The organism is Undibacterium sp. Ren11W, assembly GCF_049340485.1.
Lineage (GTDB): Bacteria > Pseudomonadota > Gammaproteobacteria > Burkholderiales > Burkholderiaceae_D > Undibacterium.
This window is the reverse complement of sequence record NZ_JBMPPB010000013.1, coordinates 57672-101376: the sequence shown is the minus strand read 5'-3', so window position 1 is coordinate 101376 and position 43705 is coordinate 57672. Positions and strand designations below refer to the sequence as shown.

Genomic DNA, 43705 nt, shown 5'->3' with positions numbered 1-43705 from the left:
AGGCTGAAGTACATATTCGTCCTGATAAACTGGCCGCCTATAAGGCAGTCGCCTCAGTGATGGCATCGGCGCAGCGTTTGGGTGTGACCAAAATCGGTATGGTCGGCAATGAGCAGTTCTTGAAATAAAATTCTCGGCTGTGTGCATTGTAAGAAAATAAAGTATGATGAAAATTGGCAGGGGCATCCCTGCCTTTTTTCATGTTTGCTGGTCTTGCGAAGCTAGTGATAAAAGAAGTGCGCATCGGCGTGCCACACATTTCAACTAACGAAGTAAGCCAAAGGCTAGTTCCATTTATTCAATTTATTGATTAAGAGATAAAAATATGAAGCAATTTCGCTTGTCACGTCTGGCTGTACTCGTTGCAGCTATCGGCTTTGCCGCCGCACCTGAATTGTCAAACATTGCTGCTAATACAGCCTATGCAGAAGAGGCAATGCGTCCTGAAATCGGTAAATTGGTTCAGTCTGCTGGTGAATTGCTGAAATCAAAAAAATATAAAGACGCGATGTCCAAGCTGCACGATGCTGATGGCATTAGTGGTAAAACAGCGAATGAAAATTTTACGATTGAGCGTATGCGTTTATCTATCGCCTCTCAGTCTGGTGATAATGATGCGGTGATTCGTTCTGCTGAAGCGATTCTCGCTGCAAATAAATTATCAGGAAAAGAGCAGCTTCTGATGATACAAACATTGGCCAATGCGTATTATAAAGCTGGGAATTATCCGAAAGCATCCGCCGCATACGGCCGTTACTTCTCAGAAGGCGGTACCGATGGCAGTTTGCGACAATACATGATTTACGCCATGTCACAAGGTGGTGACAGCGCACGCGCGATGAAAGAAGTGCAAGCAGATTTGGCTGCAGATGAAAAAGCGGGGCGAGCACCTAGCTTGGCAAATCTAGAGTTTTACTCAAATGCGGCACTCAAACAAAAAGATATGGTCGGATATTCCAGTGCCCTGGAAAAAATGATCGCCTATCATGGAAAAAAAGAGTATTGGGTCAACTTACTGAATAATCTGGAGCGCAAGCCTGGTTATTCCGAGCGTTTGACTTTGGATTTGTACCGCTTAAAATTGGCTGTTGGGCAAGTCACGAAGACTTCAGATTTTATGGAGATTTCAAAGTTGGCGGTGTTGGCTGGCTATCCTGCTGAAGCTTTAAAAATTATTGAAACCGGATACAAATCTGGCGCCTTAGGCACAGGGGCCGAGGCTGAACGCCATAATCGTTTACGTGAAATGGCTAAGCGTACCTTAGATGAAAACACTAAAGCCCAAGCCGCGAATGAAGCTGACGCGAATACGAGTAAAGACGGTACTGCTTTGGCAAATTTAGGTTATGCCTATGTAACGGCTGCTCAGTACGATAAGGGCATTGCCATGATAGAGCAAGGTATCAGCAAAGATGGTATGAAATTTGAAGACGATGCGAAACTTCATCTTGGAATGGCGTATTTGCAGGCGGGTAAAAAATCTGCTGGTATCAAGGCTTTGAAGGCGGTACAAGGCAAAGATGGTACCGCCGATCTCGCTCGTTATTGGATCGTATATGCAAATCAATCGATGAAGTAAGTCGATATTAGCGTCGAGCTGTAAATAAAAAGGCGTAGATTTAAATCTACGCCTTTTTTATTTGGCAACTGCAAAGCAAATTTCGACTAATTACCCATGCCGCTTCTTATTGCTCTTGGCATGCGCTAGCATATTTTTGCTTGAGCGCGCCGTTGTCGTGGTTCGAGCATTTTTGGTATGTGCGTAAGCGAAGTTTTGTTGCTTGCCTTTTGCATGCAAAATAGGCACTTGCACTTGCAGACTTTGTCCCGCACTGAGAGTTTCGTGTTTGAGTTTATTCCACTCCATTAATTGTGCAACCGTCACTTTGTATCGGGATGCAATTATATTGATCTTGTCTTTTTTACCCACCTTGACGACAATTTTTCTTGTGTCTGGTGCAGACTTTTCAAACACTAATTGGGCTTTTTCTGCGATCTCAGTCGAAATATCTAAATCTAAATTTTTAGTCGATTTTGGTATCAATAAGGTAGATCCCGCTTTTACCATCATCTTGGCAGGAATTAAATTGGTTTCTCGTATCAATTCAGGTTTTAAACCTAACTTTCCTGCCAATGATTCGACGCGCTCGGTCTTGGTCACGGTATGAGTCGACCATGACGATAATGGCCCCTGCCATTTACTCAGGTTTTCTTTGAAAAGAATTGCATTGTCGGTGGGGAGCAATATTTTGGTCTTGCTGTCGCCAGTAATTACCGGACGATTGAACTGGGGATTTAGGGCATTGAATTCACCTAGCGATAATTCTGCCAGTTGGGCGGCAACCCGTACATCAATGTCTCGTGTTTTTTCAACGCTGACAAAATAAGCTTGGTTATCCAATTGCGGTAGTGCGATATTGAATTGCTCAGGATGAGCAATGATATTTTTTACGGCCTGCAACTTTGGGACGTAATTCTTGGTTTCGGCAGGCATCAATGCGGACAAGCTATTGAAATCTATAGGTAGCCCCATTGCTTGTTGTTTCTTGATGGCGCGTTGCACTGATCCTTCGCCCCAATTGTAGGCGGCTAACACTAACTGCCAGTCACCAAAGATACCGTACAGTCGCTCTAAATAATTTAGAGCCGCGTCGGTAGAGTCTAGAACGCCACGTCTATCGTCCTTAAACATGGTTTGTTTAAGATTGAAGTCGCGTCCCGTAGCTGCCATAAATTGCCACATGCCAGATGCTTTGGCGCTAGATATGGCTTGCGGATTGAATGCCGACTCGATAAACGGTAACAATGCCAGCTCAGTTGGCATACCACGTTTTTCTAGTTCTTCTACCACATGAAAAAGATAGCGGGAGCCACGTTGTACCGTACGCTGTATATATTCGGTACGTGTGCTATACCAAGTGAGTTGATTCGTGACTAACTGATTTTCCAGATCGGGGATCGCATAGCCTTTGCGTATCCTGCACCAAAGGTCGGTTTCAGCCAGTGCCAGGTCTAAGGACGGCAACTCAACGTCACTTGCGGTTGCGATTTGCGCTTCAGTGCTTGCTGTATTTAACCCATTACTTGCCAAGCTGCCTAATGATGTCGATAAAGATAGGATGCTAGGTTCTGCCGCTTGTGCGGAGCTCCAGCAAAAGAGGGCTGCAGTAATAAACGGGGCGATGCGGTGACGATTTCGGGTCATAGGCGACAGATTTGGATCGTTATGATCGAGTGTGTAAGGAAGCTTGAGAGTGTACGCAAGCCTAGTTTCTAGCGTCAAGAAATATGTCAGTGCTGTTACAAAACTTATTACATGACTGGGTTACCGTTAATTTTGATCGACTAAATTTAACGTGGTGCTGTTCCATGATGGAATTGGTTCAATTGATAAGTTTTTCTAGTGCAGCATGATGTAAAATATCAACGCTAGGATTTGCAGCGAGGCAATCGATGATGATGCGCTCAGGCATAGAGCGCAACCAGGTCAATTGGCGTTTAACCAGCTGACGGGTAGCGATAATGCCGAGTTCGCGCATTTGTTGCCTGTCGTACAAACCATCTAAATGGTCCCAGGCCTGACGATAACCAACACAGCGCATGGATGGCAAATCGGGATGGAGGTCTCCGCGCAGACGTAATTGACGAACTTCGTCCAGCAAGCCCTGTTCTAGCATGAGATCGAAGCGGTCGCTGATGCGTTGATGTAGCACGCTACGATCAGAAGGTTCCAGTGATAACGCCAGCATCTGAAATGGAGTTGCCGCCTTGGTTTGTAGCGCCAGCAATGCTGACATGCTCTGGCCAGTGATGGCGTAAATCTCTAATGCGCGCTGTATGCGCTGACTATCATTTGGTTTGAGTCTGGCTGCGGTAATCGGGTCTATTTTCTCCAGACGTGCATGCAGGGCTGGTACGCCTGTTCTTAGCGCCTCGGCATCAAGCTCTGCACGTATTGCAGGGTTGGCGACCGGTAAATCATCCAAACCCTTAATTAACGCGTTAAAGTACATCATGGTGCCACCTACCAAGATCGGTAAGTTTCCCCTTTGCTGAATTTCTGTCACCAAACGTTTGGTATCGTGGAGAAAATGGGCGACTGAATACGATTCTGCCGGTGAGATGATGTCGATCAGGTGATGCGGAACCGACGCCAGTTCGGTAGCACTGGGCTTAGCCGTTCCTATATTCATTTCGCGATATACCAGGGCCGAATCGACAGAAATTATTTCCGACGGCGTATGTTTTGCGATCGCCAACGCAGCGGCGGTTTTCCCGGATGCGGTTGGCCCCATGATGGCGAGGATTTTAGTGTTATTGATTTGCGGGGCCAGCATGCTATAAATTATTCTTTCAAAATGTGTTGCTACATTATTGCGTTTAAATTCCTGCGTTTTAATTCTATAGACGGATAACTATTGTCCACGTAAAAATAAACGATCAAGATCATTTAAACCTAGTTGCACCCAGGTCGGGCGACCATGATTACATTGATCGGCCCGTTCGGTTTGTTCCATCTGGCGTAGTAGCGCGTTCATTTCCGGTGTCGTGAGACTGCGATTGGCACGCACCGCGGTGTGGCAGGCTAGGGTGCCGAGTAATTCATTGCGCCGGTCTATCAATACTCTTGATCCACCGAATTCACGCACATCACGCAATACATCGCGCGCCAGAGTTTGTGCATCGGCATTCTTTAATAGCGCCGGGATAGAGCGTACCGCCAGCGTGGTGGGTGAAATCGCCGCGATATCAAAGCCCAAAGAGTGCAAAACCTCCGCATTGTCCGAGGCGGTCGCGACTTCAATTGCATCAGCATAAAATGTAATCGGTATCAGCAAGGGTTGCACCGACATGGCATTGTCATTCAAAGCGTTTTTAAGTTGTTCATACAGGATGCGTTCGTGCGCCGCATGCATATCGACCAGGACTAGTCCCTTGGTGTTTTGCGCTAGCACATAGACGCCATGTAGCTGCGCTAGAGCAAAGCCTAGCGGGTATTCATCATTGCTCAGCTGCGGCGTTGTTGCGACGCTGCCAGATGGTAAATTGTTATGCTCATGTGAAGCGGTGCCAGACTCGCTGAATAAAGCGCCATAGTTCACTGCGCTTTGCGCCACTCCAGCTTGTTCCTGGCGATTAAAACTATGGCTGTAATCCTGATAATTGCTGCTGCCGGAAGGTGCTGCAAACTGCGCCGAAAAACTAATCTGCTCGCCACCCACCCAGGGTAATTTGCCATTGCCAGATTGATTCGAGTCGATTAAGTTTGCGGTCACAGGAGCAGGAACTGTACCGAAGGCCGTTGCGGACGTCTGTGCCAGTGCCCTATGTACTGCATGAAATACAAACTGATGTACCGCGCGGCTATCACGGAAGCGCACTTCGATTTTTGACGGATGAACATTAACGTCGACCAAGGCAGGATCGAGATCAAGTGCGATCACATACGATGGATAGCGGTCACCGTGCAATACATCTTGATAGGCCGCCCGTACCGCGTGTGTTAGTAATTTGTCGCGTACAAAACGTCCATTGACGTAAAAAAACTGCGCATCAGCACGCCCTTTGGAGGCGGTAGGCAAGCCTATGTAACCATGTAGACGCAAAGGTCCGGCGCTCTCGTCTAGTGCTAAACGAGCATTGGCGAATGCTTCTCCCAAAATGCTTGCGCTACGCTTGGCGATAGCTGTCACCATCCAATGGTCGACCGTTTTGCCATTGTGCGATAAAGAAAACGCCACATCTGGACGGGCTAATGCAATCCTGCGCACCACCTCGGCGCAATGGCCAAATTCAGTTTGATCAGATTTAAGAAATTTGCGTCTGGCGGGAGTGTTGTAGTACAAATCTTGCACATCCACGGTGGTGCCTTGCGCGCCGGAGGCTGGCGTAATTTTGCCACCCTCTATTTGCCATGCATGCGCCGCGTCAGCAGTGCGCGTGGTTAGCGTCAATACAGCCACAGAAGCAATCGAGGCTAGCGCTTCGCCGCGAAAACCTAGGGTCGCGACGTTTTCCAACTCTTCTAATGAGGCGATTTTAGAGGTGGCATGCCGTTCTACGGCGAGCGGGAGTTGATCGGCTGGTATGCCGCGCCCATTGTCGGAAATCGCGATGCGTTTTACGCCGCCTTCTTCTAGTCGTATGGTGATGCTCGATGCTCCTGCATCGAGCGCGTTCTCAAGCAGTTCTTTGACCACGGCAGAGGGGCGCTCGACCACTTCGCCGGCGGCAATTTGTGAAATTAGATGATCCGGGAGAGCCAGGATGGGGCGGTGTGGAGTAAGTATCGCGTTCATGCCGTGATTATACCGTTGTCCGTGTTTGGAAATGCCCACGCTAGTGTATGATGACGCCGCAACCGAGGAGAATTATGGATTTTATGGAATTCTTTAGCATGATTTTGCATGCTGATAAATCATTGAAGTACGTCATTGATCATTATGGGACGCTAGTCTATGCGGTCTTATTTGCGATCGTTTTTTGCGAAACAGCATTCGTAGTATTTCCATTTTTACCCGGCGATTCCCTGTTATTCATTGCCGGCACCTTTAGTGCTACCGGTGCCATGAATCCATGGTTAGTGATTATTCTGCTGATTATTGCGTCTATTTCTGGTAACTCCGTCAATTACTGGATAGGTAGTTTGATAGGGCATAAGATCATGGAAAAAGACCATAAGTGGATAGACAAAAATGCCTTGAAAAAAACGCATGAGTTTTATGAAAAGCACGGCGGCAAAACCGTGGTGCTGGCGCGCTTTGTACCCTTGGTGCGAACCTTCGCACCGTTTGTTGCTGGTTTTTCGGATATGACACATAGAACTTTTCAGTTCTATAACGTGGCTGGTGCACTGTTATGGGTTTTATCTATCGTGCTCAGTGGTTACTTCTTTGGAAATATTCCTTTCGTGCGTGATCATCTCAACGTCATTGTCTTAGTGGGCGTTGGTGCTGCAGTAGTGCCTGTCGTTTTAGGGGCGCTCTGGAAGCTCACTAAGAGCATGACTAAGAGTAGTCCTAAGTAATCCTAAGTAGTCCTAACTCCGAACTCCTGATAGCCGCCCAGTGACGAACAATAAACCTGAGCGGCGTTTGATTTGGCTGCAGCCCGCGGCCGCAGCCAAGCCATTGCTTGGCCAGCCCTGCAATGGCTGTGGAGTCTGTTGTGCGGCCGAGCCTTGTCCCGTTGCCAGAGTGTTTTTATGGCAGTTGCGCGGCACTTGCAAGGCGCTAGTCTGGTTGGCGGATAGACAGCAATACCGTTGCGGTTTGCTGTTAGAACCGGCCCGCTATCTACGCATTTTGCCAAAGTTTGGACAAAGACCATTTCGGTTTCTAGTGGCGCGTTGGATTGCAGCCGAAACAGCCTGTGACTCGGATGCGCACGCAGAATAGCTGAGTACTGCGAAGACCGTGACCTAGGGGCTATTGCGAGACTATTCGCCTCTAAGTCAGTTTGTTTTTCGCCAATGGAGGATTTTTAGAAAAATATTTTTTGATCCCCTTGACGATGGCATCTGCCATCTTGTCCTGATAACTTTCGTCGGTCAATCTGGCCTCCTCTTCAGGATTGGAGATGAAGGCCGTTTCTATCAAAATACTAGGGATATCCGGCGCTTTCAATACCGCAAATCCTGCCTGTTCCACCGATCCTTTATGCAGGCGATTAATGCCGCCAATTTCACTCAATACGACTTTACCGAGCTTGAGGCTGTCATTGATCTGCGCCGTGGTTGATAAATCCAGCAATACACCGGCTAATTGTTTGTCATGTCCTTTCAGGTTGACTCCACCTATCAGATCGGCCGCATTTTCTTTGTTGGCTAGCCATCGCGCCGCGGTTGAGCTTGCGCCCTTGTCGGACAAGACAAAAACAGAAGAGCCCCGCGCACTCGATTCAACAAAGGCATCGGCATGTATCGACATGAACAGATCGGCTTGCACATTTCTGGCTTTTTGCACCCGGACATTGAGCGGTACAAAGTAATCGGCATCGCGCGTTAGCATTACGCGCATATTTGGCTGTTGTTCGATTTTTTCTTTTAGACGTTTGGCGATTGCCAGGACCACATCTTTCTCGCGACTGCCGCCATGTCCTAAAGCACCAGGATCTTCGCCGCCATGCCCAGGATCAAGCGCGATGGTGATCATACGTATCAATGCCGGCGCTTTGGCAGGGCTCTTATCTGAATCTGGGCCCGTAGTCGGTATCTGTATTTCTGGTAAGGACGCAATTTTGGGATCTACTTTAAGCAAGGGCAATTCTTTTTCAGGAATTTTATGCCAGTCGCCTTTTTCTATTAACGCAGCAATCGGGTCGGGTGGATTTGCCGGGTACAGGTCAAACACCAGTCTGTGTTTATAGCTACCGACCGGTTGCAAAGTAAACACCTGTGGGTTGACTTCCTCTTTTAGGTCAAATACGAGTCTGACCACATTTGGACGATTTTGCCCGACTCGCACTTGTTTGATGTAGGGATCGTTGGCTTGAATTTTAGCCACTAGCTGTTTTAAGGTAGGATTAAGTTCCAGTCCTTCAATATCAACCACCAGCCTTTCCGGATCTTTCACCGTGAAATGACTAGTCTTGAGTTCGCTATCATTTTCCAGTGTAACGCGGGTGTAATCATTGGCCGGCCAGACACGCACCGCGAGTATTTGTGCGGCCCTGGCCAATGAGGGCACCAGTACAGAAATCAATAAAGTACTCGTTGCTTTTAGCAACGTACGGCGATTTTTTGCGGTTACAGATTGGGTGCGAAGCGAAGTAGTGCTAGACATTCATTACCTTTGTCGGACAAGGCTTGCAATTCTACCTTACGTCCATTGCCCGCGATGCTTAAAAAAATACTCAAATCAGGTGGCTGCAGTATGCCATCGGCCTTTTCCGGCCATTCGACGATGCAGATATTGCGCTCATTGAATTCTTCGCGAAATCCTGCTTCCAAAAACTCTTCCGGGTTGAGCATGCGGTATAGATCGAAATGAAGTAGTGTCACGGGCCCCTGTTTGATGTTGACCTGATAGGGCTCGACTAGAGTGTAAGTGGGACTCTTGACATGTCCTTGATGACCCGCTGCATGCAAGATGGCACGCGTCAAGGCTGTTTTTCCTGCCCCCAAATCGCCATGCAAGTGGATGCTTAGTCCTGGCAGCAAGCACGGGGCCAAACTTTTTCCTAATGCTTGTGTGGCGGCTTCATCTGCCAATATTGTTTTGTAAGACACTGCTTTCCTTTTTTACCTGTTACTGGCGATATTGTAAGGTGAATGTCCGAATTTATTTATGCTATTTTCGTTTGTCTATGAAATTTGCAGTCATCAAAAAAAGGCGCTTTGAGCTTCAGTTTTGATGCTGTTCAATTCGTTAATGTAATGGCAAATAGACAGTTTCTGTGCAAATTATTATTGAATATTCTGAGCTGGCTCGATTGAGCATTTAAAACCTAGCCCTGCTTGTTTTAAATAAATGCGCGTCGTTTGCCCGATATTTTTGTCGCATGTAATCCCCCGTTATTCATTTGTTGCTTGTCCGCTGTCGTTGGGCAGTGGCGTGAATATTTTCACTACATTTCCCTATGAAAAAATTTAAAGCGCTTTGGATTTTTGATGCAAATTTAATGCAAGCGCTTTGAATAAAACAATTGCATATCGATATTACTTTATAAATTATGTAGTTTGACTACATTGATTTTTAAGTTTAACTGTGGTTTTTCAGAGACGTTCATACTGGTTGTTCGCCAAATTTTTGATATTTATGTAGATTTTTTACGTACTTATGATTGACACGATATTTAGTTTTGGTACAAACTCCGTTTTAGATATTTAGTTCTAAGCTCAGTTAAATGAATTAAGTTCTGATGGCGTTGGGTAAGCTACAAAGGTCGCGCACTATCCCTGTTATAAGCATTTATATAAAAATAAATTGGAGAGACGAATGAAACAATTGGAAAATAAGCAGGCGCAGCAGAAGCGCTTATCTGGCTTAAATAGCCTGGTTTTACGGATGACACCGATCGCTGCCGGATGTGCGGTCTTGTTGTCAACCGCCACAGGTACTGCATTTGCGCAGCAAGCCGAAGCCGTCAAAAATGATGCAGGAGCGGTTGAAAATGTGGTGGTTGTGACCGGTATTCGTCGCGGTATTGAAGCAGCTATCTCGGTAAAGAAAAATTCTAACTCTATCGTTGAGGCCGTTTCTGCCGAAGATATCGGTAAGTTACCAGACACTAGTATCGCTGAATCTATTGCCCGTTTGCCGGGTTTGGCGGCGCAGCGTGTGGGAGGACGTGCTCAAGTGATTAGTGTGCGTGGTTTGTCTCCCGATTTTGCAACCACTTTATTGAATGGTCGCGAGCAGGTCAGCACCGGTGACAATCGCAGCGTAGAATTTGATCAGTATCCGTCCGAGTTGCTTAGTGGCGTTACCGTGTATAAAACACCGGATGCGGGTCTGGTTGGTCAAGGTCTGTCAGGAACCATCGACATGCAGACGGTGCGTCCTTTGGATTTTCCAGGGCGTACGATTTCAATTAATGTCCGTGGTGAGAAAAATTCTTTGGGATCAATTGCCGATACTAAAGACACAGGGCACCGCTTTAGCGTTAGCTATATCGATCAATTTGCTGATCGTACTATCGGTTTGGCACTCGGTATTGCAGATTTAGAGACGCCAATTCTGGATAATGAAACTGGTACCTATGAGCCATTCAGTCAGAGTTCGGTCTCCGGCGTGCCTGCTGGCACTTTCATCACTGCCGGTGTTAAATCGCTAGCGAAAAGCGGTACATTGAAGCGTACCGGTTTTGTCGGTGTGCTTGAATTCCGCCCTTCTAAAGTATGGCGCAGCACGCTGGATGTATTTGCTTCCAAATTTAAACAAGAAGATACCAATAATCAATTCGAAGCGAATTTGGGCGGTTATAACGGTAGCAATAATCCACAAGGTTTTAAATATGATGCGGTGACTATCGCTAATGGCACTCTGCTAGGCGGTACTGCTAGCGGCGCTTACCCGCTGGTGCGTGGTCAGTACAATAAACGTGAGGATGAGATCCGCACTGTTGGTTGGGGCAATAAATTCAAGTTTGACACCTGGTCCTTGTTTGCGGACATGAATTATTCGCATGCAAAACGCGACGAATACTATCTTGAAAATAATCTGCAACTGCGAAATCCTACAGGCGGCGCATTAAATGATCCTGCCTTGACGGTCGGTTGGGCGCCGGGCAATTTTGCCACCTTGTCGGGCAAGTTAAATTACAGCGATGCCTCGCAGTTGTATACCGGTAATACGATTTATGGTTACGGTAGTACTCGTGCGCCTAGTGTAGAGGATGAGTTGAAGAGCTTTAAGTTAGCCGCCACTTTGCCTGCACCTGGTATGTTGGAAAGCGTTTTTAGTGATATTGATGTTGGTGTGAATGTCAGTGACAGAACGAAGTCCAAGCGACAACCAGAAGGCGATTTGTTTGCTAAAGGAACGCCAACTATTTCGAACGACCTTTTGTACGCACCGGTCAATTTAGGTTTTGCAGGTAGCGGTGTGGTTCCTTCTTGGAATGTACCTGGTGTGATCGCGAAGTATTTTGACCCAGTCGTAAATAATAAAACGAATAATGAAGCAGCATCGCGTGCCTGGGATGTGACTGAAAAAATCACAACTGCCTACGCTAAAGCAAATATTGAATCACAGATCGGTTCTGTGACGGTGCGCGGTAACGTCGGCTTGCAATTTATCAACACCGATCAATCTTCGGCATCGCAAGTGTCCAATCCAGATGGTACTTTGTCGCCGGTCAATGACGGTAAGAAATACAATGACACTTTGCCGAGCATGAATCTGGCGTTCGGTTTTGCCGATCAGCAGACTTTGCGTTTCGGAGTGGCCAAGCAGATGGCGCGACCACGTCTGGATCAGTTGAATTCTGGTTTCGACTTCCACGTTGATAAGGGAACTTTCTTACCTAGCGGTAGCGGTGGTAATGCGAAGTTGGATCCGTGGCGTGCAACAGCGTTCGATATTTCATATGAAAAATATTTCGGTAACAAGGCCTATTTTGCTGCCGCCTTATTTTACAAAGACCTGAGTACTTATATTTACAATCTCTCTCAAACTCGTGATTTCTCTGCCTTTACTGCAGGTACTAACGCAATTACCAATATGGGACAATACACTGCGCCATATAACGGTAATGGTGGTGTGCTCAAAGGGATAGAATTGTCGGCCTCTGTACCATTTAGTATGTTCTCATCTGCTTTAGATGGCTTCGGTATTTCTGGTAGCACGACAATTAGCGAGAGTACGATCGATATTGCACAGGTCAACGACACGATTGGTAAAATTCAATTGCCTGGCTTGTCGAAAAACGTATCAAACGTTACTTTCTACTACGAGAAGCATGGTTTCTCTACGCGTATTAGTCAGCGTCGTCGTTCTGATTATGTTGGTGAAATCGGTAAATTTAATGGCGATCGTCAATTGCGTTATGTCGTCGGCGAGAACGTCACTGATTTTCAAATCGGTTATACCTTTGAAGAGGGTACTTTCAAAGGTCTGGGCTTGTTGTTGCAGGTGAATAATCTGACCAATGCAGCTTACGAAACCTATGCCAATAGCAAAGATCGTCAATTGGAATACGCCAAGTATGGTCGCGTTGTCCTGTTCGGTGCGAACTATAAGTTTTAATTAAGTAAAACTTTGAGCAAGCCCGGAAGACTGAGTTCTGATGGGCTTGTTCTGTTTTTATGTGAAGCGCGTGCTAGGTAGCAGATCCGGAAATACACCTAGCCGCTTGCGCAATACCCATGCGGCTTTCCAGCCTGCATGGCCTGAAAGCCGCATGGGTATTGCGCAAGCGGGCAGTATCGTTTTAAAAAATAGAGGGTGGGAGATTTACTGAGAAAGTTTGTTGTTTTCACCATCATTCAGCACCTATAAAAAATCGAATCCTGATTCGAGTAAAAAGTCGGAGACTCTGCAGCATGTCCATTTCCACACTAAAACCACGGCTGAGCTTTTGGCAGCTCTGGAACATGAGCTTCGGCTTTTTCGGTATCCAGTTTGGCTTTACCCTACAAAACACCAATACCAGCCGGATTTTTTCTACTCTTGGCGCTGACATCGGTAGCCTGTCGATACTTTGGCTGGCCGCACCTTTGACGGGGATGTTGGTGCAGCCTATCATCGGCTATCTGAGCGACAATACCTGGCACGAATTCTGGGGACGTCGACGTCCTTTTTTCTTTGCTGGCGCAATCTTGGCCGCCATTTCCATGTTTCTACTGCCGAATGCCTCAGTGCTATGGTTAGCCGTCATTTTCTTGTGGATGATGGACAGCGCGATCAATATTTCTATGGAGCCGTTCCGCGCCTTCGTCGGCGATAAACTTGCGAGCGAGCAGCACACTGCCGGCTTTGCCATGCAGACTTTTTTAATCGGTTGCGGCGGCGTGATCGCCGGTCTGTTGCCAACCATACTTACGGATTATCTGGGGGTGAGTAATGTACCTGTGAATGGCGCGATTCCCGACACCGTGCGCTATGCTTTTTACATCGGTGGTTCGGTGTTCGCCGCTGCGGTTACCTGGACAGTATTTAGTAGCACTGAAATCCCTCCTGCTGACCTGGAAAAATTCAAACAGGAACGGCAAAATAATCAGGGTTTTGTTAAAGCTCTGGTCGAGATTTTAAGCGGCTTTGCCAAGATGCCTAAGACGATGGTGCAACTGGCCTTGGTCCAATTTTTTACCTGGGTCGCTTTTTTTGCCATGTGGGTGTACACCACGCCCTCGGTGGCGGCCCTGGTATTTAATACTGCCGACGCGCAATCGGCGGGCTATCAGGAAGGCGGCAACTGGGTCGGCATTATGTTCTCCGTGTATGGTGGTGTCTCCGCTCTGGCCGCATTTTTGTTGCCGGTGTTGGCGCGTATCACGAGCCGTAAGTTTGTTCATATGCTGTGCCTGCTGATCGGTGGAGTGAGTCTGGCGAGCATGTTTTTGATTACGTCTAAGATGATGATGCTGCTGCCTATGGTTGGTGTAGGCATTGCATGGGCCAGTGTCCTGACGATGCCGTACGCGATTTTGGCGGGTGCCTTGCCGGCGAATAAAATGGGTTACTACATGGGCTTGTTTAATTTCTTTGTGGTGATTCCACAAATCATTGCAGGCGTTGTTTTGGGTCCATTAGTGAAGAATTTTTTCAGCAATCAATCGGTGTATGCGCTTGTAATCGGTGGTGTTTGCATGGTCGTTGCCGGCGTCTTGTGCCTCATCGTGAATGACGATGCTGATATCGGCAACACGGTTTGACGCAATAGCAAATAGCGCAGAATAAATCAGGCTCAGTGTAGAGATCAATACCATGGGAAATGTGCAGCGTACAGAGACAAGAACAATGATTAGTAAAATGCTCAGTAACAAGCTCAATAAGAAATTCAATAAGAAATTCAATACGAAATTTTTGGCATTTTCTATCGCATTAATGCAGTTGTCTGGCCCAGTCTCGGGCTCGGTAGTTGCGCCGCAGCCCGTGCTTGCGCATGCGGTTAAACTGCCTTTCTTGTGGGATAACGCCACGGTCTACTTTTTGCTGACAGATAGATTTTTTAACGGTGATAGAACTAACGATCTAGCCTACGGCCGCAAGGCCGATGCTGCACCCTTACGCGGCTTTGCCGGTGGGGATCTGGCCGGTATCACTGCCAAGATCGAGCAGGGATATTTTAAGGATCTTGGTGTCAATGTGATCTGGCTGACGCCGCCAGTCGAACAAATCCATGCTGGCACCGACGAAGGAACGGGCAAGTCTTATGGTTTTCACGGCTATTGGGCGCGTGACTTTACGCGTGTCGATGCTAACCTGGGCACTGAAGCCGACATGCGCAGATTGGTCGATACCGCGCATGCGCATGGCATACGGATTTTGCTCGATGTAGTGATGAATCATACTGGGCCGGAGACTGAGGTTGATACCGTCTGGCCAGCCGATTGGGTGCGCACCGACCCAGCTTGTACCTACCAAGCCATAGCGAGCACGGTCAGCTGCACGCTGGTAAACAACCTGCCTGATTTTCGTACTGATAGCGATGCCAGCGTTGCCTTGCCACCTGAGCTAGTCAAAAAATGGAAGGTAGAAGGTCGTTTTCAGCAAGAGCTTAAAGAGTTAGATGCATTTTTTGCGCGCACCGGTTGGCCGCGCGCGCCGCGTTATTATTTGATGAAGTGGCACGCCGATTGGGTCAGAAAATTCGGGGTTGATGGGTTTCGCATCGACACCGCAAAACACGTAGAACCGGCTGTCTGGAAAGAGTTAAAGCAAGTCGCGAGTAGCGCTTACGAAGACTGGAAGCAGCGCAATCCGCATAAGAAGCTGGGCGATGAAAAATTCTTCATGACCGGAGAGGTCTACAACTATGCCTTGGGACATGGCACCGAGTTCACCATGGACGGCGGCGGCCTCGTGAATTTTTACGCAAACGGTTTTGATAGTTTGATCAATTTCGGTTTTAAGTCCGATGCCAAACAGAGTTATGAAACGCTGTTCAGTGCTTACTCCGCGCAATTGCATGGCGCGTTAAAGGGCTATTCGGTGCTCAATTATGTGAGCTCGCATGATGACGGTAGCCCTTTTGATGCTGCCCGTAGCATGCCATTTGAAACCGCCACCAAGCTCTTGTTAAGCCCAGGAGCTGCACAAATTTATTATGGCGATGAAACCGCACGTAGCCTGATCGTTCCCGGCACTAGCGGCGACGCTGCATTGCGCTCGATGATGAACTGGGATGAGTTGGCAAATAATGCCAGCAGGGGTGACTACCGCATTGCTGAAGTGCGCGAGCACTGGAGCAGGCTAGGTTTGTTTCGCCAGGCGCATGTGGCGGTCGGTGCCGGTGTGCATCAACAATTGAGTGCGCAACCCTATTTGTTCAAACGTACTTATCAGCAAAATGGCATCAAAGACACGGTGCTGGTGGCCTTGGATTTGCCTGTCAGCGCTAGCCAGACGGTAGGGGTGCATGGCGTGTTTGCCGAAGGGCAGAAGCTCAAAGACTATTACTCCGGTAAAACTGGCGTGGTAATCGCTGGCAAAGTGACATTCGACAGCAATAAAAATATGCTACTGATAGCAGCGGACGAATAACGACGACCATGAAAATACCAGCGAAGAACAGTGCAATGACAAAATTTCAGGCAATCAAACTAGTGCTGTTGATCTTGCTGGCACCCGCGGCGCTGGCGCAAAATGCGCAGCGCAGCTTGCAGAGCTTTACAGATAAAGGCGACCATCTGGAAGTCGTCACCAACGATGGTCGCTATCTGATTAAGCCTTATTCAGAGAAGATCATCGAGACTTCGTTTATCCCCAATGGCGAACGATTTAATCCTGAGTCGCATGCCGTGGTGTTGGCTCCCTCTAAGCTGAAGACGCAGATCACAGTAAGCGCCGCTGGCATTGAGTATGCAACAGTTGGGATGCTGGTTAGTATCAACAAGTCGCCATTTCAAATCAGCTATGCTTACAAGGGCAAGTCGCTGATTTCTGAAAAAAATGGCTATGCGAAAAAAGACGGTGCAGAGGTTTTAGATTTTAATCTCGATGCCAGTGAGGCCTTGTATGGTGCTGGTGCACGTGCCTTGGGAATGAATCGACGCGGGCATCGCCTGCCTTTGTACAATAAGGCGCATTACGGGTATGAAGAACGCTCTAGTCAGATGAATTTTTCTATGCCTTTGGTGTTTTCGTCAAAAATGTATGGCATCCATTTTGATAATGCCCCTATAGGTTTTTTGGATTTTGACAGTAAAAAAGAGAATGTGCTGGCCTATGAAACCATTAGCGGACGCAAGACTTATCAAGTAATCGCCGGTGACAGTTGGGAAGACATTGCAAGCAATTACACCAGTCTGACTGGTCGCCAAGCTTTGCCGCCGCGCTGGGCTTTCGGTAATTTTGCCAGTCGTTTTGGTTATCACAGCGAAGCCGAGGCGCGCTCTATTCTGGATAAATTTACAGCAGAACAAATCCCTGTGGATGCGATCATTTTTGATCTGTATTGGTTTGGTAAAGAAGTTAAAGGCACCATGGGTAATCTGGCGTTTGATAGGGATAACTTTCCGCAGCCTGAGAAAATGATGGCGGACTTTGCTGCCAAGGGTGTCAAAACCATCCTGATCACCGAACCCTTTATTCTGACGACATCGGGTAAATGGAAAGAGGCGGTGCAAAAAAAGATTCTGGCCACTGATGCGGCGGGCAAGCCATTTACTTACGACTTTTACTTTGGCAATACCGGTCTGATTGACATCTTTAAACCTGAGGCCCAAGCCTGGTTTTGGAATATCTATAAAGACTTAAAGCAGAGCGGAGTGGCTGGCTGGTGGGGCGATCTGGGCGAGCCTGAGGTACATCCTTCTGGCCTGCAGCATCAGAGCGGCTCGGCAGATCAGCTACATAATATTTATGGTCACAACTGGGCCAAGCTGATCGCGGACGGTTACCGTAAGGATTTTCCTGAACAAAGACCGTTTATCTTGATGCGTTCTGGCTACTCGGGCTCGCAAAGATTCGGCATGATTCCCTGGTCGGGCGACGTCAATCGCAGTTGGGGCGGCTTGAGTCCACAACCAGAAATCGCGCTGCAAATGGGGATGCAGGGCATGGCGTATATGCACTCTGATTTAGGTGGTTTTGCCGGTGCCAATCTGGATGATGAGTTGTACACGCGCTGGTTACAGTATGGCGTGTTCCAGCCTATTTTCCGCCCGCATGCACAAGAAGAAGTGGCGGCCGAACCGGTTTTGCGTGAGCAAAAGACCAAGGCCTTGGCGAAAGCGGCGATTGAATTACGCTATCGCTTGCTGCCGTATAACTACACTTTGGCCTTTCAGAATAGTCAGCAAGGCCTGCCGCTGATGCGCCCACTGTTTTACGAAGAGCCGAATAATGAAAAATTGTTTGGCGTTTCAGATAGCTATTTGTGGGGTCATGAGTTTTTGGTTAGCCCGGTGTTAAAAGCCGGTGTAAAAGAAATGCAGGTGTATTTTCCTGTCAAAAATAATTGGTTTGATTTTTATACGGATCAAAAATATACCGGTGGTAGTACTCAAACTGTGGCGCTACAGGCCGACCATATCCCTGTGTTCGTCAGGGGCGGAGCGTTTATTCCTATGAGTCGAACTATACAAAATACCAGCCACTACTCTAGCCGGGAGTTGGATCTGCATTATTACCATGATGCGGCGATCAAGACTAGCCAGGGCAAATTGTATGACGATAATGGCGAAACACCACAGGCGTTTGAGAAGGGCGCATATGGCCTGTTGCAGTTTTCTAGCGCATTAAAACAGCGTCAGTTGCAGCTCAGTCTTTCCTCAAAAATCGGCCCACATTATCAGGATGTGGACAGAACGCTGAGCTTGGTACTACACAATATTCAAAGCAAACCACATCAGGTTTTACTGCAGGGTAAAGCGGTCGATTTTGCCTGGGAGGAAAATAAAAAACTGGTCTCTGTCAAACTGGTTTGGCGTAAAAATACCAAGCAGATCGTGGCGATAAACTTTGGAAAGTAAGCGGTGGAAATATATTGAGAAAGTATAGGACTTCCGCAAAATTGCCCAAGCGTCGTTGTATCCGCCTTGGCATATTGAAGTACTGTCTTCGGCGGCACGCCTAGCTGGAACAATTTTGCGTAAGTCCTAAAGTAATTGTTTGAATCAGAACAGCATCGCGTATTGCCCAGACTACACTGTAGCCCTTTAATTATTTCGCTTTTTTGCATCGATGAACCTTAAAACTCTCGCTAAAAATCTCGGCATCTCTGAAACCACGGTTAGTCGTGCGCTGAACGGCTATCCCGAAGTCAGCGAGCGCACCCGTGAGCGGGTCTTGGCGGCTGCCGAGTTGGCTGGTTATCGCCCCAATCCCATGGCGCGCAGTCTGGCCTCGGGACGCACCAAGGTGGTTGGCATTATTCATCCTTTGTTGCCCAACGATTTAGCCGATCCCATGTTCATGCAAATCGTTGGCGGTATGGTCGGCGCGCTGGAAGCGCGTCAGATGGATCTGGTGATGGCACCGGTATCGGTAGAGCATGAGTTGCGTGCCTATCAGCATATGGTGAAAGAGCGCCGCGTCGATGGCTTGATCGTCGGACGTACCCGTTTGTACGATGAACGGGTCGCCTATCTGGCCAAGCATGGCCTGCCGTTTGTGGCACATGGCCGCACCCGCGTGAATGAAGCGCATGCCTGGTTTGATTACGATAATGAGACCGGCATGCATATTGCGGTTGACCATTTGCTGGCGCATGGGCATACCCGTATCGCGCTCATCAGTGCGCCGCTAGACATGAACTTTGCGCGTCAACGTTTTGATAGTTTTAAGCTGCGCTTGCAAGCGGCAGGCATCAAGCCTGATGCGCGTCTGTTGATCGCCAACACCATCGATAGACGTAGCGGCTATCTGGCAATGCAAGCTTTACTGGCGTGTCAACCAGCGCCGACTGCCGTGATCGTTGACAACCACATGTCCGGCGTGGGAGCGATGCGCGCTTTGTTGGACGCGGGCGTGCGCATAGGACAGGATATGTCGGTGATTGTCTGGGGGCAGATGGAGGATTCCCTAGCTGGTTATAACGTGACGACCATCGATCAACCGAATCCGGATAAGGCGGGTGCCAAGATGATAGAGATGCTGCTGGCTTTGCAGGGCGGCACCCCGCCTTCTGAGTTACAAGAACTATGGCAGCCGGTGTTACTGCCAGGCGAGACTGTCAGCAAAATTTGAGTTACTTAATTTTAAAAGCCTTGCGCAATGTAGATGCGCCTGCTGGCGGCATTTTGGCTGGAGAGCCGCATGGATACTGCGGATAGGTTTTAGATGTTTGGTTTGTCGTGATTGAATTTTAGGTCGAAAACTACGCGAAATTCAAAGCGCTTTGAGTTGCTGCCTTAATCTGATTCGGTATTTAGCATGCAGTGTGTCGTGTCAATAGTATGAGTGGACGTCGATGTAATACGTCACGTTTCCCAGTAAATAGTCCTTCGTTTTTTGTTTAGTAAACGTTTTTGAGAGTGAACCATGTCAGATCCGCGTAGCCTAATGCATCCTCCAGCGTCTCGTTCCACGCCGCAAACTAGCGGCTCGGCCACATCCACAGATTGGTGGCGAGAGGCGGTGATTTATCAGGTGTATCCGCGCAGCTTTCTCGATACCAATGGCGACGGCGTTGGTGATCTGCCAGGTATTACCGCCAAACTAGACTATATCGCCGCTCTGGGCGTGGATATCGTCTGGATCTCGCCTTTTTTTACTTCGCCTATGCGTGATTTTGGCTATGACGTGGCAGATTATTGTGACGTCGATCCTCTGTTTGGCAATTTGGCCGATTTCGATGCGCTGCTAGCGCGTGCCCATGCGCTTGGTTTGAAGATTATGATAGATCAGGTTTTATCGCATAGTTCGGACCAACATCCCTGGTTTGTCGAGAGTCGCCAGAGTCGCGACAATCCTAAAGCGGATTGGTATGTTTGGGTTGATCCTCAGCCCGATGGCAGCGCACCGAATAACTGGCTGTCATTGTTCGGCGGCTCGGCCTGGCAGTGGGATAGCCGGCGACGCCAATATTATTTCCATAATTTTCTGACCAGTATGCCGGACATGAACTTCCATCAGCCTGAGGTGCAGCAAGCACATCTGGATAATATGCGTTTCTGGCTGGAGCGTGGCGTCGATGGTTTCCGGCTCGATGCCTGCATCTTTAATTTTCACGATCAAGACTTGCGCAATAATCCTCCCGCTGTCAAGCAAAATACGGTCAGTGTGGCGGAGTGCAATCCGTATGGCATGCAAGCCCACGTGTATGACAATACTCGCCCCGAAAATCTTGTCTTCTTTCAAAAAGTTAGAAGCTTACTCAATGAATATGCGGCAGTGGCGATAGGCGAAGTTGGCTCAGATGATGCGCTCAGCGTGATGGCGCAATATACGGCCGATGGCGATAAATTACAGATGGCGTATAGCTTCAATCTCCTCACCAATGAGAAGTCGGCGCGGCATATCCGCACGCAGGTCGAGCAGTTTGAAGCCTATGCGCGGCAGTCAAAATTCTCGGGCGGTTGGGCTTCGTGGTCGGTCGGTAATCATGATGTTAATCGGGTTATGACGCGTTGGGGGGGCAAGGATGCGACACCGGCATTTGCCAATGTGATACTGGCTATGCAATTGGCTCTGAAGGGCACCCCTTGCCTGTATCAGGGCGATGAATTGGCTTTGACCGAGGCCGACTTGCCATATGAGGCGTTACAAGATCCGGTCGGTTTGACGTTTTGGCCTGAGTCTAAGGGGCGCGACGGCTGTCGTACGCCCATGCCTTGGGATGCCAATTTAAGACATGCCGGTTTTACTGAGGGCACACCGTGGTTGCCAGTGCCACCGGAACATCTGCTGTTAGCCGCCAGCCTACAAGAGCAAGCGCCTCTTTCTTCTTTGCATTTCGCCAGAAAGATCATCGCCTGGCGTAAAACCGTGGCGCAATTAAGTCTGGGTGAGATTGTCTTTTTTGATGCACCAGAACCCTTGCTGGTTTTTCGGCGCGATCTAGTTGGCATGCCGAGCGTGTTAGTCGTGTTAAATCTTGGTACAGAGGCAAGCACGTTTGATTTTCCAGAAAGCCTCGCATATGATGATTTACAAGGGCATGGCTTGCCTGGTGGGGCAAAACAAGGCGTAGTGAATTTGCCGGCTTATGGCGCCTGGTTTGGCATCCAGAAAGAAGTTTGAGTTTAATCAAATTTCAGAGGATTATCTGGGCATGAATTTTTTCATAATTAGTGAACGATTAACAACATGACTAATTTAAATCTGCAAGTGCAGCATAGCTTGGGCACGACTGTGCGCAAGCTATGCTCACGGGCTGCTACGATTTAGCGCAAGCACGTGTCTTGATTTGCGTTTGCCTGCCTTCAGTCGAATGCCTGCAGGCAACTTGCCAAACTCAAATGCGGTAGGCACAATGAAAAAAGTGCTCAATAAAATTTTAATGTTGTAGTAATAAGTCAATCCAGCACTCGGTGTAGCCAATTGAGGTGAAATTGAGATGAATGACCCATCGGATAATATTGATCTTGCTGAGGCCTTTCAGCGGCTATTTGAGATCGCGCCCGCTTTGGACTCCGCCAGCCTGGCAGCCGTGTACGGCGTGCGGCATGAAGTATATTGTCGTGACTTGGGCTGGGAACCCTTGCGCGAGAATGGTCAGGAGAGCGACGAATATGATAGACACTCTCTGCATTGCCTGCTCACTCGACGCGACACGAGAGAGGCGATAGGTTGCATACGCGTGATACTGACGCGAGCAGAAGACCCAGACTACCCACTGCCTATGGAGGATAGCTGTCGCGACGTAATCGACCGTTCTATCGCTGATCCAGTCGCTATGTCGCGCGATACCATTTGCGAAGTGTCGCGACTTGCTGTCATTAATGCATACAGGCAACGTAAGGGCGAAACCGCGGCACCGGTCTCTATCAGCGATGATGACTTCACGCCACGCGATGGGGTTCAGCGCTTTCCGTATATTCCTGTCAGTCTTTATCTGTCTGCCATTGCGATCGGCAATTTGTTCGGCATAGACAATCTTTTAGTTCTTACTGAGCCGCGCCTGGCTAATCATTTTTCGCGCATAGGTTTTTATATCCATCAAATAGGCGGAACGATAGAGCATCGTGGTACCCGCGCGCCCTCTTTGCTCAGCGCAAGTAAGACGGTACCAGGCTTGCGTCCTGCGATGCAGGCTTTGTATGCCGTAATCGAAAGCAAACTGGAAACAGCGTTTCGAGAACATCCTAGTGCTTTGAGGCAACTGCCACCTAAAATTACCTGATTTAAGTTTGACTGAATCTAAATGCCAACAAATCAGCATGGTATTAAGGAAATTGTCGAATTAATTATTGCTTATTCATCTAAGAGATAGAATAGTGCGATAGAAATATCTTCTGTTTTAATCATGTTTAAGTAAGGTTTTATTACTCTTATGGATGCAAATTTTAACTACGATGAGGCGTTTGCCCGCAATCTTGGATGGGTGACATCTGCAGAACAGCAGCAACTACGTCAAAAACGCATTGCCATCGCTGGCATGGGGGCAGTCGGTAGTGCGCATCTGATTACCCTGGTGCGCTTGGGAATAGAAAAATTTCACATCGCCGACATGGATACCTATGGATTGGTCAACTTCAATCGGCAAATCGGTGCCAACATGGCGACCATTGATAAGCCCAAAGTTGAGGTCATGGCGGCCATGGCGCGCTCGATCAATCCCAATGTGGAATTGAAAATTTTTCCAGCAGGCGTCTCGAAAGAAAATCTGTCAGAATTTTTGGCAGGGGTCGATCTATACGTCGACGGATTAGATTTTTTCGCGTTTTCGGCTCGTCAGGACACCTTTGCAGCCTGCGCATCTAAGCGGATTCCTGCCATTACGGTAGCGCCCTTGGGGATGGGAGCAGCACTATTCAATTTCTTGCCTGGCGGGATGACGTTCGAAGAATATTTTCTTTGGGGCGACAATACCGACGAAGAAAAAGCCTTGCGCTTTCTGGTCGGGTTGGCACCTGCTGGGCTGCATGGGGCCTATCTGGTAGATCCCGGCAGTATTAATTTCGCCGAACGCCGGGGACCGTCAACCATGATGGCATGTCAGCTTTGTGCCGGTGTGGCGGGAAGCGAGGCCTTAAAAATTTTACTGGGACGAGGCACGGTGATAGCCGCGCCACGTGGGGTTCATTTTGATGCATACCGCAACAAGCTGGTACATACCTGGCGGCCAGGGGGGAATAATAATTTATTGCAACGGCTCGCATTATCGATCACCAGAAAACGCTTTATGAAACCACAAGCTTAGACGTGTGAGCGGTGGATAGGCGCACTTGATTTCATTCATTAAATTCACTTTGGTAGAACTATGGACCTTGCAACCCAAGATGCAATTGCGCAGAGCGGTATATTGGCTCCCTCGGCAGATAATGGACTGCGCTACTATTTTGAATATCAGGATCACGCGATAGTGATTTGGGCGGATCAAGAATTTGTCAGCAATCCCGAAAGGCATAGACGCGTATTGGATTTGCTTGCTTATGGCGCGGCTGTAGAAAATATGCTGCTACGAGCCAGCGAGCTAGGGTTTTCGGCTAAGTTGAGCTGGTTTCCATCCGACGATCCTTTATTGATTGCGCGTTTAGATTTTCAGGCTAATTCCGGCATTCTGCCCGATGTTCTGGCGCATGCCATTCCTGACAGACAGACTAATCGACAAGTGTTCTATAAGGGCGCGCCGAGTGATGCGCAGCGTACTCGTATCAGCGTTGAGCTGGAAAAAATCCCCGGAGTTCGGCTAATTTGGCTGGAGGGAGCTGAGCGTAAGCTGGCCTTAAAATTGATTTGGCTAGCAGAGAGCGCCCGCTTCCAGTCGCAGCGTTTGCACCAGGAACTTTTTTCTTCAATCCGTTTTGACTTGAACTGGCGTGAGAATGCAGACTTTGGCTTACCACCTGCGTCGCTGGAAGTTGAGTCCTTGATGCGACCTATGTTCAAGGCGCTAAGACACTGGCCCTTAATGCGCGCACTGAACCTAATTGGACTGCATCGTGTCATGGGTATGCGTGCCGCTTATTTGCCTTGTGTACAAGCTCCTGCGTTGGCGCTAGTGTGTAGCAGTCTCCAACTGGATCAAGCTGCACTTGCGGTTGGTCGAGGCTTCGAACGCGCCTGGTTGTGCGCGACACTTGAGCGTCTTGCCTTGCAGCCTATGGCTGCATCGGTGGTGCTACCTCTGCAAAACGATGCAGATCAGGGAATCTCTAGCAAAGCACGCAGCCAATTGGCCGCCGGTTGGGAAGAGATCTGCCGAGGCGATACGCCTTTAATGATATTTCGCCTCGGAAGCATGGATAGCACCGCTGCGCCCACTCTCAAAACTGGCCGTAAGCCGCTCAGTTCATATCGGTTGTCGCGATAGATCAGCGTTTTATTTGATAGGACTAGCGCGAGTTTGTTGCTGCGATTTTGCGGAACTCACATAAGTGAATAAAGTATGGCTAGAGTTCTAAGTAGAGCGTACTGGCTGACAATGGCTTTTCTGGTCTAATGGAAAAGGAGTTTGTGCTTGAAAAAACCTATTAAGGATATTCGTTTTTAAGTAAATGTTTTGGTCGGGAAATGCTTAAACATAAAAGCTGTCGATATTTTTTACATTGCCGTTATGAAATGTTACAAATTGTAATAATTATCCATATAAAACAAGGACTTATGCGTTTCTTCTTTGTTGGCACGGTATATGCTAAATACCTAACGTAGCAGCAGAAGAGTTGAAGTTCACTTTATAACGGGAGTCTCAAAATGTTTAAGAAACTATTTACAAAAGGATCGATCAAGGGGCTGACTGCAGTGTTGGCGACCGTGGTCTCTTGCAGCGCATTGGCAACACCAGTGACACAATGGGAATTTGAAGTTAATAGCGGCTTTACCTCTTTCGCTCCAGTTGGGGTGACTGGTAGTAATCAAAATGCTTTTTTGAACGGCATTGGTGATCCTATGGCTGCTTCCTTATTATCTTGGGGCACCACAACCGGATTTGGCCAGTCCTCATTAGGTATAGGCGCGGCAACTAATGGTAATTTCAACGGTTCCTTGTTCACAAATGCTCCTGCTGTTAATACTGTGGAAGTAATTCACAATAATCGTCCAATTACCGGTACAAGTTTGGGTACTGCGCACCTAAAAGACGTCATTCGTTTGAAACGTTTGCTGCCACTTCCAACTGGTTCAGATCTTTTCACTGCATTGACATTTGATTTTAAGTTTAAAGAAACTCCGAATGAAAATCCTTGCACCGTCGCGAGTCCTACTCCTTGCAATGATATTTTAGTGGTGGATGCACTTGGTGCAGGTTTTGATCCTATTACTGGTAGCTTGACACAAAATTTTGTATATGAAGGTGATAATTATGCAGCCGTCTTGCATATAGTCGGTATGGGCGTACTCAGTAATGCGGCATGTGCTGATGCTGGTGCTCCTGTTGGGTGTTACGGGTTTACTACGGTAGAAAATGCAGAAAACAGATTTCAAGTTTCTTTAGAAATTCAAAATCGGATTCCTGAGCCAGCTTCGGTCGGCTTGGTAGGTTTGGCCTTGGTTGCTATGGGCTTGTCTCGTCGTCGCAAAGGTGTAAATAGCTAAGCTCCTATCGCGACTTAGTCGTGTAGAAGATACCCTCATGCGAGGGTGTCTTTTTTTTCTTTTTGAAAACATTTATACACGGGCTTGCAAGCATGTAATGGTTATTAAAGAACGAAAAGAAAATAAGCTATTCGTCTTATTGCACTTAAATCAATACTTTTTTTATAAATTGCCTGTGCTAGGCGGTTGGGTGGATGTGTGACACATTCCATCAGCAATACAGATCTCGCAAAAAATTTTCATCAGTTATTTGAGATTGCTCCAGCTTTGGATGTTGCTAGTATAGAAGCGGTATATCGAATAAGGCACGAGGTGTATTGCCGTGATTTGGGTTGGGAGCCGATTCGAGAGGATGGTTTCGAACGTGATGCCTATGATGAGCAATCAGTTCACTGTCTGTTGCGTAAGCGTGATACTGGTGAGTCTGTCGGTTGTACCCGTGTAATCTTACCGGACGCTGATGATCCTTATAAGCCATTGCCGTTTGAGATCAGTTGCGCAAAGGTCTTGGATCGGACAATTGTAGATCCTGCTACGATGGATCGTAGTACCATCGCCGAAGTGTCGCGTCTTGCTGTACGTAATTTTCGTCAACGCAAAGGCGAGAATATCACTGCCTTGTCAGTCAGCGATGGTGATTTTTCCCGTCGTGATGGCGTGGCGCGATTCCCCTTTATTCCTGTTAGCCTTTATCTGTCTGCAATTGCGATCGGGCAATATTTGGACATAGATAATCTATTCGTGCTGACCGAGCCGCGTCTCGCTAAGCATTTTGAACGTATTGGATTTGATATTCGTCCGATTGGTGGTTCTATTGAACATCGAGGTACGCGTATTCCCTCGCTGCTCAGCTCAGGCAATATCGTAAAAGACCTGCGACCGACAATTAAACCCTTATATGCGGTTATAGAAGCGTCAGTGCGAGAAGCATTTCACAAGCATAATTTTGAGCTTGGTAATCTTTCAGCCCCGTCCGCTTAATCTCCCTCTTCTTAGTCTCGACAATACGAAGCTAATTCCTGGCTTCAGGGCAACTTTGGGCAATTCCATTTACTCGTTGTCGCTTGTCTATGCTCTGTTAATAGCTATTTTGCAGACTATTCGCCTAATGAAACTCTCAACGCGAACGTCGGACACAGTATGAGCTAGTAACTGAAAATAATTAACGAATAAAAGATACGTAACTTACAAATTTTGTAGAAAAACTACTTATTTCTATGGATTTCTATTTATTTTATATAGGTTAATCATCCTCGACTCACAATTTGGAAGGTTTTTCTATTTGTAGTTATGCTACACTTTTGAATTTTGTAAGGCGGAACGTTTGATTGCTTTACTTGGAAAGAGGTGTTTGCAAATGTGTTCATGGATGGTTATAAGAAATTTCGTCGCTATTCACAAGATGACGCTAGTGTTTGGATGGTCTGGCTATTATTTGCAGGCATTGTTGAACATTGCAGGTATTTTTCTGATGGTGAGTAACGTAAGCGCACAGTCTCTTGAAAACCGAGTGCCACTCGCTGCATGTGATGCTTCGGAATTTGCGTCAGTTTTGCATGCTGCTCCAGTGAATTATGAAGCTGGTGCCTATTGGTTGAATCGGCAGTTCGTAAAATGGCCAGGAGTAGCAGAAGTCGGACAATTTCGTCTTTATTATTCAAAGTCAGGGCAGATTCAGGCAGCGATAGGTACTAGGCTGAAGGGTGCAGATGGTGTTGTATCGCTTACAGTATCTGACGAAAAATTGTCAGAAGCGCAAACCAGTCGTTTTCAATTTGTTGCGAACGGTGTCTTGCTGAAAATTTCTGCTAACGATATTCCGCGAATGTCAGATCTGCATAAGCAGCAAATTCTTTTGGTGCAAGAGAATGCTGATGGCGTGGTGCTTAAACTGGCATCCTTGCAAATAGCAGGTGCTCTCGATGATCTATATATTGCAGCGAAGAAAATTAAGGATTTAGGTGTTAGCGTGCAGGCGCGGCAGACCGGTTTTAAATTGTGGGCGCCGACTGCTCAAGCTGCAGGCGTGTGCCTCTATGACAAAGCGAATGGGCGAGCGAAAAGCTTTTTGCCTATGCAATGGAATGCTGCAAGCGGCGTCTGGTCCTTATTGAGAGAATCGGATCTTTCCGGTAGATATTATCAATACCTGGTCGATGTATACGTACCGGGCCTGGGCTTAGTACGCAACCGTGTTACTGACCCATATTCAATTAGTCTTTCCAGCGACTCCCGGCGTAGTTATATTGCACAATTAGATTCACCAAAGTTATTGCCCAAGGGATGGGGTGTTGCGCCTGTTCCGCGCAAAGGCTTGTTGCAAACGGATATGGCCGTGTATGAGTTGCACGTCCGTGATTTTTCTATCAATGATCCTTCGGTTAGTGTTGCGCATAGAGGCAAATATCTGGCTTTTACCGAGCCCGCGAGTCGTGGTATGCAGCATTTGCAAGCATTGGCAAATGCAGGAGTAACGGATGTGCATTTACTGCCGGTGTTTGATTTTGCTAGTGTGCCTGAGGTGGGTTGTGTCAACCCTTTGATACCTGGGACGGGCGGCGTGAATAGTGAAACTCAGCAGGCATTAACTAGTGTGACTTCGACGCGGGATTGTTATAACTGGGGTTATGATCCTTTTCACTATAGTGCGCCAGAAGGTAGTTACTCGACCAATGCAAATGATGGCGCGAACCGGATTCTTGAGTTTAGACGGATGGTGCAGGCTTTGCATAGAGCAGGTTTACGAGTTGGTATGGATGTTGTCTACAACCATACTGACTCTATCGGACAAAAAGCGACGTCGGTACTCGATAGAGTGGTACCTGGCTATTACCACAGGCTGAATGCAATAGGGCAGGTGGAGCAGTCCACCTGTACGCCTTGTGGAAATACTGCCACCGAAAATATGATGATGGCAAAGCTGATGATAGATTCGGTGGTGCAATGGGCCAGGCATTACCAGATCGATTCATTTCGTTTTGATTTAATGGCACATCAGCCTCGTGCGGTCATGGAGGAACTGCAAGCCAAATTAAGGGCGCAAACGGGGCGTGAGCTACAGTTGCTCGGTGAGGGGTGGAATTTTGGTGAGGTTGCCAACGGCGCTCGCTTTGTACAAGCATCGCAACTGTCCTTAAATGGGAGTGGCATCGCTACCTTTAGTGACCGTGGGCGCGATGCAGTGCGTGGCGGCGGGTTTGGTGATTCCGGTCAAGATTTGATGTTACATAAAGGTTATATAAATGGTCTTGCAGATCAAGGATCGTCTGCCTCTGATTTAGCGAAATCTGCCGACCTGGTACGCGTTGGTCTGGCTGGCTCTTTGCGTGATTTTTCTATGATGACTTATGATGGCCATTATAAAACCTTAAAAGAAATCGATTATGCGGGGCAGCCAGCGGGTTATGTGAGTGAGCCTAATGAGGTGGTGAACTATGTTGAAAATCATGATAATCAAACCTTATTTGATATCAATGTTTACAAGTTGCCGCTAGATATGAGCCGAGAGGATAGGGCTAGAGTGCAAATGCTGGGCGCTGCGATCACAGCATTTAGCCAAGGCATCTCGTACTTTCATGCAGGCGTAGATATTCTGCGCTCTAAGTCCATGGACAAAAATAGTTATAACTCAGGTGACTGGTTTAATCGCTTAGATTGGTCGTATCAGGATAACTATTTTGCGACTGGTTTGCCTCCTAAGGCCGAAAATGGAGATGCATATCAGATGATTGCGCCTTTATTGGCTAATCCATTGGTTAAGCCGAGTCCGGTAGAGATAGCCTTGGCACGTGACATGTTTCGTGATCTATTGAGAATACGTTCCAGTTCCAGTTTGTTTCGTCTGCGTAGTGCCGCCGACGTACGTCAGCGCTTGCGCTTCGAAAATCTGGGAACTCAGCAAAATGCGGCTTTGATTGTCGCGCATTTGGATGGGGGCGGCTATCCCGGGGCGAACTTTCGATCGCTACGGTATTTTATTAATGTCGCCTCTACACCGCAGCAGATAGAAATTTCCGATGCGCGCGGACTAGACTATATTTTGCATCCAGTTCATACCGATGCAAAAGCAGGGGATTCTCGTGTTCCTGCTATGGCGAAATTCGACTCCGCGAATGGGCGTTTTTTTGTGCCAGCGCGGAGTGCAGTGGTGTTTGTTCAGAAGTAGAATTACATTCGAAATCCATATTGTCACAGCAAAGCGCAGCATCGTTTGCCGATGTGACGGAGAAGTTTAAATAGAAATAGTGCGCGAAGAAAAAATGGCAGGAAGATTTCCCCCCCTATCATTTTTTCGTTCGGTATTTGATTAAAATATTTCGATCGAAATATTTAACCGCGAATACAAACGAGGATTGGATCTTAAATCCCATGCATAAGTTGGTGCTTAAGCATCCAGTTGTTCGATTGCGAATGCCGCTCCCGTGAGGGCTGCCAACGTGTCGGTGATTAAAGCGGTCGGGATTTGCTTCAGGTAGTTATCTAGCCGACCCTTGGCCTCAAAGCATTCACGAAAACGTGAACTAAAAAATCTTTCACCTAAGCGGGGTACTATGCCGCCTCCAATATAAACGCCGCCTCGCGCGCCCAATATCAGCGCGACATTACCAGCGAAGCTGCCTAATAAGGCGCAGAAAGTATCTAGAGTTTCTGAACAAATAGCATCGCTATGGTCAAGACCGCGTGCAACAATTATTTCTGCAGTCAATTGAGGTGATGGTGCTCCCCTTAATGTGGCAACGGCAGCGTGTAATACTGGCAGTCCTATACCTGAGAGTAGCCGTTCAGCGGAGACGTGAGGGTAAGTCTGGCGTACCTGGGCTAATACTGCACTTTCAAAATTATTCGTAGCGGCAAGGGTCGCGTGGCCACCTTCGCAAGGCAGTGCTATCCAACCTAGTTTGGTTTGGGTGACTCCCGCCACGCCCAAACCAGTGCCTGGGCCAATCACTGCCAGAGTGCCGCATGCAGTTGGTAGATCTTTATGTGCTCTTAATTGCGATGGATTAAGGCGAGGTAAAGACAGCGCCAGGGCTTCGAAATCATTGAGGACAAGAAAATTAGTTAGTTTGAGTTCGTCTTGTACTTTGGTTCTGGAAAAGCTCCAATGGCTATTGGTGAACGCCACTTGATCGTCAGTAACTGCGGTAGCTACCGCAAAGGCGGCCTTGCAAGGAGACTGAAAACTGTCGCCCATGATGTCTGATACTTCATCTAGATAAGTCTGTGTCGCCATGACCGGTGTCGCATGCAGCGCGACGGGAATAGTCCTAATGTGCGATATCTCTGCGTCCTTGCTCAGCTTTAATCCGAAGCGGGCGTTGCTGCCACCGATGTCCGCTAGTAACCATGGAAAGCTCGTGCCATTCGTTGTTGTCGTCAATTTAGCTGTCATAGTTGCAAAAATCCCCTGGTACGTTAGGTGGCTGGAATGAGGTCGAGAGAAGGGTCTCTAACTTGATCATAATTTTCAGTTAATGTAGCAAAACTACATTGCAAAAGCAATGGCTTTCGTGTTTTGCTTTAGCTGCGCTAGATTTTTTGCAGTAAATTTACTATTTTTTGGCCTTTTAAGACAATTTCTATTATTTTTGTAATAATTGATGAGTGATGGTGGTTATATTTTAAATATATATGACCCAAATTTGGATGTGTAGTTGAACTACTTAATTATGTACAAGTGATTAATATACCTGGCTCTTATTTGATGTTGAGCTAGCGCGTTTAGCTCTTGATGGGTCTGTATCGATAGGCCTTGACGAGGACATTTGTTGATACTTGGCAACTTTTTTAATTTCCGTCCGCAGACGAACTCTGTCGTCTCGCGTGTTGAGCGGCTTTCACACTTGATCTAGCAGGACTACAATGCTAACTGGTGCATATTTTTGTTAAACCTCACATTAAAAATCTGCAAGCAAGACATTGCTGAATGAGAAAAAGTACTTAAGTTGACTCTAACGATCGCTATATTGGCTATTCAGGCGATAATATCCAGATGTCGGCCTATGCATAATTACAAAATCCGCCTCCCCTTTTTTACCCATAAAGAATTGGAACTACATGGTTTCTTTTGACAGCCCAAGGCTCATTGCCGACATCGGTGGAACTTACGCTCGCTTCGCATTGGAAATCGACAAAGGAAAATTTGAACATATTGCGTCTTTACGCTGTGCTGATTATTCCGACTTTCATTCTGCCATCAGCGCCTATTTAGCGAGCGTAGCTCCGCTACAGGTTGAACATGCGGCAGTGGCGATCGCTAATCCTGTTGATGGTGATCGCGTTAGTATGACCAATTACCATTGGCAATTTTCGATAGAGCAAATGCGCCTGCAGTTGGGTTTTGATACCTTAGTCATCGTCAATGACTTCACCGCGCTAGCGATGGCAGTGCCGCGTTTAGATGCCAGTGATATCCACAAAATTGGTGGTGGAGAGACTCGTAAACAAAGCGTCATTGGCGTCTTGGGGCCAGGAAGTGGTTTGGGTGTTTCTGGTCTGATACCACTACAGGATGGATGGATTTCTCTCGGTTCCGAAGGCGGTCATAGCAGTTTCTCGCCGCGCGATGAACGAGAAATCGCCGTGCTGCAATATGCCTGGAAGTCATTTGATCACGTTTCGTTTGAGCGTCTGCTGTCTGGATCTGGTCTTGAACTGACTTACCGTGCCTTGGCCGATTACCGCGCTGTTCCCAGTAGCGATTTGACGGCACCTGATATTGCAGAGCGCGCACTTAATGGTAGTGATGCGGTCTGTGGTGAGGCTCTGGAAGTTTTCTGTAGTTTGCTAGGAACGGCAGCGGCCAACCTGGCACTTACTTTGGGCGCTTTGGGTGGGATCTATATTGGCGGCGGTATTGTGCCACGCTTAGGGACGTATTTCGATGACTCTCCGTTTCGCGCACGTTTTGAAGAGCGTGGCCGCTTCAGTCAGTATGTCGCGGCTATTCCTACATTCGTCATCACTGCCGAACATGCGACCTTTATCGGTGTTTCTGCGATCTTAGAAGCGCAATTACGCAGCATTAAGGCGACGCCTGGCTCTGCCATACTAGGTCAGATCAGGCGCGCGCGCGCTGAACTGTCACCGGCAGAATTGCGGGTTGCCGAGTACATTTTGGCGCACCCACGTGCCGCGCTGAACGATCCTATCGCCGACATTTCAAAGGCGGCACAGGTCAGTCAGCCTACGGTGATTCGTTTTTGCCGTTCATTAGGCTGCGAAGGTTTGTCTGATTTTAAACTGAGACTGGCCTCAGGCCTGACAGGCACAGTCCCGGTCACGCATACCCAAGTCACGCACGATGATTCGATGTTGGAGTTAGGTGCCAAGGTTTTAGGGAACACTGCTTCCGCGATTTTACAAGTACGTAGCCAGTTGAATCGTGAAATGATCGATAAGGCCATCACCTTGTTGATTCAAGCTGAAAGGGTTGAGTTTTTTGCGGTTGGCCATTACGGCGTGGTGGCGCAAGATGCACAATATAAATTTCTGCGTTTTGGCGTCTCTAGCGGCGCCTACACCGATAGCCGCCTGCAATTGCTGGCAGCGAGTGTATTAAAACCGCGCGATGTTGCGGTGATTATTAGTAGCAGCGGGCGCATGTCTGAACTACTGGACGTGGCGGATAAAGCACGTGAACGCGGTGCCTACATCATCGCGATTACGGCTAGTCAGTCACCTCTGGCGCGCAAAGCCGATGCGGCTTTGATTGTGGATCATGTTGAGGATATTTCTACCCATTTGCCTATGATTAGCCGTATCTTGCATTTACTGGTGATCGATATTCTGGCGGTCGGCGTGGCGATGCAGCGCAATCCTGATAAAGCGCAGGGACTCAATCGCGAGCAAGCCGAATTACTCGATGAAGCAAATCATGGCCTGCGTAAAACTGGCACAAAGGATGATGTGCTTAACCCAAATTCAGGTAGCAGTTCAGCGGCTTCTTTGGCACGTTTAACCTCCCATAGTCGATGACAGATTTTGCGCAGTTAACACAAGAGCTTAAGCTGAAGGGGCGTCAGCTAGGTTTTGCGGATTTGCGCATCACCGATGTCGATCTGGCGCATGTGGAGCCGGGTTTTCAAGCTTGGCTGGCAGCCGGATATCACGGTGAGATGGCGTATATGGCAGCACATGGCAGTAAGCGCTGGCGCCCCGATGAATTAGTGCCCGGGACGATACGGGTAATTTCGGCCCGTATGAATTATTTGCCGGAGTCAGCAGATGCCGATTGGCGCAACGCCGAGCAGAGCCGCGCTGCCGATACTGCTGTGATTTCTGTGTATGCGCGAGGACGTGATTATCACAAGGTGCTGAGGGCAAAATTGCAGTTGTTGGCTGAATATATACAGCAACGAATTGGTGAGTTTGGATATCGCGTGTTTACTGATTCTGCTCCTGTGATGGAAGTAGCATTGGCAGAAAAATCGGGATTAGGGTGGAAGGGTAAGCACACCCTGTTACTGAATCGTGAAGCCGGGTCCATGTTTTTTCTCGGAGAGATTTTGGTAGATATTCCCCTGCCTATCGATCCCCCTATCAGCAAGCATTGCGGCCAATGCAGTGCTTGCATACAGGTCTGTCCTACACAGGCAATTCTGGCACCGTATCAGCTCGATGCCAGGCGCTGCATCTCCTATCTGACGATAGAGCTGCAGGGCTCTATACCGTTGGAGTTACGCGCTTTGATCGGCAATCGTGTGTATGGTTGTGACGACTGCCAATTGTTTTGCCCCTGGAATAAGTTTGCCCAACGCGCAAGTCTGAATGATTTTGAGGTGCGCAATGGACTTGATCATGCCAGCATGATCAGCCTTTTTGCCTGGACTGAAGCCGAATTCATGCGCAAACTAGAAGGCAGTCCAATACGCCGTATCGGACATGAACGCTGGTTGCGAAATCTGGCGGTAGGATTGGGAAACGCTGCTACAAGCTTGCGTGCGGATCCTGAAATTTTGCGCGCCTTGCAAAGCCGAATGGATCATCCATCTGAGCTGGTGCGAGAGCACGTGGAATGGGCCTTGCGGCAACACGATATAGATTGAAATTGAAACTAAGTGACTGGATTAGTTAAAAACACTACAAAAGCAATCCTCTTCACATAAAAAAACAAGGCGGCTCTAGCCGCCTTGTTTTTTACATACAAATAGAATTAAACAGATTTACGACGGCGAGCTGCTGCTAAGCCAGCCATCCCTAAAGCCAACAATGTCAAGGATGCTGGTTCCGGGATTGGCTGGGTGCCGGCAAATGCATCTGACAATTTTGCATAGTCAAAACCATAGAAATCGGCTGACCCATTTCTATCGATGGTGATGATCAGCTCGTGATTACTATTGATAGTATCTAGTACATCTTGTTGCAGATCGAAGAAGCGCACTTTTGTGGACGGATAACCATCGTTGAAGGCCCAATTCTGATCTATGCCGTTAAATTTGACTTTTGCTGCACCGAAGGTCGATGCCTGAAAATCTGCCATGTCAAACCACATGGAGCCTTGTGTCCAACCATTGCTTAGGCCAGTAAAGCTAAAGGTGGCAACAGTACCAGCTTGTGGGCTGTACCCTGGATGGGTGGTGCTATAAGTGTCGGTGTATTGAGCCCCATCGGTTGCCACTTTTTCAGCCGCGCTACGACCATCATAGATAGGGGAAAACGGAGGATGGTTGGCGTTATCCGCGATACCTGCACCGTAACCATCATCGTCACCGATCATCCAGCTTGTGGCAGATGCTGAACTCATAGCGATTGCGAGAGCGCTGAAGGCAAATACTTTACTTAATTTCATAGCATTTCTCCAAATAAAGTTTACTTGTTGAGTCGAAAGTACAGCAATAATTTTTGCTGACGAAAAAAGCAAAGCAAATTACATGCCGTTTTATGGTTTTTTTAACTACAGCCCTTGCAAGTGAAATGTTCGATAAAAATGCTGATATCAAAGAGTTCACTTGTAAAACTGATTGTAAAAAATGTCGACATAAAAAGCTGTCAATGAGAAATGAAGCGTGCGGGAAAACTATTTTTTTCCTTGCAGTGTTGACTTAAGAAAAAATTCCTAATCTGAAACAAAGCTTGATGTTAGGAATTGTTTATTTCCTCACTGCCAACGGAGAATTGTAGTGATTGATGTGCTTTGCAATTGCTTTGGCTATTTCATGAATACCAGTAAACTAAATAAACTCAGCGTATGCGGCGCTATTAAAGCCGTTTGGTCGGGAAAATGCTCTGTGGTCAGCATAAAATACCGAATGAAACTTTATTCGAACTTACGCGAAACCGCGGCGGTTTCGCTATATCCGCATTGCCATACTAAAGTGCTGCATCGGCGGTACGCCTGGCGGGAAGCATTTTTCGTAAGTCGTGCCTGTATTTTTAAGTAACATGCCAGACCTGCTGTTTTCGTCTGGCAATGCGCTTTGCTAGTTAATAGCTTGCCTGGCAAGTGTTAAGGATGACCCAGATCCATGGTCCAATAGGTATGATAACTTGCAGTGCTAGAGCTTACGCATGCCAAGCCTACCTCGGTATAGCTAGCGCTCATGATGTTGCGGCAATGTCCCTCGCTGCTGATCCAGCTTTGCATGGCATCAGCAACTGTGGCTTGGCCCGCCGCAATATTTTCAGCTATGCTGGAACCGGTATAGCCAGCCGCAGCCAGGCGTTGGCCAAAGTTACGGCCATCGAGGCTGGTGTGTGAAAAATAATTTTTGTTTGCCATATCGGCAGAATGACCGGCAGCGGCATCAAATAATTTACTATTCCAGACCAAGGCCGGAGCCGCCGGAAAAGTGGTGTTGCCGCACTGGCGGCTCGTGGCTCTGGCCTGATTGATCAAAGTCATTAACTCTTGCTGAAAATTGGGCAAACTACAGGTCTTTACCGCTTCGAGTGGCATTCCTGGCACGCTAGGTGTGATCACGGGTGTAACAGTCGAGGGCGGTGGCGTAACGGCTGGCGCAACTGCTGCCGTCGTGGCAGATTCATCGCCGCCACCGCATGCATTTAGGGTCAAAGCTAAGGCGAAAACTATCGCAAACTTAAAATAAAACACGAGAAATTCCTTCAATAAATAGATTAAGCGGCAAGTCTGGATGACGAAAAAACCAGAGTGCAAACTCAGATCTTGCGGCGGCAGTGTAAATCATTTCTTTTCCGATTTTTGTAAGCAATCGTAATCTTGCTCAGACTAAGTCTTCATAAGAGCCCGACAGCCTTGCCTAGGTTGACCATTCCATTAAATCGTTTTTTGAAAGTGATGCTATGAGCACTTCTTCTGTCGCCTTCCCAAGTAATACCATTTGTTATGAGCACATGCCTGTTCCCAGTAAGGCGGAGAGCTTAGCCTTGCAGGCTGAGCAGGAAGCTAAGGCCTACAAACTCAAAAGTGAGGCCTCGAAAAGTTTGGACGCTAAGGATCGTCTAAGCATGGCGGGCGTGCAGACTGAGCTAGCAAACGCGCCAAGCCCGGTGGCGAAGGTGAGTGAACTTGGCCAGTTGATCGGTAACTACATCAATATCACGGCCTAATTCGCATCCTTGGTTTTCCGTTCGGCGTTTTAGCCCTCGTTAAGCGAGTGCAGGGCACAGATACCTGGTGTCGCGCGCATTTTTCGTGCGCTCGCGTTTTGTTCTTGCAATGGCAGTGTTCCTACGCTGAAGTAAACATTGAGTCTGCGCGCAACTACCTATATCCTGCCCAACTGGTTTGTATCGCTGGTTTTTTTCGTCTACCAGGAGTTGCGCAATATTGTTCCCCACAGACGTGCCGTCGGTGGCATTACAAAGGTTTTGCGTAATCCTAATTACTTAGAGTTTTATTTTGAACAAACATAATTCCATTCGCATTTGTGCTGCGGCATCCCTGAGCTTATCCACCCTGTTCAGCGCGCCTGTCATTGCGGCAAATAATGTTGATCAGTTGCAAAATCTGAATCAAGTCGAGTTCACTTCTTTGGCCAAGGATATGCTGGCCGCCACCAGTTACAAGGCGGTTGCACCCGGTGCGCCTTTAGGTTTGATCGGTTTCGATCTGGGTGCCGAGTTGTCGGTGACCAAACTAAATCATGCTAGTGTCTGGAGAAAATCTGGCGCGAATATTTCTTCTCTGGCGATGCCTAAGATCCATTTGCACAAGGGGTTGCCTATGAATTTTGATATCGGTGCTTTTCTCGCCGCGACGCCGGATTCGGATATGAAAATCATCGGTGTCGAAGCGCGTTACGCAATTTTGGCGGGTGGTATTGCCGAGCCTGCTGTAGCGATCCGTGCCGCAGCGACCCGCTTGTCGGGCGTGACTCAACTAGATCAAGATACCAAGAGCCTGGAGCTGACAATTTCCAAAGGTTTTTTGGTGTTCACTCCGTATGCCGGTCTGGGTCATGTCTGGAGTAATGCAACACCACATGCTGGCAACTTGCAAAAAGTAGCTCCGTCTGCCAATAAGGTATTTGCTGGCCTCAATACAAATTTGGGCTTAGTCAATATTGCCGGCGAGTTTGATCGCACCGGTGACAGCAATACCTTCAGCGCCAAAGTGGGGTTTCGCTGGTAATACCTAGGATTTAACCATGCCAGCAAGACCGGCAAGCGCTAGAGTTAACAAAGCCCGCAACGAATAGTCGCGGGCTTTGTTATTCTAAGCGCAGTCTTTTTGAACCCGGCAAAAAGGGAATTTCGAAAAAAATCATTTTTTGATATTTTTTTTTACTACTAAGTCATTGATTTTATTAGATCTGATTTTTCGATTTCGAGGTTGTTAGAAATTCCAAAACGCTTTACGCAGTATCCATGCGCCTTCGCAAGCCAAATCGGGCTGCAGGGCACATGGATACTGCGTAATCGATTTCAGATTTTTAGGGACTGGAAAACCGTCACGCTAGCTGATCGATAATGCTATTTGGATTCTGCCGGCAACGCGACCGGCTCTTCCACTACTACCTGATTACGACCACCTTGCTTGGCCATATACATAGCGGTATCGGTGCGCGAGAATAATTCAAGCACCGATTCGCCCGGAATGTATTGCGTCACGCCTATCGATACCGAGACCCGGTGTTGCAAAGCGCCTTGCCACGGAAAATGTTCGATTTGCGCACGGATTCTCTCTGAAGTATTGAGCGCCGGCAGTAAAGAGGTGTCGGGGAAAATCAATAGGAATTCTTCGCCGCCGTAGCGACCAAAGATATCCGATGCGCGTACATTCTCTTGTGCTACCTTGGCAAAGGTTCTCAGAACTTCATCGCCACCCAGATGGCCGACTTCATCGTTGATACGTTTGAAGTGATCCAGATCGATTACCGCCAGACATAAGGGCGAGCCATTTTCATCGGCTAATAGCTTATGTTCTTCTAACGCCACCACCATATAACGACGGTTAAAACAGTCGATTAAGACGTCGCGTTTGGCATCGGCTTGTATGTATTTGATCTTGCGGCTAGCCTTGTTGAGTACTCTATGCAAATGCTGAACTTTGCCAATCAGGAAGATGAAGGCAGGTAAAGACAATAACAACGCTATGAAGTGCATGGCCTCTAGTCTGAGCAGTGCCAGGTTATGCCCTTGCTGGTAGTGCAGACCAATGATCAGGGCTAGCGCGAAAAAAACACCTAGCGCTAATAGTAATAATTGTCCGGTCGAGATTCTATACATGCCATAAGCAATTGCTATAAACGCAAATGGTGTAAAAATGATTTGAGTAGCAGGATCGAGATAAAAAACCACCAACATGCAGATAAAAGCGGTGCTGATAATGGGTAATTTCAGGCGTCTTTCATGAAAATGCAGATTCAGTTTGAGTTGAAAAACAACAAAAAAAACAGCAACCATCGCCGCCAACATACCAAGCAAGGCAAAAACGGTGGATAGTTTTATCAGGTCTACCTGGAAAAGCACGATTGTGGCGAGTAAATGCAGGCCTGTAAGTGACAAGGCGATCATCCATTTTTGCGCAATGCTGCGTTTGGCCGGAGCCCGGCTTAATTTGTGTTTACGCCTTTGATGATTTGGGGTTGTTGCTATAGTGTCATCAAAATCGATCAGGGTATCCGTTAAAGGAAAAATCTCTGTCGCCGGGTTGACCGGTTTGGCTCGTTTAAATAGCATGGATGGAGAGAAATAGAGAAATTTAATACGAATCAATTTGAGTCGTGCATGGTAACACGGCAGTTCTCTGGCGATTAAAACAGTGGCATGTTGTAGATGCTTATCTCGAAACTGTAACTAAATATTGCTATCCGCGCAAAATTATTCTTCAAAATACCTCTGATTGTTGCAAACCCTAGAGTGACATCAAGCTTTGCCAAGGCAAGGAAATTACGTCGTAAATATAAAATTTTCGTGTTGTTCATCTCCTAATTGAAAATAGCTTGAGCCTTGGCGCTGAAACCCCTGTTTCAGGTAGAAATTGATCGCCTTGCTGTTTTTGTGCCAAGTTTTCAGCCAGAATTGCGGTATGCCACCGGTCGCAGAGATGTGAGCTTTGCATGCTCGTAATAAAGCCGGGCCTAAACCGAGTCCAGCGAAATGTGCTTGCACATACAAGGTTTTCAATTCATTACTTAGCTCAGGTCGAGTCGGGCAGGTCGATCCCAGTTGTAGTACAGCATACGCAAGTAAATGCGCATTATGTTGTACCACCAGGATAATTTTGGTGGGATTGGCGATTAATGTGGCTATGGATGCCGGAGAGAAGTTGGCAAAGACGAAGTCAGAAATTTCTTCTCTTATCCCTTCTGTCGCGTAGGTGTGTAGCCAGACCTGCATGCCTAAGGCAGCGATATTGCCGGCGTCGCTTGCGACGGCCAGTCGTATGGTGTAATCAGGTGGCATGTTTGGCGTGGCAATCATCAATGTGTAAAGCCTTAATTTACCTGAAACGGACACCAGGACGTAGCAAATAGTCGCAAAAATGGCCTGACTAAGTTCCCAATTGCCCGCTTGCGCTATATAATCGCGCTACTTAATCGGGAGAGCGCAGCTGCAAAGTTGCCGCCGAAGGGGCTAACACCCGACAAACTCTCAGGCAAAAGGACCGATTAAGGGGGTATTCATGCCCCAAACTCTGGAGAGCGGTAGCGGCCAATAAAGTGTCGAACTATCCACCGAAGGTGCGCACGGAGCGTGTTTTGTTCCGTAATCTCTCAGGTATCAGGACAGAGGGGTCTGCGATTTTTCGCATGCAAGGATGTAAAGCTTAGCTTTGCATGGTTTGCGTGTATTTTTTCGTCCCTTTTAATCTGGTAATGAGGCTCTCATGACGCAAGCTCTTAAAGTAACTCCCCTGAACGCCGCACATCGTGCCGCTGGTGCCAAGATGGTAGATTTTGGCGGCTGGGATATGCCTGTCAATTACGGTTCACAAATCGAAGAACATCATGCCGTGCGCAGCGATTGCGGAATGTTTGATGTCTCGCACATGTGTGTGGTTGATTTGCGTGGCGAAAATGTACGCGGCTTTTTGCGCGGTCTGGTTGCCAATAACGTCGATAAACTCCAAGTCTCTGGTAAAGCACTGTACTCCTGCATGCTGAAACCTGAAGGCACCGTCATCGACGATCTGATTATCTATTTCTTCAATGAAAACTGGTTTCGCCTGGTGGTCAATGCTGGTACGGCCGAAAAAGACGTCGCCTGGATGAACGCACATAATACGGCGACTAATGCCGGTATTTCTATTACGCAACGTCGTGACGGCGCGCATGCTTATGGCTTGATCGCAGTTCAGGGCCCGAATGCGCGCGCCAAAGCCTGGGAAGTTTTACCAGAAACTCAGGCTGCTAGTGCCGAAATTAAACCGTTTAACGCCGTCATCGTTGATCAGACTTCTTTTGGTGAAGTCATGGTAGCGCGCACTGGTTACACCGGTGAAGACGGTTTCGAGATCGCGGTTGCCGCCGATAAAATACATGCTCTATGGGATGCTCTGGTCGCCGTCGGCGTTAAGCCTGCTGGTCTCGGTGCCCGTGATACCCTACGTCTGGAAGCCGGTATGAATCTGTACGGCCAGGATATGGATGAAAGCGTCAATCCGCTTAATGCCGGTCTGGCATGGACCATCGATTTGGTCAGCGAACGCGACTTCGTCGGCAAAGCCGCATTACAAACACAAGGACAAACTGAGCAATTTCTGGGTTTGATCTTACGTGAAAAAGGCGGCATCTTGCGGGCTCACCAAAAAGTGATTTGCGCTCAAGGCGAGGGTGAAATCACCAGCGGTACTTTTAGCCCGACGATGCAGCAAGCGATCGCTCTGGCACGCTTGCCGCTGGGTGTGGCGATCGGCGATACCGTGCAGGTCGTGATTCGCGATAAACAATTAGCTGCCACCGTAGTGAAGTTGCCGTTTGTGCGTAACGGTAAAATTTTAGTCGCCTGAAGCTGTCATTAAGCTGTATTGAAAAATCATAATTTATTCATCTTTTATTTTCGGAGTCCACCATGAACATCCCAGCAGAACTGAAATACACTTCCTCCCACGAATGGGTACGCGTAGAAGCTGATGGCACACTCGCTGTCGGTATCACTGAATTTGCACAAGACGCTTTGGGCGACATCGTATTTGTTGACTTGCCAAAAGTTGGTCAGGCTCTGACCGCAGGTAAAGATTGCGCCGTGATTGAATCGGTCAAAGCGGCCGGCGATATTTATGCGCCAGTGACAGGCGAAGTGGTCGCGGTTAACGACGCCGTGGTCGATGCGCCAGAATCAGTCAACGCCGATGCTTTCAGCGCATGGCTATTTAAAATCAAGCCAGCGAATGCGGCTGATGTCGACGCTTTGATGAGCGCCGAAGACTACGCTAAAAACATCGGTTAATTTGGCGGCTATGACAGCGCAGACCCTCGGTTTGCGCTGATCCAGAACGCAGCTTCGCCAGAATTATCTCTATTCGCATCCTATTCTTTCCCTATACCATGACCCAGCCCAGCCTCTCACAACTTGAAGCACAAGATGCTTTTATCGCCCGTCATATCGGCCCTTCAGAATCCGAGCAAGCAGCGATGCTGGCGACACTGGGTTATGCAAGCCGCAGCGCATTGATGGATGCGATTGTTCCCGCAAATATTCGTCGTCATGACGTACTGCCATTAGGCCAGTTTACCGAAGCGAAATCAGAGCAAGCCGCGCTGACAGAATTAAAAGCACTTGCTGGCAAAAACCGCGTGCTCAAATCGCTGATAGGCCAGGGTTATTCGAATGCCTTGACGCCCGGCGTTATCCTGCGCAATATTTTTGAAAACCCGGCCTGGTACACGGCGTACACGCCTTACCAGCCAGAGATTTCTCAAGGCCGTCTGGAAGCAATTTTGAACTTCCAGCAAATGATTACCGACATGACAGGCATGGATATCGCGAATGCGTCCATGCTCGATGAAGGTACTGCAGCTGCAGAGGCGATGACGCTGATTATGCGTGTTGGTAAATCCAATTCCAAAGTGTTTTACGTGGCCGATGATGTA

33 protein-coding genes and 2 riboswitches (1 of these 35 running past the window's edge) are annotated in these 43705 nt (G+C 47.8%); of the genes, 23 read left to right on the top strand and 10 right to left on the bottom strand.

The features are described from left to right. Window positions 1-128: ExbD/TolR family protein (locus ACO0K8_RS21350; protein WP_422946967.1), on the top strand; the 128-nt coding region annotated here is incomplete at its 5' end. A 197-nt stretch (window positions 129-325) separates the two neighbouring features. Next, the gene (locus ACO0K8_RS21345) at window positions 326-1579 is read left to right on the top strand and encodes a tetratricopeptide repeat protein (protein ID WP_422948673.1); all 1254 of its coding nucleotides are present in this window, start codon (window positions 326-328) and stop codon (window positions 1577-1579) included. 90 nt (window positions 1580-1669) lie between these two features. Here ACO0K8_RS21345 and ACO0K8_RS21340 read toward each other — a convergent pair whose 3' ends face one another. The 3 genes from ACO0K8_RS21340 to mutL all read right to left on the bottom strand — a co-directional run bounded on the left by ACO0K8_RS21340 (window position 1670) and on the right by mutL (window position 6299). Next, window positions 1670-3205: a transglycosylase SLT domain-containing protein gene (locus tag ACO0K8_RS21340; protein WP_422948672.1), complete on the bottom strand. Its 1536-nt coding sequence runs from the start codon at window positions 3203-3205 to the stop codon at window positions 1670-1672. A gap of 178 nt (window positions 3206-3383) precedes the next feature. Continuing rightward, window positions 3384-4337: a tRNA (adenosine(37)-N6)-dimethylallyltransferase MiaA gene (gene miaA, locus ACO0K8_RS21335; RefSeq protein WP_422948671.1), complete on the bottom strand. Its 954-nt coding sequence runs from the start codon at window positions 4335-4337 to the stop codon at window positions 3384-3386. A gap of 78 nt (window positions 4338-4415) precedes the next feature. Further along, on the bottom strand, window positions 4416-6299 hold the full coding sequence (mutL, locus tag ACO0K8_RS21330; RefSeq protein WP_422948670.1) for a DNA mismatch repair endonuclease MutL: 1884 nt from the start codon (window positions 6297-6299) through the stop codon (window positions 4416-4418). Between the two features lie 74 nt (window positions 6300-6373). Here mutL and ACO0K8_RS21325 point away from each other — a divergent pair, with 74 nt between their 5' ends. Continuing rightward, complete coding sequence (locus ACO0K8_RS21325) at window positions 6374-7027, top strand: VTT domain-containing protein (RefSeq protein WP_422948669.1); 654 nt, start codon at window positions 6374-6376, stop codon at window positions 7025-7027. 40 nt (window positions 7028-7067) lie between these two features. Beyond that, window positions 7068-7397, top strand: coding sequence for a hypothetical protein (locus ACO0K8_RS21320; RefSeq protein WP_422948668.1), 330 nt, complete (start codon window positions 7068-7070; stop codon window positions 7395-7397). Window positions 7398-7448: 51 nt separating this feature from the next. Here the strand turns inward: ACO0K8_RS21320 and ACO0K8_RS21315 are convergent, their stop codons facing one another. Beyond that, window positions 7449-8783: an N-acetylmuramoyl-L-alanine amidase gene (locus tag ACO0K8_RS21315; protein WP_422948667.1), complete on the bottom strand. Its 1335-nt coding sequence runs from the start codon at window positions 8781-8783 to the stop codon at window positions 7449-7451. Continuing rightward, window positions 8747-9229, bottom strand: coding sequence for a tRNA (adenosine(37)-N6)-threonylcarbamoyltransferase complex ATPase subunit type 1 TsaE (gene tsaE, locus ACO0K8_RS21310; RefSeq protein ID WP_422948666.1), 483 nt, complete (start codon window positions 9227-9229; stop codon window positions 8747-8749). The genes ACO0K8_RS21315 and tsaE overlap by 37 nt, the downstream gene beginning before the upstream one ends. Window positions 9230-9938: 709 nt before the next feature. Between tsaE and ACO0K8_RS21305 the strand changes: the two genes are divergently transcribed. The 12 genes from ACO0K8_RS21305 (at window position 9939) to ACO0K8_RS21250 (ending at window position 30411) form a co-directional block, all read left to right on the top strand. Next, window positions 9939-12689 (top strand): TonB-dependent receptor, encoded by a 2751-nt coding sequence (locus tag ACO0K8_RS21305; protein ID WP_422948665.1) that lies wholly within the window; start codon window positions 9939-9941, stop codon window positions 12687-12689. A gap of 296 nt (window positions 12690-12985) precedes the next feature. Continuing rightward, on the top strand, window positions 12986-14317 hold the full coding sequence (locus tag ACO0K8_RS21300; protein ID WP_422948664.1) for an MFS transporter: 1332 nt from the start codon (window positions 12986-12988) through the stop codon (window positions 14315-14317). Between the two features lie 85 nt (window positions 14318-14402). Next, window positions 14403-16148 (top strand): alpha-amylase family glycosyl hydrolase, encoded by a 1746-nt coding sequence (locus ACO0K8_RS21295; RefSeq protein ID WP_422948663.1) that lies wholly within the window; start codon window positions 14403-14405, stop codon window positions 16146-16148. Between the two features lie 8 nt (window positions 16149-16156). After that, a complete protein-coding gene (locus ACO0K8_RS21290; protein WP_422948662.1) occupies window positions 16157-18580 on the top strand; it encodes a TIM-barrel domain-containing protein in 2424 nt (807 codons plus the stop codon). Between the two features lie 211 nt (window positions 18581-18791). Then, window positions 18792-19796 (top strand): substrate-binding domain-containing protein, encoded by a 1005-nt coding sequence (locus ACO0K8_RS21285; protein WP_422948661.1) that lies wholly within the window; start codon window positions 18792-18794, stop codon window positions 19794-19796. A gap of 315 nt (window positions 19797-20111) precedes the next feature. Then, window positions 20112-21791, top strand: coding sequence for an alpha-amylase family glycosyl hydrolase (locus ACO0K8_RS21280; protein WP_422948676.1), 1680 nt, complete (start codon window positions 20112-20114; stop codon window positions 21789-21791). Window positions 21792-22107: 316 nt separating this feature from the next. Further along, window positions 22108-22893, top strand: a complete 786-nt coding sequence (locus ACO0K8_RS21275) for a PEP-CTERM/exosortase system-associated acyltransferase (RefSeq protein ID WP_422948660.1) — start codon at window positions 22108-22110, stop codon at window positions 22891-22893. Between the two features lie 150 nt (window positions 22894-23043). Further along, window positions 23044-23913, top strand: a complete 870-nt coding sequence (locus ACO0K8_RS21270; RefSeq protein ID WP_422948659.1) for a ThiF family adenylyltransferase — start codon at window positions 23044-23046, stop codon at window positions 23911-23913. A gap of 60 nt (window positions 23914-23973) precedes the next feature. Next, complete coding sequence (locus tag ACO0K8_RS21265) at window positions 23974-25026, top strand: hypothetical protein (protein WP_422948658.1); 1053 nt, start codon at window positions 23974-23976, stop codon at window positions 25024-25026. 380 nt (window positions 25027-25406) lie between these two features. Continuing rightward, a complete protein-coding gene (locus ACO0K8_RS21260; RefSeq protein WP_422948657.1) occupies window positions 25407-26246 on the top strand; it encodes a THxN family PEP-CTERM protein in 840 nt (279 codons plus the stop codon). Window positions 26247-26444: 198 nt separating this feature from the next. Next, window positions 26445-27227: a PEP-CTERM/exosortase system-associated acyltransferase gene (locus ACO0K8_RS21255; protein WP_422948656.1), complete on the top strand. Its 783-nt coding sequence runs from the start codon at window positions 26445-26447 to the stop codon at window positions 27225-27227. A gap of 421 nt (window positions 27228-27648) precedes the next feature. Next, window positions 27649-30411, top strand: a complete 2763-nt coding sequence (locus ACO0K8_RS21250; RefSeq protein WP_422948655.1) for an alpha-1,6-glucosidase domain-containing protein — start codon at window positions 27649-27651, stop codon at window positions 30409-30411. Between the two features lie 219 nt (window positions 30412-30630). Here the strand turns inward: ACO0K8_RS21250 and glk are convergent, their stop codons facing one another. Further along, the gene (gene glk / locus ACO0K8_RS21245) at window positions 30631-31638 is read right to left on the bottom strand and encodes a glucokinase (RefSeq protein ID WP_422948654.1); all 1008 of its coding nucleotides are present in this window, start codon (window positions 31636-31638) and stop codon (window positions 30631-30633) included. 665 nt (window positions 31639-32303) lie between these two features. On the opposite strand from glk, the gene ACO0K8_RS21240 reads away from it, so the two are divergent. Further along, window positions 32304-34223 (top strand): glucokinase, encoded by a 1920-nt coding sequence (locus tag ACO0K8_RS21240; RefSeq protein WP_422948653.1) that lies wholly within the window; start codon window positions 32304-32306, stop codon window positions 34221-34223. Further along, window positions 34220-35293: a tRNA epoxyqueuosine(34) reductase QueG gene (queG, locus tag ACO0K8_RS21235; RefSeq protein WP_422948652.1), complete on the top strand. Its 1074-nt coding sequence runs from the start codon at window positions 34220-34222 to the stop codon at window positions 35291-35293. Before ACO0K8_RS21240 ends, queG begins: the two co-directional genes overlap by 4 nt. A gap of 107 nt (window positions 35294-35400) precedes the next feature. Here queG and ACO0K8_RS21230 read toward each other — a convergent pair whose 3' ends face one another. Together ACO0K8_RS21230 and ACO0K8_RS21225 are read right to left on the bottom strand one after the other, a co-directional pair. Beyond that, window positions 35401-36036 carry a PEP-CTERM sorting domain-containing protein gene (locus ACO0K8_RS21230; RefSeq protein WP_422948651.1) on the bottom strand — a complete coding sequence of 212 codons (636 nt, stop codon included), beginning with the start codon at window positions 36034-36036 and terminating at the stop codon, window positions 35401-35403. Window positions 36037-36693: 657 nt separating this feature from the next. Continuing rightward, a complete protein-coding gene (locus ACO0K8_RS21225; RefSeq protein WP_422948650.1) occupies window positions 36694-37299 on the bottom strand; it encodes a CAP domain-containing protein in 606 nt (201 codons plus the stop codon). Window positions 37300-37508: 209 nt separating this feature from the next. On the opposite strand from ACO0K8_RS21225, the gene ACO0K8_RS21220 reads away from it, so the two are divergent. Further along, window positions 37509-37775 carry a hypothetical protein gene (locus tag ACO0K8_RS21220; RefSeq protein WP_422948649.1) on the top strand — a complete coding sequence of 89 codons (267 nt, stop codon included), beginning with the start codon at window positions 37509-37511 and terminating at the stop codon, window positions 37773-37775. A gap of 292 nt (window positions 37776-38067) precedes the next feature. After that, window positions 38068-38799: a hypothetical protein gene (locus ACO0K8_RS21215; protein ID WP_422948648.1), complete on the top strand. Its 732-nt coding sequence runs from the start codon at window positions 38068-38070 to the stop codon at window positions 38797-38799. 341 nt (window positions 38800-39140) lie between these two features. Here ACO0K8_RS21215 and ACO0K8_RS21210 read toward each other — a convergent pair whose 3' ends face one another. Both ACO0K8_RS21210 and ACO0K8_RS21205 read right to left on the bottom strand, forming a co-directional pair. Continuing rightward, entirely contained in the window at window positions 39141-40349 is a 1209-nt protein-coding gene (locus ACO0K8_RS21210; RefSeq protein ID WP_422948647.1) for a diguanylate cyclase, read from the bottom strand. 210 nt (window positions 40350-40559) lie between these two features. Beyond that, window positions 40560-41093 carry a GNAT family N-acetyltransferase gene (locus tag ACO0K8_RS21205; protein WP_422948675.1) on the bottom strand — a complete coding sequence of 178 codons (534 nt, stop codon included), beginning with the start codon at window positions 41091-41093 and terminating at the stop codon, window positions 40560-40562. Between the two features lie 107 nt (window positions 41094-41200). Continuing rightward, a riboswitch (glycine riboswitch) is annotated at window positions 41201-41290 on the top strand. A gap of 7 nt (window positions 41291-41297) precedes the next feature. Next, a riboswitch (glycine riboswitch) is annotated at window positions 41298-41412 on the top strand. Between the two features lie 87 nt (window positions 41413-41499). On the opposite strand from ACO0K8_RS21205, the gene gcvT reads away from it, so the two are divergent. From gcvT to gcvP, 3 genes are all read left to right on the top strand, one after another. Next, window positions 41500-42621 carry a glycine cleavage system aminomethyltransferase GcvT gene (gcvT, locus tag ACO0K8_RS21200; RefSeq protein WP_422948646.1) on the top strand — a complete coding sequence of 374 codons (1122 nt, stop codon included), beginning with the start codon at window positions 41500-41502 and terminating at the stop codon, window positions 42619-42621. 62 nt (window positions 42622-42683) lie between these two features. Further along, on the top strand, window positions 42684-43061 hold the full coding sequence (gcvH, locus tag ACO0K8_RS21195) for a glycine cleavage system protein GcvH (protein ID WP_422948645.1): 378 nt from the start codon (window positions 42684-42686) through the stop codon (window positions 43059-43061). A gap of 98 nt (window positions 43062-43159) precedes the next feature. Further along, window positions 43160-43705: the start of an aminomethyl-transferring glycine dehydrogenase gene (gene gcvP / locus ACO0K8_RS21190; protein WP_422948644.1), read on the top strand. The gene runs 2346 nt beyond the window's last position; only the first 546 of its 2892 coding nucleotides appear in the window; it begins with the start codon at window positions 43160-43162; its stop codon lies beyond the right edge, outside the window.

Coding starts and splice junctions, on each gene's coding strand:
- mutL (WP_422948670.1), bottom strand. CDS start 6,299: ATGAACGCGATACTTACTCCACACCGCCCCATCCTGGCTCTCCCGGAT.
- ACO0K8_RS21300 (WP_422948664.1), top strand. CDS start 12,986: ATGTCCATTTCCACACTAAAACCACGGCTGAGCTTTTGGCAGCTCTGG.
- ACO0K8_RS21270 (WP_422948659.1), top strand. CDS start 23,044: ATGGATGCAAATTTTAACTACGATGAGGCGTTTGCCCGCAATCTTGGA.
- queG (WP_422948652.1), top strand. CDS start 34,220: ATGACAGATTTTGCGCAGTTAACACAAGAGCTTAAGCTGAAGGGGCGT.
- ACO0K8_RS21230 (WP_422948651.1), bottom strand. CDS start 36,036: ATGAAATTAAGTAAAGTATTTGCCTTCAGCGCTCTCGCAATCGCTATG.
- ACO0K8_RS21325 (WP_422948669.1), top strand. CDS start 6,374: ATGGATTTTATGGAATTCTTTAGCATGATTTTGCATGCTGATAAATCA.
- gcvH (WP_422948645.1), top strand. CDS start 42,684: ATGAACATCCCAGCAGAACTGAAATACACTTCCTCCCACGAATGGGTA.
- miaA (WP_422948671.1), bottom strand. CDS start 4,337: ATGCTGGCCCCGCAAATCAATAACACTAAAATCCTCGCCATCATGGGG.
- ACO0K8_RS21290 (WP_422948662.1), top strand. CDS start 16,157: ATGAAAATACCAGCGAAGAACAGTGCAATGACAAAATTTCAGGCAATC.
- ACO0K8_RS21220 (WP_422948649.1), top strand. CDS start 37,509: ATGAGCACTTCTTCTGTCGCCTTCCCAAGTAATACCATTTGTTATGAG.
- ACO0K8_RS21340 (WP_422948672.1), bottom strand. CDS start 3,205: ATGACCCGAAATCGTCACCGCATCGCCCCGTTTATTACTGCAGCCCTC.
- ACO0K8_RS21240 (WP_422948653.1), top strand. CDS start 32,304: ATGGTTTCTTTTGACAGCCCAAGGCTCATTGCCGACATCGGTGGAACT.
- ACO0K8_RS21295 (WP_422948663.1), top strand. CDS start 14,403: ATGATTAGTAAAATGCTCAGTAACAAGCTCAATAAGAAATTCAATAAG.
- ACO0K8_RS21315 (WP_422948667.1), bottom strand. CDS start 8,783: ATGTCTAGCACTACTTCGCTTCGCACCCAATCTGTAACCGCAAAAAAT.
- ACO0K8_RS21345 (WP_422948673.1), top strand. CDS start 326: ATGAAGCAATTTCGCTTGTCACGTCTGGCTGTACTCGTTGCAGCTATC.
- ACO0K8_RS21265 (WP_422948658.1), top strand. CDS start 23,974: ATGGACCTTGCAACCCAAGATGCAATTGCGCAGAGCGGTATATTGGCT.
- gcvT (WP_422948646.1), top strand. CDS start 41,500: ATGACGCAAGCTCTTAAAGTAACTCCCCTGAACGCCGCACATCGTGCC.
- ACO0K8_RS21210 (WP_422948647.1), bottom strand. CDS start 40,349: ATGCTATTTAAACGAGCCAAACCGGTCAACCCGGCGACAGAGATTTTT.
- ACO0K8_RS21205 (WP_422948675.1), bottom strand. CDS start 41,093: ATGATTGCCACGCCAAACATGCCACCTGATTACACCATACGACTGGCC.
- ACO0K8_RS21285 (WP_422948661.1), top strand. CDS start 18,792: ATGAACCTTAAAACTCTCGCTAAAAATCTCGGCATCTCTGAAACCACG.
- glk (WP_422948654.1), bottom strand. CDS start 31,638: ATGACAGCTAAATTGACGACAACAACGAATGGCACGAGCTTTCCATGG.
- ACO0K8_RS21280 (WP_422948676.1), top strand. CDS start 20,112: ATGCATCCTCCAGCGTCTCGTTCCACGCCGCAAACTAGCGGCTCGGCC.
- ACO0K8_RS21305 (WP_422948665.1), top strand. CDS start 9,939: ATGAAACAATTGGAAAATAAGCAGGCGCAGCAGAAGCGCTTATCTGGC.
- ACO0K8_RS21260 (WP_422948657.1), top strand. CDS start 25,407: ATGTTTAAGAAACTATTTACAAAAGGATCGATCAAGGGGCTGACTGCA.
- ACO0K8_RS21275 (WP_422948660.1), top strand. CDS start 22,108: ATGAATGACCCATCGGATAATATTGATCTTGCTGAGGCCTTTCAGCGG.
- ACO0K8_RS21250 (WP_422948655.1), top strand. CDS start 27,649: ATGACGCTAGTGTTTGGATGGTCTGGCTATTATTTGCAGGCATTGTTG.